Below are 57671 nucleotides of genomic sequence, written 5' to 3' on the forward strand. Positions count from 1 at the left end.
TATTTTTTCTCCTGGTAATGAGCGGGGCTTTCTGCGCTAACGCTCAGCCCGTCAAGCAACAAATCAAAAAGTTAGTCGATACCTACGCTACGTTAACCAAATGTGTCCGTCAATATGAATGGCAATGCTCAGGCCGGCATCGAATACGTTTGGAAAGTAAATGGACAGGTTGTTTTCACAGGATTCCAGCTTCCAGCCCGGATACTTGAAAATACGAGCAGACAAGATTCGGTCTATCAGATCAGCGTAGCGGCTGACAATGCCTGCGGAAATCAGACCGAAGTAAAGGAAATCACTGTCCGGCCAGGCACCCGTGCCGAAATCGGCGTGGATTCGACAATGCTCAGGTGCACGCCCGCTTCGCTCCTATTTTCCAATCGGTCCACGGGCCACGACAAAAAAACGGCGGTATGGTCGTTTGGCGACGGTACCACGCTGCCATCCGCCGACAACACCGTCTCTCACCTGTTTTCGGCCAAAGACAGCGCCAGCACCTACATTGTCAGACTGAAAGTCACCGGCGAATGCGGAGTGGACAGTGACTCGGTGGCCATTCGTGTATACCCTAGTACCGTGAAAGCATTGTACACCATTTCCAAATCGGAAGTATGCCCTGGTGAAGTTGTACATTCAAGGATGCTTCGGTTCCTAAGCCCGTGCGCTGGTTATGGCGGTTCGGCGACGGAACCATCGCTACCACCGCTAATCCAACGCACACATTTGCCAAAAGCAAAAGCGAGTTCAAAGTGACGCTTATAGCATACACGGACTGCGGTTCCGATTCACCCAATTGACTATCAAAACAACTGAGGCACCCACAGGGACCTTCGAAAGCCCTGGTCTGGCCTGCGACAACTCGCCGGTAAAGTTTGCCAATCTGTCGCATCCGGAATTGGGATTTGTATGGGATTTCGGGGATGGTAGTCCGATTGACTCGCTCAACCATTCCCCTGAACACCTTTATTCCCGACCAGCAACCTATCAGGTGACACTGAGTATATTCCGCAATACCCAGGCCTGTAAGGTAATCGCTAAAAAACTGCGGTAACTATCGTTGCTCCTGCCAAAGCCGATTTTGGTTTCGCAGGCGACTCATTGTTCTGCGCACCCGGCCCGGTAGTGATGCTCAATCATTCCGAAGCTGCCGACCGCTATTTATGGTATTTCAGCGATGGACGGACTGCCGAGGCCCGGGAGCCGGCCCTCCCCTTCGAACCAGGTATATATGATGTAAAACTGGTAACAATAAAAGGCGGGGTTTGTATGGATTCTACGGAACGCTCAGCGGCTTTTGTAGTCCGGGAATGCCAGGTGGACATTCCACAGGCATTTACGCCTAACGGCGACGGCATCGGTGATCGCTACACATTGTTCGGGGCAGGAATCAGCAAGATCGGTCTTTTGCGGATCCGCAATCGCTGGGGCGAAATTGTCTTTGAAATGAAAAACATCCAACCCGGCAGCCAGCAACCGGGCGAATCCTGGGACGGGACTTTCGGTGGCAAGGAAATGCCCGCCGATATGTACGTTTACGAAGCCGATGTGCTCTATATTGATCAAAAAAAATCCGGAAAACTACGAGGGAATATTTACCTGGCCCGCTGATATTTATGAAACAAATTCTACTTTTTGCGGGCATAATTTATTCCTTATCTAGTCCAGTCCGGGCACAGTCACCGCAATTTTCACAATTTTACGCAAACCCCATTTATGCCAATCCGGCACTTGCCGGCGATGCTGGAACGCCTCGTCTGATCGCCAACTATCGTAATCAGTGGGCGACCGTAGGCACCGCATTTCAAACTGCCGCGTTCTCATTCGACACTTATGCGGAGGATCAGCAACTTGGCCTGGGAGTTCAGGTGATTCACGACCAACGTGGCAATGCCCTGAAGAGTGATCAGCTCTCGGCCCAGTTTTCGAAATTGGTGTACCTTGACGGCCAGAAGGAACTTCGGCTGATCGGAGGTGGCCAGGCCGCATGGGCATTAAACCGATGGAACCGGGCCGACCTTACCTATGTTTCCGACTTCCTGGGCAGCCCCGATCCACTCTCCGGAAATGCCATCCAACAAAACCGGTTTACTTTATCAGTCGGCGGCGTTCTTGAATACGTGCCCAGGCATGAAGACTACGCGTCTTACTGGATCAGCGGTGCCTGGCACAACATAGGCGTCAATAGCCCTGTCAGCATTGACCATCAGCGGATCAACATCCAGCTCGGCACGAAAATCCCCATAGGCATTCCGGCTTTGTTTGGCAACAATCTCGGCAGCGACCTGAGCCGGGAAAGCGCGCTGACCCTGCGAATGCAGGTAAGAAATCAAGGAAGCTCGCGGCAACTGGATGCTGGCTCTAACCTGATTTTTTCGCCCTTAGTGGTGGGTGTATGGTACCGTGGGATGATCTGGGGAAACACCCGGCGGGATGCGCTAATCGGAACCGCCGGATGGGCATATGGCAATATGCTTATCCAGGCCAGTTACGACCTTCCCGTGTCATCCCTCGGTCCGGACACGGGGTCATTTGAACTATCGGTTTGGTATGGCGTCGACGCACTGTTCCGTTTCGCCGGCAAAAGAACAACTGATCGAAGGGCACGTAAATGCCTTCGTTATTGAAATAGAAATGCGGTAGAATGGATGCTCCGAAGACCTACTACCGATTGGTTTTGTTAGACTTTCTGACAAGAGCAGGATCCCAAGAACCTGCCTGCGCCATATTAACATGCGTTTCTGACGCTTTTCAACTATTTTTACCCATTAACCTGTCCATACCTGTCATTCTGCATGATTACCAACGACGCCGTAGTGCTCGGTCTTTTAATGCTCATCCTTGCCGGCATTTTCTACACGGCTGCGCATGCTGGCTGGAAACGGTTTTACAGTATCATCCCTCCCCTGCTACTCTGCTATTTCATTCCGGGCCTTTTAAACTCTTTCGGCATCATCAACGGCGCCACCTCCCAACTTTACCCGGTGGTTTCCAAATATTTCCTTCCGGCCTGCCTGGTGTTATTTACCGTCGGAATGGACTGGAAATCGCTCACGCGGCTTGGACCAAAGGCGCTGGCGGCAATGCTGATCGGAACAGCCGGAATTATGATCGGCGGGCCGGTCGCATTGTGGATAGTGGGCACAATAAGCCCTGCAACCGTTGCGGGTGAAGGGGCAGATGCCGTTTGGCGCGGACTTGCCACGATTGCCGGCAGCTGGATCGGCGGTGGAGCCAACCAAACCGCTTTACGGGAAGTGTTTCATCCGAGTGATGCGCTGTTTTCACAAATGGTGGCAGTCGATGTGCTCATTGCCGAGCTATGGATGGCTGCGCTGATCTACGGGGCCGGGATGGCTGCGCGCGTGGACGCATTTCTGGGTGCCGATAGTGGAGTGGTGCAGCAGGTCAAAGAGCAGCTTGATTCCGACCAGAAAGCCAATGAGCAGAACCCAATGCTACGCGACTACATTTTCCTGGCCGCGGCCGGTTTCGGCGCAACCGGTGTGGCGCACGGGTTGGCTGCAATTATCACGCCCTATCTGGCTGAACATTTTCCCTCCCTTGAAAAATACAGCCTTACTTCTAACTTTTTTTGGGTGATCAGCCTGGCGACATTGATTGGCATATTGCTCTCGCTAACCCCTGTGCGCAAACTGGAATACTACGGGGCATCACGACTCGGTTCTGTTTTCTTGTATGTGCTGGTAGCGACTATCGGCATGCAAATGGATTTGCGCGCCGTTGCGGGTAACCCGGGCATGTTCGCGATCGGTTTGATCTGGATTTCGATTCATGGAATCATCCTTGTTATCGCCTGCAAGTGGCTTAAAATCCCTTTCTTCTTTTTGGCTGTCGGTAGCCAGGCGAATGTGGGCGGCTCCGCGTCGGCCTCAGTGGTTGCAGCCGCGTTTCACCCATCGCTGGCACCGGTAGGGGTTTTGCTTGCAATTTTAGGTTACGCAATCGGAACTTATGGAGGGTATTTAACTGCTTTAATGATGCAATGGATCAGCACCTAAATCTCATTTGAAGATGGAAGAGAACGACAAGCTCGATAAGATCGTCCAGGCGCGCATGAAGCTCAAAGCCCGTTTCGAACAGCAAATGGCCCAGACGCCATCGGTTTCGGACAGCCGGCCATTGGGTAACGGCGAGCCTAACCGCCACGGCATGCCCAAGCTGCCGGTAGGACAAACCAGGACTGTGAAATGGCCCGTACTGGATCTGGGCTTCAAACCGGATGTGCCGCTCAGCAAATGGAAACTGATCATTGACGGTGAAGTAGAGTCCCCTGTTACGCTTTCCTGGGAGGATTTCATGGCATTACCTCAGACAAACGATGTCAGCGATTTCCACTGCGTTACCACCTGGTCGCGCATGGATGTGCCCTGGGTTGGCGTGCGGCTAGCTGATATTGCTGCATTGGTGATGCCCAAATCTACCGCAACACATGTGCTTTGCCACGGCTACGATAAATACACCACCAATCTCTCGCTCGAAGAAGCATTGAAAGAGGACGTGCTGCTTGTGCATACGGCCGACGGAAAACCGCTCGAAAAAGATCACGGCGGCCCGGTCCGCATGATCACCCCGCAGCTATATGCATGGAAAGGAAGCAAATGGATCAGCAGAATTCAGTTTTTACCAAAAAATCAGCTTGGGTTTTGGGAATTAAGGGGTTATTCAAATACCGCTTACCCATGGAGAAACGATCGGTATAGCTGAGCCGGTGCGGGACGACGTATCTAAGCATTCACTGCATGCGTTCATAAGCGGCCAAAACACACCTGAAAAACGTTAACTAAGAAAGCTTATTTACTCGCTTTCAGGTATAGGTTATCCTTCGATAAGACCATTAGTTTGGACTTGCACTTCGAAACTACGAGGTCAAGATAGCCTTCTCGAACAAATCCACCGATTGTTTTAAAGCTAACTGTTGCATCATCGAATTCATTGTATACCAAATTGAATATTGGCGCGCATCCGGTTTTGCCAGGACTAATCAGGACGTTCGCATCACGGGTTGATCCATGCGAACGGGTCTGATAAAGCAGAATGGGCTCGTTAAAGGTATTTGTGAAGCAATACCTCCCAAAACCTTCTCCTCCCTGTTCGCACTCATTTTTAGTCATGCTGGTTTCTCCTGCCGAATTTTTTTTAGGGTCATGAGGTAGCACTTCGTCGCCTTTGGGAATAACTTTTTCAAGTAAATCATTAATGTCCTGTGTTCTTGGTAACGATATTTTGCTGCTGGCAATGGCAACGGCCCCCTGCAAATCGACGGCCTGAAGGTTCACGGCAATTTCCTTTGCAAAAGGCGTAATGTTGCCTATTACAATTACCTCCATGGTAGTCGCCTTTTGTAATTCCAGCGCAAATTTGGGGTCCAGGATTCTCTTTGAGGTCAACTCCTGCTCGGTAAACAGTTGTGACAGCCTTTCCCTGTTAATGACAGTGAGATTTGTATTGATTAGATTGCCCTGGATCTCCGTCGCAAGCCAACGCCCCAGCTCTATGGAATAACCCTTCAGATCAGTAAGGTCGGCCACTCCGATCCGAGTTTTTCCTTTTGCCCTGATACCGTTGGCCAGGTTAACGGAAAGTTGTTGTAATCTGGCATCCAGTGAGGCGTCCTGGGCGAACAGGGATGTTTGCAAAACAGACAAACATAGCGTTAAAAACGAACAAAGTGCTTTCATAAGTCTTTAGTTATTTATCGACAGGTTTTTAATTTTAGAAATAGCATTCCGAATCGAATATTGCTCGGCACTTTCCTTGTCTGCGTCCGCTCCGCTGACTTTCAAAGTGTAATGATCGAGCAAGCCACCATTTGTTGCAGAAATCAGGCGGCATTCCCACGTTTGTTCGACGATCCAATAGCTATGGCCCTCAAACAATTCCTGGCGGTAATCGTTAATTCCTTTTTTTAATACCAGCAGGTATTCTGCCTCAAGGGAAGCTGGGACAACCGGCCTATCTTCCCACAAATCCGAAATCTTCCCTTTTCCGAATAGGCTATTAGCCTGTTCGAGCGGCATATAGTCAAACATATCTTTATGCTGGCTCTCGACTTGCTTTCTCGCCAGTTGCGACATTTCGTAATCAATTCCTTTCTTGTCTTCCTGATGGGCTATTACGACTACTTTTGGGCGAAGTCGTGCATTTTCAAATTCCTGCTCATTGCAAATCTCTAATGGGATGCCCGACTCCTGAATGGTCACATTGATGTAATCAAAAATGGGGAAATCTTCCAAAACTTCATTCACCAGGCGGGGCGTCTGCTTCTTGCTGCCGTATTCTTTCTCCACCAGTTTTGGTACCGTATATCTGACATATTCGGCGAGTTCCTCAACAGAAATAACGCCATACCCCGGACTTCCCTTCATATTCTGCTCCGCTTTTCCGTGCAATCCCTGCAAGACAGCAAAAGTAAATGCCCCATGTTTCCATTTTCCGTGCTCGTAAGACTCTTCTGATTCGCTGCTGGAAGAAAGGACCACTATTTGCGGCGGAGCAGAATTTATTACGCTTTCAATAAGTGACTTATCCCCGGACTTTACACCTGCTGCGCCGCTGTGACATGCGTCCAGCATCACGATCCGCTTGCAATGTAGCCTGTTTAATTCTTGAAGGATATCTTCCCTGAATCTGAAAAAAGAGCGATCTCCCTTAAATTCATCGCTTCCATGAAAGCCGAAATCACCGTGAGAAATTGTGCCGTGAGAGCTCAGAAAAAGTACAAAAACGTCGTTACTCCGTATATTTCTTCGTGTGAGGCTTTTTATAGTTCCCGCAATGAAAGAACCGGCTGTATTTTTTCTGCATGTCAATAAAACTCCTTCAACGCTTCCGTAAAAACTTCCGGTTTGGGTTTTAAATATTTTGTAGATTTCCCTGGCATCACTCGATGGATAAACCAATCCATCTTTGTCTATGCCAATGCTGAGCATATAGAGCACGGGTTTATCCGCGCCGGGCGCCCTTCGCCCGATGCTATTTGAACCCTGGGATTCAGCACTTCCGAACCGGTGCGTTTGGCCGAAACAATCGGCAAAACAGCAATAAAGAAATAGAATACCTAAGTAGTTCATCGACGGAGAGTTCCACAAGATCAGATATTTTAAATATAACTATTTTCCCTTTATCGGCATCCGGACCGTTTGAAAACCTACGCGGATCCAAAAGGCGTTAGCCAAATATCAACGAAGCTGACCTGACTACTTTTTTTCCATTTGGCAGAATGACTTCCAGAGAAACCATATCCTGGACGCCTGTTTCGGCCCCGGGAACATGCAACGAAAACTCTCCCGTGGGTTCATCGGAGGTAACATTGTAAACAACGCTATCCTGATAGCTATCTGTACCGATGATCGACAGCACCACTTTGCTTCCAGCCGGCAGGCAACTGATCTCGATTGTTCCCTGGTAGTCCTGATACGGGCCTGGATCAGAAGGTTGCAGCAATAAGGCGCCAAGGGCCAATTCGCCGCCCAGGTCGAAAACAATGTCCGGATAGGGCCCGCCCGGAACCACTTGCACTGAGGGATTATACTTCGACTTGGGGTATGCCTGAGCTTCTGCGATCAGGAGCAGCCTTCTGGATTCCTGGCGGTATTTAAGGATGGCGTTACACAACTCTTCACTGGCACTCGGCGCGCCTGGGGTTGGCGAAAACCCAACAGTTTCACAGATCGTAACCAACCCGCCTGATATTGCCGGACAAGCTTCCATCAGGGGAATGCCCGCAACTGCGCCAATCTCGGTTAGTGTTAACGCTAAGCCCAGTGCCTCGCATATCGGCAGCGCAGCCGCACCGTCGGCGGTAACGGTGCAGGCTATATCAAGCAATTCGGGCATATATTCGCACATAATCCCTTTTTTGACCTCCGGGATGGATTCGGCGGGAATTGTCGCTCTATAATGCCCCTCTGCGATCCTTACGGCTGGAATGACGTCCAGCTTTTTCAAATCGGAATCATAGACCCGCAATGAAATAATGCCGTCGGCTTTCCCTCCACAAGAGGTAGTGAGAATGTTCACCTCACCGGTTCCGGCGATACGGGCATTAGCTGAAAAATCGGCTTTCTTTGCCTTTGCAGATTGGCTGAATGTCATTCGCAGCCCGCCCCTTTTGCGCGAGGTATTTACAGCTTTCGTTTTGGCCTGGTTAATTTTGCCATTGCTGTCCAAACTGAAGGGCGTTGTCACCTGGAAAGCTCCGTCGGGAGTGGTCGCGGTGACGATCACTCTGGTTGCACTGAGCCACTCAAAGGAAAACCGGGAACCATTTGGAGCGATGGCTGCATTGAGCGTTTTGTTGTTGTAGTAATAGGAAAGTCCTCCGTTATCCACGTCCCCCAATGTGATTGCATCCACCGAAAGTGGTACGCCAGCAGTATCGCGTCGTCCGAATACTTTCACCAGTTCACCACCGTTTGACAACGCGGTCATCAAAAGCGGATCCGCTGCGTTGGTCATCAACGTGTACTTACTTTCCGTTTTGACAGGACCTTTCTCATCCTTGTCACAATTTTGAAACACAACAAGAACTCCCGCCCCCAGGCCCAGCTGTTTCAGGAATGCTCTGCGGTCTACACTGGCTTGCTTTGACATGTTGTAGTAGAATTAAAAGTGATGGAAAATTTTGCTTCATGGCCATTTTGACCTGCTCTTAATTCTACTTCCACGTAATCAGGCATTCGTCACACAGATTGGACATTTTTTTTAATGATGGGCAAGGATTCTCAGAAATGTTCCTCCCGCTTGAAGTTTCTAATCCTTGCTTTGCGGTTATCAAGTTCTGTCCGCATTTTTACAATTTCCGGGCTGGGAGGTTGCTGAGCCGCGAAATTCCTGGTGAAAAAATTTTCCGCTTCATCCAGTATGCCTTCGCTCATTTTCAGCTCGCCGTCGTCAAATGCGATCTGGGATTTCATCAGGTATTCCCCGAATTCCGATTTCAAGTGCTTCATCAGCAGACTTTGCTCGCTACGGATATATTTTTCCTTAGCCGGCGCCTCGTCCGGTTTTTGCTTGCGCTCTTTCGAGAATGATTGAAGGGCCTTGTCGAGTAGTGCCGGGTCGCGCTTGCCACCAGCCGTGTAGGCATCCAGCAGACTGTCTGTCCGAGGAAAAGCCGGAGACGGGCGTATTCCATCAGAAGTCGTACTCATCCGCCCGGTTTGGATGGAATCGGTACGCTTATCTTGCTTTAATACAGCGGAAAAACCTCCCTGGTTGCCGTAGTAAAGCAAGCCAAACAAGGCCATTACCAATACAACCCCTACACCGGCAGCAACCCCAGCCCTTCTGCCTTTCCACCTTGTATCATGCCCATTGATATCGTGCCCGGTTTCGCTTGGTAATGAATCAGTACTATCCTGCGTTTCTGCTTTTTTCACAGTTGATGAATCGCCGTGCAGAGCTGAGTGCGGAATCTGCCCTTCATCGACTGGCCGACTTTCATCGATTCTCAGCATCAGTACCGGGTAGTCGCCCTCCTTTAGTTCCAAATCTCCTCGTTGCAACCGGTCGTTGGTCTTGGCCTCACCCGTCAGGTTGATCGCTACGATATCCCCGCTCCGGGCTTTTGTAGCGCCCGAAATCAACTGGGATACCTCCCCATCCCGGATCAGGTTCACCATGCTTCCGCCATACGCGTAGCTCGAATAACGCCCGGCATCATCGATGATTACCTGCGCGTAGGTACTGATAATGGACTCGTCGCCTCCTTCGAATTCCGCCGAGCTCCTTTTTCTGTATGCGGTGCGAAAGTCGGTACAGCATTTGGCATACGCCAGACCGAATTCGGATTGGCTGAATTCCCGGGGTTCTCCGAGTGAATCGGAAAATGATTTATAGTTTCCGGAAATACAGCGAACGGCAGCAATGCCCGACTGTGCCCATAAATTGAAATGGTTACCTTTATTACGAAGTGTGTGGCGGTATACCGCAAATGTCAGATTGTTGTTCATCAGGATCAAGGTTCAAGTGACATGAACATACTTTGCGCAATTTCCACAGGCAGCTTCGCATACCGCGTCCCGTTGTGGGTGAACGCAGGAATCGCAAAGCTATATTTGGAGACATCTATGCGCAGATTGGCGTTTTTAAGGCCGGCAAATGTGTGCAGGCTGGCGTCGTTAAGGAAAATCCGGTCAAATGCCCTTTCCCTATGGTTTTCGCAGGTGACCAAGATAGCCGAGCCTTCATCGGAATACGAAAAAGAAGCGTCGTTTTGTGCTTTCAACTTTCCAGTAAATGCCAGCAGAGAGTCGACCCGTAAATCTATAAAGTGGCGGTCGGCGTCCAGCGAATCGGCTTTCAAAGCGGGCGGCTCATAGGCCCTTGGAGGGGTCGGTGTTTTCGAAAACAGCAATGCGACATACACCATTACGATGATAATGGTCAACCCCGCCAGCAGCAGTATTTCCTTCTTCATTGGTCAGCTATTTTGATGTCTGTGGTGTGATTTTCCTGTTTCATGAAGTTTTTAAAATCCTGTGTATGCCGGACGTCGGCGATAATGTCGCGGATCGTCTGCTGGGCGTCATAGCTCCATCCCCCAAGCGAAGCATCGCTGTAAAATGAGAAATAAAGCACATAGAACTTGTTCCTTCGCAGGTCTTCAAGGGTCAACTTTCTGTCGTGGATTGGATTTTGGCTGATGATGAGCATCAGGTTTTTATCGCGGGACTCACCACGTTTCCGGTCGCCGCTAATGGTCCCCGTTTTGGCATACAGGGTGTACCCGGCACTTTTAGCATTTTTGAGAAACACCGCCGTGCCCGCCTCGATCGACTCATACATTCCTTTAAACAAGTTATTTGCATAAAACGAAGCCAGGTTTCCCTCACCTCCCCAGTTGCTGGCTACCGAAAAGCTCGCCGGGGCGGTCTGCTGCCGATTTGCAAGAATACTGGCTTGTGTGGCGGAATTGGCGGAAAACAGGTTGAGGGCCATCTCCGCCATTTTCAGGGGCGTCACCGCTATGGGATACCCTCCCATCGCAATCTGGGGAACGGCATTTTGGATATTTTGCCGTCTGTCGACCAGGTATAAATGCGAAGGTTCGGGCAAGCTCCATAGTTTGTAGGAGCTGCGTGAATGATTAATGAATGCGTCGTCGAGCCCGAAAGCGAGGTTGCGCCGGTTAGTGGCGCCCGGCTCGTTTTCGGCGTTTAAGCTAAGCGGTATTGCAAAATTTTCTGAAAGCCCCTTGCCCATAAGCGAGGCCCGCTCGTCCCAATCCGGCATTTTACCGACCCGGTAAGTATGCTCATTGAATTTGATCAGCGGAAAGGCATAAAGCGAATCACGCCCTTGTTGGTAAGGAAGCAGGAAATCGCTGGCCTGCTTGCTTTGCAAACCGCTGGCGACCTGTCCGATCTGGCGCTGGGTGAGAGATCCCAGGTAGACGACCATCGAATTATAGGTATTGGTTGAATTCCGCAGATAGGAAATATTATCGTGCTCGCCAATGGTGCTCTTGCCGGCATACAACCTGATGCTTCGGCCCCCGAAATGCCGTATCTCCACATCGTCACTTGTTTTATTGGAACGAATCGGATAACTGCCCATTCCGCCAAATTTCAGGTTTTCCCAACCCAGGTTATACTGCGAAGTTATGGCCCCGTAAAGAATGGGTTTGAAGGTAGATGCAGGGCCATTGGGCATCCTCACCAGGCATTTGTTTCCAAAAATACTCCTTTCATTGAACCGCTCGGGTTGCATGTACAAATCCTCAAAAAGCGACTGGTAGTCCGACATCCGGTTGGGGTCCAGCCGCATTTGCGGATCGGTTTTGTACTCGCTCAGGGCGCGAATGCTTCCATCGCTGTCGAGCACAACCAGACTAAAACCTCGTTTGGCGGCCGATGGCCCCTTCGCGAAATACTTCTCCACCCGCTCGTAAACATGCGTTGTAAGTCCGGGATCCAGTGTAAGCAGCACATCCTTTTCCCGCAAATCTGCCTTTTTGTCAAAACTACTTTTAATCAGATTGGCGAAATAGTAGCTCCACAGCGAGCGTTCGTGCAGCGGATAGTAATGGGTTCGCTGTCCGTTGATCCAGACATTTTTGGCCAGATACCCTGTGCTTTCCTGATTGAGCCTGAACGAGATTGTCCTGGCCGGCTCACCGTCCGTCCCTGCCGCTTGGAAGTGCACTACGTCATTGGGTTTCAACCGGATGCCGTGTTTGGTTTGCCCAGAAGAGATCAATTCCGTTCCATTTTTCACAAGGAAGGTGCTTCGGGTCAAACGCTCCTCGCCCTGGGTCCGTCCCAGTAACACCTGGGGTAGCGAATCTTTCGTCCAGCTTGCGGGAACAAGCGTCAGTCTGACATTGCGGTTTTGTCGGCTATCCAACATCCGCTTCGTCCATAGCACTTCATCCAGTTTGCCGAGAAGGACATTCGTATCCAATTGCATGGGTGCAGCCGGGTTGCCGATCGGCACAAGCGAAAGGGCCTTTCGCACCGAGGACGATACCAGATTACCATGCCAGGCATTCTGGTAGACATCCGGGCTATTGATATTGTAGAAGAAGCTATTAACTGCAAATTCATATATCCCGTCTTCGTTCGTTTTCAAATGAACGAGCTGACCGGCAGAATTGGATTGGATGTGCTTTTTCAAAAATGCTTCATATGCACTTTGCTCAAATGTTTTTCCTTTAAAAAAATCCTTTTCGTTGACCCGCAGGTATTCGTCGAAGCCTTCCAGCAAAGCATTTATGCCAACCTGCCCCGATTTTGTACCCGACTGCCCGGCCGTTTCGCGCTGATAAATGGTAAAAACCGCATTCAAATCCTCGAACGACTGCTCCAATCGATGAATCGTTTGCCCGAGATTAAAGCTTTGGGCACTGCTACCGGCAAGAACATACGATCCCACGGCGATCAGGCATACGAGCTGCAAAAACCGGCTAAGAAAATTTCTTCTCCCTTTCGATTCAAATGTGTTGGCTGGCACGCTGGCCTCTTCGGGGGTTGGCTTGCCATATCCGGCCAGTATCACCACCAGCAGCAGCCCGAAACCCATCCCGATCGACAACAAACTGTTCAGACTGAGCATCGGAAAGTCCTGTCCGACAAATACCATGCGGTCGGAAGCGGCGAGCCAGACGGTAAACGACAATGCAAACAAAAAGCAAAGAAGCTGTGCCCTTAAAATGGTATAGGAATGGAACAAAACGCGCTTGCCAACCGAGATCTGGATAAGGAAGGCAAACAAAAGGATCAATGCGATCAGGACTACTTCTGAATGCTCGGCGATCACATACCGGACGGATACCAGGTCCGATATCTGTGTCAGATACGATGACCCGCGTTGAAAATGCGGTACGCGTTTGAAATAATCGTAGAGATCAAATGCCCCTTTGCTGTAAAAGTGATCTATTATCCATTGATTCTGAGCGGCATTCAGTAGCCGGCGATCGTTGCCCAGGCCGAACCGCTCGGCAGCAATGATCTCGTCGGCGGTCCGGAATCGTATTTCTGCCCGGTAAAGCATCCGGTTTTTATCTTCCAGCAGTTTTACCAATTGCTGCTCACCAAAAACGGCCAACACCATCATGAGCGCAACCATGCCGGTTATCCTTACTTTCCATTTTCTGAATACAAACCTGTCGGTCCATACAAATGCGATCATTACGATTAACACGGCTTGCAGGGCCCAGAGCGCATTCCGGAACACGAAAGACAGCATATGGGGGGAAAACGCGATGAAGCACACCATAAGACAGCCCACCAGTAACGCGCGATAGGGCCATAAGCTTCTTGCAAAACGGCTCTTTGGCAAGTTTGAACGAAGCCGGTGATCGGGGAAAACCTGGATTTGCAAATACCAGTACATTAGCGAGAAAACAATGAAAACGATCACAAAACCAGCATCACCCACCGCAAACGCGGTGACGGCTGCAAGCCAGTTTATCTTTCTTACAAATGCATATTGATCCGATTTAACAGCGTACCCAAACTTGCTTGCCTCGCGCCGTTGAAATACGAAGTCGATCAGAAAGTAAGTTACCACCGGCACCAGCACACACACCAGGCGTTCAAAATGCCCGAAGCCTTTGAGGGCTACCAGCCCGTACAAGCAGAACAACGCGTAAAGCCATATCTGCCGAGGCTCTTTGTCTTCGCTTTTCTGCATAAAATACGCGGGCAGCCAGCGATTATAAATGAAAGCCCAGACTTTAAAGGCAATAATCAATACCCAGAAAGCAAGCGAGGCATATAGCTGATACCAGAAATATTCTTTCAGCGCGCGTAATTTGATAAATTCGGCCGCTGTGGCATCCTCCACCGGAAGGAAAGTCGTGGCGCGCCATAACAGCACAATTCGCACAACCATAAACGCCAGCAGGGTGATCGAAACGGCAACTTCCAATTTGAGCCAGTTTCTGACTTCTCCCAGTGGCGTCAGCCCGATCGAAACAAATGCCAACAATGTAAAGCCCACGACATACCCCGCCAGCAGCCAGAAGGGCAACCCATTCTCCGACTTCAGGTCCTTGAAAGCGAGTAGCCAGGCGACCGGGTGGCCGGGGCCTTCGGGCGAAGATGAAGTTGCTATGCGGATAGTATCACCGGCAACAGCGGTTTGAATGGCATTATTTCCATTCATATCACCTTCCTGCACTTCATTGACGACCCTGAACAACATTTGCTCACCGGTCGGTCCGTTGCGGTAGGTAACCCCTCCGGTAAAATGGTTCACATTTTGTTCCGACCGCGGACCGTCGAACAGCAACACAGAGGGAAAATCTGTATCGGAAACACGGGAAGAAGAAGAAGTCAACAGCAGGGCTTCCTCTTCATTATCCGAGCTTTTGAGATATTTTCTTTCAGGAAAGGTCAGGTACAACGCCGATTCTCCCTCACGTTCATCGCACCAGTAAGTTTTTGCTTTTTTTGTTTTAAGTCCTGCGTAGAAAAACTGGCCCTGCGCCAAAGGGATAGAGCAGGCAAATTCCCGATTGATGTGAACAGGCAGACCGTCTACCGATAGCGATACTACCGAATCGGCCCAGATGCGAGAGGGGAATAGATGCATTGGCGAGTTGTTGTGCCCGTCGTTACCGCTCAACAGGTATTTTTCCCGGATCAACAATGTCCCTTCCATAAGGGCCAGCACTTCCTCAAATTCATCTGCACGTTGCGGAGAAATGCCTATTAAATCATGCAGCGAAATACCTGTTCTGATCACCCGGCCGAAATCGATCCTGATGGGAGCAAAGGTGCTATCCGAGCTGGAATAGGTGTATCGATAGATTGGTTCAGAGAAATTCATCCGGCTAACCGACATCATTACTTTCCTCCCTTTTGAAAACTCTACTGTAAAAGTGCTATCGAAATGCCGGGCAAATTGCCTGTTTGCCAACACATATGCATCGTTTTCCCTCACAAACAAAGGCTCGTAGAATTTTTTCCCGTTCAGCAAAAAACGCTTCATACCCGGCTCGGAAACCAGTTCAAGTTCCCCTTTTCCAGATTCCCACAGTGCGCTTTGCGGCGCACCCTCATCGACGAGCCGCATTGTTTCCTCAAAAGTGTAGCCAAGATGCTCTATTACATGATGGTCAGCATTCTTGTAAATCCGTGAAGGAGCGGCCACATAATTGGCAATCGTGAAAATACCGGCCACACAAACCAGACCGACACTTGCATAGTATGTGATCTTCTGCACCATCAGCCGGCTTTTCTGCTCATAAGTGCCCGCTGCTTCCGCCGGGTAATCTACCAGTGCGAGGCGGACGACCAATGCCAGGCAAAGCACAGCAAAAACCGCCAGGCTGATAAAGGAAAAAAGCAGGACAACTATTACTGCAATTCCCAGCGTAGTGCGGTGGCGTGCAAGAAATTGGATGTTCATATTGTGCTTCACTTTGGTTTCTTTTTAACTAATGTTCTCTATCCGGTCGCGGATGTCACAACAAGTGCCCTGAAAATTTTACCACAACTCATCAGGAACATAAACCTGATCTTCGAGCAACGCGTCCAGCCCGTTGAGATGTGCACCCTTAAGCACTTCGAAAAGCAGCCTGAACTTGCGATCGGTTTTATAGGCGTCAAAAGTGAATAGTTTCAGTTGATCCGGCGGCAGCTCACCGGGTCGCTTGCCTTCGAACAGTAAGCGGGCATTGGGACTTTCGTTCAGGCGGTCGTATTTGTCCATAACCCCGTAAAAAGAGAAGGTGTGGGCGTGAACGGCCATTTCGGCCAACTGGCGAAGAATGCTCTTTCTAAATTCCTCGTCGACCGGGCCGGACCTTCGTTGCAAATCCTCAAACAGATGCCCGTATTTCCCGTAAAACTTCCGCGCATACCTGACAACCATTTCATATTCAATTACTTGCCTCTCAAAACCAGCATTACTGGTTTCGGCCGGCGGCGAAGGGCTTTCTGCCTCAGCCACAGGAACGGCCGCAACGCGCATTTGTGCCGCGGGAGCCTCGGAGACAGTTGTTGCCGAAGGTTTCAACAGCCAACCGGCAACTCCCGCCGCCCCGGCAAAGAGCGCGCCCAGAATCCCCGCCCAACCCAACATCCTGTTGGAGCCGTCCCTGATAAATAATGAATCACCGAGCTTGTCCGCCTGCATTACCCGGACCCGCTCCGCATATAATGAACGATCCAACACATACGTCGATCGTTTTACGGCGGCCAGTGCTGTAATACCTGCCAAAAACTGCTTTACCAGCACCGTATCCGCATTTGCTGCGCCAACGGCCGCCTCGCTATCAATATCCAGAAACGAACCGAGTTTTTTCCTGACACCCATCCATTGCGCGGCAGTATCTAAGACCATCGGATCGCCCAGCAGATAACGCAACCGGTTTTTCCAGTTGCCTTTTAAAGTGTAAGCCCATTCTCCGCCTGTACGTATCACCCGGTAATCGAGATATTTCTCCCCGGTCAAAAAATCCTTCAATGCACTCGTGTCGGCCCTTAGCAGAATGACCCTCTTTTTCTCTCTTGGCAGGATCAGCCAGGTTGTGTCGCCTTTTCCAGCGGAGGCCAGTACCGTTTCTGAAAGGTTGGCAAGCCGCAACTGTTTTTCGTTCACCGACATCTGTTTCAAGGAAACGACAATTCCTAAAAGTGACGCGACGGCGACCAGGATTGCCCCCAAATATCTTTTTCTCATGTCTGAACGATGCTTCTAAATTTCTGAAAAACTATCGGGCAGCGAATTGTCGATAGGCATATGACAGCCTGCCGCCGAACCGAAGAACGGGAAGAGCGTCTGCCACACCATTGAGCTGTTGCGCATAAACTCACGCGGATATGCAATCGTTTTAAGGCCGGTTTCCGTTCTGAGCCAAAACTGCTCACCATCAAAAATCAGGTCGATAGCTTCCCCCAAATCCAGGCCCTCGCAATGGTATTTGATCCCGCTGATATGCACCGAGTGGATATTGGGATTATATGGGGCGGCAAACTTCGTCCCTTTGGCAAAGAAGCGCAGGATCTCGGGCTGCGTCGGAGTTGCAACAGCAACCGGCTCATCGATATCGTCATACACGAAATCATCCTTGATCCAGGCATGGAAAGTATCCTCAAACCAGGTGGTTTTCAAATGTGCGGGCTTGCCGTATCCTTTCTCGATCTTGGTGTAAGTATCCGGCCCTTTCGCGGTGTTCACTTCGGTAAGCGTGTGCAGGCCGGGAAGGCCCACAATATTCGCGTCAAAACTTACCTTCCGGTTGCTGAATGCGCCGCTCAGGCAGATTTTTTTAAGCTGGTTGAGAGAAATTTCCTTGATATCCTGGATCACGATCCTGTTGTTTCCCTTCGCATCCCTGCCCATTTCCTGCCGTACCTCGTCCACCAGCATGCGGAACAAAAACCCCCGGCCGGTCAGGACGATTTTGCTGATCTTGCCCAAGTCCTTTCCTACGTTTTCGGGATCTGATACGATTACCTGGCCTTTCAGTTTCCTGACCAGTTTTTTGACTGCATTGTGGATAAATCCGAAGTCGTCCCGGATCGTCTCCTGCGATTTCAAAATCACATTCAGAGCGTCGACAATAACCGAAAGCACACTGGACTCGCTAATATTTTCTGCCAGTAGTGTCTTGACCTCACTGACAACATTTGCCGGGATCAGCTCCGACAGCTTGGCAGCCTTACTGCTTTCACCCTCAAAATTATGCTTGAAATGCTCTATTATTTCAAGAAAATTATACTTGGCAGCAATGTCCGTTTGCTCGGAAGCGATAATATTCAGGAGTTTCTTTCGCTCATCCCAGGAGGCTGTCTCTCCTCCCAAAACCGCGACCACGATCGTCTCGATAAAAGCATAGGAAATCACATTCCCCGCACCCACGAAACCTGACCGGAATTCTGAGCTGAGATTATACTCGTTGTCGCTTTTGATAATGGAAAAATCAGTCGTTCCCTTTCCGACATCCACGATGAGATAGTTGGCATTATTCTGAGGCACATCGGGCACGGTCCAGTAACCGAGGAAGGAAGCGTCGCTCTCGGAGAGGGTGCCCACCTCCGCCCCACCGATGTTATAGGTTTTAATTACCTCAGGCTGGTCGAAAAACTGGTAGGTGAGGTTAATAAGCCTGCTGAGCAAAGCCTGCTCCAAAATATTGGGAATCAACAATTTGATGTTGACATACAGCTTGTTCTCATCATTTTTCTGTGCGTGTATATTCGATAGCAGCGCGTGGAGAAAATGGTTGATCGCCATTTGCTGGACATCCAATGCAATGCTTCCAAATTCGCTTTCCTCAGCCCGGTAGGGGTTTGATTTCCTGTCGCGATATTTGATCCGGAAATTGTAAGCACCCAGATGCGCCAGTTTCGAGTTGGTAACAAGCGCGTGCGTCCTTTTCAGCTCGTCGATCTTATCTTTGGTGGTCAATATCGTGATCACATCCGCGCCGTCGGCCTGGTTGGGCTTACCGTACTTTTCCATCACAGCATCTTCCTTTTTTACAAAGAGCTGCGAGCGGAAAAGTTCTTTGTCCGCATCCTGCTGGTGGAAAGGCGGCACCAGCCCGGGGTAAAAGTTCTCCCACACCAGTTGAAGCAATTCCTTTCTATTCATCGACCGATCTTCCGCACGCGGGTGCACCACTACCTGGCTTGCCTCCGAACCGAAGTCCAGGGCTAGGTCGTAGATTTGCGTGGTAGGCGCGAAAGCCGTTTTGATTTTTCCCAAAAACACGCTCTCGCCTTTTTGCAGCCGGAATACAATGTGATCAACCACGACGTTTCTCGAAGTGAGCATCGTTTGGTTCTTTCCGCTTGCATCCAGCTTCACCGTGACGCCCGGCGACAACTCGGCGGCAAACAGCCCGACTTCGTCGACAATCCGCAGTGACACTACCAGGCTATTGTCAGTCACCTGCGCCGATTCGATCCCCACCGTCTGATGCCCCGATGCCGTGGTATGCCCCTGACAAGCCCCACCTACCAGACTGAACAAATGTATGTTTTCGATGTTTTGCTCAAAATTGAAGTTCCTGATGTAACCACTTCCCGCCTCATTTTCCGGGCATAGCTGCACCATATGAAGGCTTTTGCCGCGTACGAGTATGGGCAGAAAAAAATGGGCGTTGGGAAACACGATCTTAGGCATCGAAATTTCCTGGAGCGGTTTCGACTGCCTATCCGCATTACCAGCTCCCTCCGACGCTTGCTCTGCCGGTGCATGTTCCAGATCGAGCATCAGGTTGTACAAATCTACGCTGTTGGTGCACCGGGCGAAGGCGCGTACATAAATCCAGAATTGAACGATCAAATCGACATCGATATCACTCCGGTAGTGGCTTAGGCTGTTACGTAAGGTATAAATCTTTTTAAAATTGTTGGTCCAGTCGCCGGCCGCCCGCCCGAAATCACGTTTTAATAGATTTCTATACTCGTAACAAAAAGAAGAAAAATGCGGGTAGTCGATCAGGTTCCTGGGGTCATGGCCCTCTGCTATCTCTGCATCCCAATTCGGTCGCTGCTCGTGTGTCAGTATATTTCTATATTTTCCAGCCCAATTTTCTCCCCCATATTCGGCCGAGAGCAGTTTTACAAAATAGTCCCTGACAAAATCGATAAATATGCTCAATGCTTTCCTGACATTTTCCTGCTGCACACGGGTTGCGTATTGGGCGGTCATACTGGGAGAGGTTTAACAGGCTTTCTAATAAAAATGGCCCGTCGGGCGAGTCCGGCAACCCTTCCGTAAATTCGAAGGATCCCGGACGCCCGACCGATTTCATTTGAGTTTTTCCAGGATTTCTTTGCGGCCTTCCTCATACCTTGGATCGGATACCTGCGCCAGACTCTTCCGTCCTTTTTCCAGCTCGCCGGATTGAATATAACTCAACCCTTTATACCACAGCACATCCTGCGCAAGCGATTTCTCCTTAACCTGATCGAGCACCACAACCGCTTCATTGTAGCGGCCCGCTTTCACGTACGAAATGCCCAGTAGCAGTTTTCTGTAATTTTCTTCGCTTGCCGACAGCGCGGTTTTCTGCTTTTCATCTACCGCCGTCCCGCCGCTACCATACTTGATCTCGTCGGGGTTCTCCGCTTTACCGGTATCCGTCTTTTTACCCAGGCCCAGCGACTTCAGTTTTTCGATCGATGCGCGAAGGCCGTCGGCAGTATTGATCCCGGTAACATCTCCGGCAAACCGCGACGGTACATTCTTCAAGTCAAGTCCTTGCGAAATATAGTACTCCGCCGCGTCCCGGGCCTCGGGGACCACTAATGTAGCCTTATCCTTTGTTGGTGTTTGCAATGTATCGCCCGCATTGGAGATCGCATTGTCAATCCCCGGCTTCTCTCCGTTGTTGAGCCAAAACAAAATGCCTACCCCGACTGCCACCGCAACCACCGCCGCAGCGAGCAACCATTGCCGTTCCGTCCAGAGCGGGCGTTCTTTAACATCTTCCTCCTTTTTCTCGGGCTCGGGCATTTCGAAATGCTCCAGCTCGTCGAGTTCTTTGAGATAATGTAATTTCTGTGCCGCTTTGATGGTCGCTTTCACTTCTTCGACTTCGTCGAACAAATCGATGTCCTGCTTGATCAGCTTTCGATATTCATCCGCTTCCTGCTCGCTCATCTCATTCCCCAGATAGGCCAATATGCGGCGATATTCTTCCTCATTAATCTTTTTCATAGCGTATCAATTACAATCCTTTTAATTCCATACAATTCCTTATTCTCATCATTGCCCTGCTGCAAATCGTGGTGGTGTTGCTTTTGTTGATACCCAGCATTTCGCCGATTTCCTCAAGGGATTTTTGATCAATCAATCTCCAAACGAACACTTGCCTATACCTTCCATTTTCCTGCCCGAGGCGCTCGATACAATCTTTAAGGGCAGCCATCGGGTCCTCGTCTTCGTTCTGGTCCTCCGAAATTAGATCAGGCACCCACTTATCGTCCTCATCGTCGTCCTCCTCTATGTTTCCCTTCTTCCCTTTCAAATCGTCAAGTGAGCCGAGGTTGCTTTTTTCCAGCTCACGAAAATAATCCATCGCTTTGTTGTAAGCGATTCCCTTATAGTAACGTAGCAGGCTGGACATCGAATTTCCGATTCTTTGCCGGTCAATTGTTCCCGCAACGATTCGTTCTCTGAATGAAATTCGTGCTTTCTGGATTACGTCTTGCCGGCTATCCAGGTCTTTGATATCCTTGACACCCGCAGATCTAATGACCAGAGAATTGGTAAGCTCGTCGAATATCTTCCAGGCCAGCCTGTTGTCGGCGCCCAGCTCGTTCAAAAAGCGGTCAACGGACATGTAGTAAATGAACTTTTTGTACTCGTGCCTTAAATAAAGCAAGTTGACATAGTCCATCAACGCAGCGTGGTCTGAAAGGTGCCTGGGTTCAATACCTGACGCGGTGTCGACCAGGAAAGCTGCAAGAGTATCCTTATTCAGTTTTCCTCGCTCGGAGACCTCCGCGACATCCTTGCCAAATTCCAGCTCGGCCCTTTGGTCAATTTGTTTCAACATAAAAATTCGGGAAGATGACCTCCGGTTCTGATCCTTGCTGTGCAAGTCCCGGAAAAGCAGTTTTGGGTCTTTCCTGTAACGATCAAATGGATTTTCTGATCCCATAATTGTTTAATCTAGATTATTATCCGTCGCCCGTTACCAGGCAACTTGATTTTTGTAGCCTACGTAGAGTATTCGTAAAAACCGATTGATGTCACACAGCCTGATGAAAAAAATTCCTGGCCGCAATCCGGGATAGCCTGGCTGTGCTGGTGGTGACCGCCCTGTGATACCGGGGCCGTGGTCATGCAACAAAAATATCAGATAGGATTCCGGCGGTCACATTCACTCGATAAGTTTTCGGACTTTTCCCCGCCTCGCCGGGCGGTTACATGTATTTTTAACCTTGTTCGGACCGATCTATAAAAGGACCACAACAAAATTTTCTGAAAATGCCGAAACCTGTGTGACATTCCTCCCGCATCGGCGAACCATATTTAAAGAACAACCTGTCAGATGAAAAAACTTACCATCTTCCTATTCATGCTAGCCTCCGGATTGGGAAGCAGCTTTGCCCAGGGACTGATTCTCGACTCCGTGGAATTCAACAAGCTGCCCAAAGCGCCGACCACCAACGGGTCCAAAGATTTCGGTGAACTACCTTTGAAAGTAGACCTCACCCCACACACGCCCACACTCGTTGCCCAGGGGAAGGATGATCAAACCTGCGTAGCCGTATCGACGGCGTTGATTGCCGTTGCGACCCAGCGCGCGACTGCCGCTGGAATCACCGATCCCCAGCAAATCCTTCGGCGGTACGCATTGTCGCCGCTTTACGTATTTTCCAAGCTTAACAAAGACAACTGTAAAGTCGGATTGAAGCTTACCGACGCAGCGAATTACCTCCGCGATGCCGGTTCGATTTCATTTTCGGCCCTTGAAGCCACCACATGTAATGACGACCGTATCGCGGCAGCACTCCGCAGAAATGATGAGCTGACAAGGATCCGGGAAGTCCAGAAGGTGTTTCTTAACAAGGAAACCGACACAGACATAGAGTATGCCGTAAAGTCTCAGCTTGCCGCCAAACGCCCGGTTGTTGTCGGGATTCCCATCGATATGGGTTTTTCCAGACTTAGCAACGACAACCCGTATTATACGCCCAGCGGAAGCGCCGCAAAAATTCTCTGGCATGCTGTGACTGTCATAGGCTATGACGACGAAGTGAATGCCTTCAAACTGGCCAATTCATATGGCACCAAGTGGGGCGCCAACGGCTTCTTTTGGATGCGTTATCCCGAATTTGTGGCCTACGCTACCGAAGGGCTTGTGATGCACCTTTATCCTGAAAAGCAACCGGGTGAAAAGGAATCGCATGTAATCCTTGGTGGGAAGTTCGACTTCAAGAGTGTGACATCGACCCCCTCCGGCCTGAGGTTCAATTCCGAAATGGCGCGGCATCTTTACGGCGGCCATTATGAGCTTCTGAAAAAAGACTGGAAGGAAGGCCAGCGCTTTCAGCTCATTGCGGAAAACACACAACACGGCGAGCATATTTGTGTCTTTAGCATTAACGAGAAGAACAAAATCAATATCCACTGGCCACGGGACATTAATTATAGTGATATCTCTTACGGGTTGGGCGAAAGCGACCTGATCGGACAAAGCGACAAAATCGTAATCCCTGGCTCAAAAACAGCATTGCGCATTATGGAAACAGGCACCGACTACCTCTGTATCCTATATGGCAGCAATCCGATCAAACCTGAATTGCAAAACATCCTGGAAAAAGTACAGGCCTCTTCGGGGACGATGCTGCAAAGAGTTCAGAATGCCCTGGGCAGTCGGCTGGCGAAGGACCACGTAGATTATATTTCTAATAAAATGGAGGTATTCGCAAACCCGCAACAGGGCGACATTATCCCTATCATCCTTGAAGTCAATTCAAAATAAACAACATACCCGCTTGCCGGGCATTCCGCGACGGACATAGACATACACATAACTATGAAAACACAAATCTGGATACTGGCCTTGCTGGCCTTCCTGAAAACCTCTGCCCTGCTGGCCCAGTTGCCGGACCCGGTGCGGATCGGACGACAGCTTGGCAAATGGCAGGCGCATAAGGCCATCAGTACGCACAACGGCTATTTAATCGTCGGCAAGCGCCATGCCGAAAATGGCAGCGTGCGGCTTGCCCTGGCAGGTACCGACCACACAGGCGCCGTCCGATGGAACAAGAGCTACGATCAGCTCGCCGGGGACTCGGAGGCGTTTGATTTGCTCTCAATCGGCCCAAACAAGGTGCTGATGACGGGACGTCTCAACGATCAGGCCGTACTTTGGTGCATCGACCCAAACACAGGCAAGATGGAAGGTACACCTTACAAATTTGGCCACGGGCAGGCGCGCTCAATTGCAAGAATTTCCAAAGACTGGTTTGCAATAACAATAGAAGAGCCCGGAAATATCCGGTTGGTAGGGATGAATGCCGATATGACAACCACCTGGGAGCGCAGTTATGCACCAATGTCCCATTCCGTAAGCAGCCTTTGCCCGATCGGAAACGGCTTATTTTCGCTTGCTTTCGATAACTATTATACAGTCCTGAGCGAAACAGGCAAAGTTGTTGCCCAGGGAAATGTCCCGGGCGCCGAATGGAGGGGAAATTTGGGGCGTGCAAACGGCGAACTGCTCGTCTTCGGCTCTTATCGCGCGACAGGCTCCGGTATGGATAACCCGGAAGCATTTGCAGCGTCGGTATCGGGAGAAAGCGGCAGCTCGGACTGGTTTCGTCGCTACGGGGAGAGAGGTGCATTCGAGGCGGTTTACGACATGGTCGAGCAACCCGGCGGCCGTTTGCTCATGCTCACAAAGCGAAAAACGGCAATTTACTTCGTGGAACTGGGACTAAACCATACAATTGAAGCGTCGATTTGTCTGACAGACAGTGCCAGCGACCACGATTACGAGCCCGTCAACATACTGGACAACTGTGGCTGGCTGAACCGGCGGGCCGTCTTGTACAACCGCTCAGACGGAACGGTTTGGGTGCAGCAAACAGCCGGTAACCTGCCAGCGGCCAACGGTGAGCCGGCGCTAAGTTTCAAACTGGCGATCACAAATTTTCAGCTGGATTCCGTACCCTACCGACCGGTCGACGGCAAGCCGATCACCCTTGAATTGGAAAAACAACAGGGCCTGCATCAATATGTCGATTTCCTGGATACCTATGGGGAAGGATACGCCTATCTGTTCGGCTTGAATCAAGAAAGAAACCAATGGGTAAGCTTAGGATGGATCAAAATAGGAAGTAAAAACCCGCTCTTGCTCGAATCCCTGGTCACCTCCGGGCAACATCTGATCATCGTCTCTAAAAGGCCGTTTGCCGACCCGCTGACTTTGGTCGGACAAAGTTTCAGCGCTCGCCTTACCGGGAGGCCCGTTTCTGAAACGGACGATCCTCTCGGCCAGATCCCTGAAATGCCGGAAGACGCCGGCATCCAGGTGAGCTGCGATGGTACCCACTTCTCTGTACAGCATTTTCCACCCAATGGATATTTGCCAATCCTGATCAAAACGCGAAAACAAATCCCACCCCACAGCCAATGGTAGCCTTTCATTTCAATGAGATTATCGCCAAAACGAACCCATTACTCATATGGCTGTGCCTGGTTGCCGGCTGCCTGCATGCCCCGGCCCACGCCCAGACGGACGCAGACCAGCAGGATGGTTTTGCCATCGACTATGCCGATTCCACCGAAGTAGAGGCAGTCGAAATTTATGGTGCCCGTAGCAGCGATCTGGCCCGCAAAAGGATAAGCCTGCGCAGCTTCACGCCTCCGGTAGGAGATATGGCTAATGCTCCATCAGGGCAAGTGTTGGGTTGGGCATTTGCCTATTATGCGCCTGCCATCGCTTTCCACCTCAAACCATCGGAAATACTCAGCCCATACTTCCTCTTTGACATGCTTACCAAATCTAACGGCAAATGTCAGCTGCCGACAAGCAATTACATTCAGGAAATCCAGCGCATCATGATGGAGACGGGCTGTCTCCGCAAGGCGGATTACGCCGGGAGCGGACAATGTATGACCAGGCCCGACCTCTCCGGATATCGCAGTGCGCCAAGGCTCAGGATTGTGATCAACAGGATACTTTCCGTCAGTGACGACCGCGAAGCACTCAGACCAGAGTCGGTGCTGTTTGCGATCCGTAAAAAATTGGATGTGAATATGCCTGTTGTGGCCCTAATGAAAGCAGACAAGGCTTTCAGGCAACTGGGCAATGCGGCCTGGCAACCAAATAACGATCCTGAGCTGTTCTCGCACGCCGTCGTGATAGTGGGTTACGACGATTTCAAAGAAGAGATCGAGGTGGTAAGTCCGTGGGGAAAAAAATGGGGCAATAGCGGTTTCGGTCGAATTAAGTATCAAAATCTTACCTATCTCAAAAAGCTTTATCAGGTAAGCGAACCGACCCAACTTGCATCGGCAAAAATTGAACTGAAACAACATTCGAAAGTCAAACCGGAAGCAGCGGCAGTCCGTAAGCCTGCTGCAAAGACCGCGCCCGTCAACACTGCACTTCCGTCTCCCTTTAACACAACGCTCTTTGGCCTGGTCGGTTTCAGAAGAGCGGTGTATGAAACTTCGGACGGACAGGTCGCATTTGAAAATCTGACCTTTAAAAACAAAGACGGTGTCTACCAATCATCCGAAGGGAAGGTATGGGGGACGGGTGACAAATTTCAACTGGTCGTCAATGCGCTCACCCCTAATACGCACCTCTACATTTTTAGTGTAGACCCATCGGGCAAAGTGCAAATTCACTGGCCTAAAAACCCTGCACTAAATAATAGTGTAAAGGGCTCTTTTTCATCGCTGATTTCAGATTCAACTACTTCTTTTGTGGTTCCCCGGCCTAAAATGACTGAGACCAACGGACAAGTTGTATGGAAAGAACAAGCTTTTGTCAAAACAAAAAGCGGGCCCGATTACCTGGTTATACTTCATTCGAGTGAGCAGATCGACAACGATGCACTGTTATCTCTGACCGACAGCATGGCCGGGCAATACGAAGCGCCTCATTTCGCAACACGCCTGAAGACATTGCTTGGTGAAAAACTAATTAAAGCTCCAAATGTAAGCGGCGAATCGGGCCGGATCCGGTATGCGGTAAAAAGTAACCAGGGATATGTACTGCCTTTGATCCTGGAAATAGACTAGTGACCGGTCCTTTTATTACCGCGTGGCGGTTCACAGCGTTTTGTTAACAAAAAATTGAAATAATCAATTTTTTGTTAACTCGGCAATAGTGTAACTTATAGACCCATATCGTATTCCCTACGAAAACCCTCTCTTGACGTGAACAAGCCGCTTAATCTCCCCCAAAGATTCCATATGGTTACTGTTTCGTTTCCCCCTGAAAAAAGGGGTATGAGATACGAATGCCTCACGCCTACTTTTGGGAAACACTAAAAAATAACTCATGACAAATCCAATTATCCGAATTGTTATTGGTGAAGACCATAGGCTGTTAATCCAAGGGTATCAGAGCTTGCTCAGCAAAACTACTGACATTCAGATCGTAGCGGTAGCAACCAATTTTTACGAAGTAATACAAAAGCTGAAAACATGCCCTTGTGACGTGCTGTTACTGGACCTGACGATGCCGATGGCTTCCAATAGCGATGTAACGCGTCTTTCCGGGCTGGATGTACTGGAATTCATCAAGAAAGAACAGCTAGGGATTAAGGCCCTGGTCATATCCACGCACCGCGATTATGAAATCATTAAAAAAGTGACAGCGCTGGGCGCGTTCGGATATGTATTCAAGAATATCAACTATGACGAATTCATTGAAGCGATTCGTGCCGTCGCTTCCGGTAAAGATTACTTCCCCAAGGAAGTCGAGGGGATTCTTACAAGCAAGCTGCAGGATGAGGAGCGCCTTATTGCCGGTGGTGTCAAGATTACGCCACGGGAAAAAGAAATCCTGAAATTACTTTCAGAGGGCATGAAAGCCGACGACATCGCGACTCTGCTAGGCCTTGGAAAATACACCATTGAAGAATACCGGACCAACCTGATCAAGAAATTCAAAGCAAAAAACACCACTAACCTAGTCAAAAAAGCATGCGATTTTAAGTTTATCTGACTCCTAACTAATGCAATTATGCCCCTCCTTTTTTTGAGAAAACCACAGACGTGGCTGCTGCTTTTATTGCTTGTACCTAAAATTCTGTTCGCGCAAGGTGTAATCGAAATTCGTGAGGGGTTGACAAAAATTGCGTTGAAAAACAAACTGGAATATTACGTCGATCTGACGGGAGGAGAATCATTCCCTTACGTTCTCAAACATTTCAAAGGGATACCGATACAGAATTCGTATCCCATTTTTCGCGATTCGCCCTACGCGCACTGGTTGCAGTTCAGGGTGAGAAGCGCTGCATTGAAAAACCAGAAAATATCGCTGGTTACCAAGGGGATAGACAGTCTTCAGGTATATGTCACACAGGGCGATTCGATGGTTTATAAATTCGGCCCAAACGGAAGCCATACTCCGATTTTCCTGCGTGAGAAAGTCAGTCCACTCCTTTTTACAACACTGGAATTGAAGCCCTCAGTGACGTATACGGCGTGGGTTCGTATCCGCAACGTCCATTATTCACTGGCTGCATCGCCATTTGATTTGTACGGCTACGAAACGGCCGGAAGATACCTCTTAGATAAGACGTTGCTTTACAGTGTCTACATTGGAAGTACCTGCCTTATTCTTTTGTTCAGTTTGATATTGATCTATTTTTTCAAAGAGAAGATCTACTGGTATTACATGGGCTGTGTTTGCTGCGCACTGCTCATCATGTTTATTTACAATGATTTTATTTACCTGTTTTGCAACCGGCTACCCAGCCTGATACTGAATAAAAACGCACTGGGCATCCTGAGCGCGACAGTGCCGGTATTATACCTGCTCTTTGCTGAACAGTACCTGGACATTGACCTGCGCTTAACATCACCAACTTTCGTGATCAGCCGGGCCATTTTCGCTTTTCAGTACCTGGCCATGGCGGTGCTCATAGCATGGGGAAAACCCTTGTTCGACTTCCGTATTCTCTTTTACCTGACTATGGCAAGTCTCAGCGTCATTCAGCTGGTTTACCTGTATCAAAAAATCAAAACTGTTCAGGCAAGACTCTTTCTGTTCGCTACCATTCCAGTGACAGTGACCGTGCTTCTGGAAACATTTTCGGGACTGCACCAGATTCCCGTGCAGAGCATCCACGACAACTACTACATGACAACCCTGACCGAACTGCTTTTACTAACGGGCGGGATCGTTTATCGCTTCAAAGAAAATCAGAAGGAGAAGTTCCGGCTTGAAAATGAGATACTGACCATTCAATCGACGACAAAAAAGGAAATTACCAGCCTGATCGCCGATAAACTTCACAATCACGTAAGCTCGGATTTGGTTGTGTCCAAATCCAAGTTTACCATGCTGCAAAAAGAACTCTCCGGCGACAACCACACCGAGGACTGGCGGTTCGCTTTTGAGCGCATAGACTCGGCGTATAATGCTGTTCGGGACCTGTCCCATCAGCTGGGAAAATCGGCAAATTCTGTTTCGTTGATCAATATGCTGTTAGCCCGCTACCACGGCGAGGCCCGGGTTGAGATAGATCATCAGGGACTGGACCCGGACAATCCAATCAACAACAAGTCGGAGGTCATGATTTTCAGCATCATTTCTGAGATCATCACCAACGCGATCAAGCATGCCCGATGCACGTCCATCAATGTGCAGCTCACTTACGCCAAACCGGAACTGACCGTCATCGTCGAAGACAATGGAATAGGCTTCGACGTCACCAAGGCGCTGGGCACCGGATATGGCCTTGCCGACATTACCAGGAAGGTAGAACACACCCTGCACGGGAAGATTTCCATCGAAAGCAACTCCGGCGGAACCGTGGCCATCGTTAAAATCAGGCTGAAATAATTTTACACAAAATATCCCTCCTTCCCCTATTTCTGGGGGCGAGACTCTCCATGCCTCTTGCATTCCTTTGTAACCACTAAAATTCCTCAACTAACCTCTATGAAAGCGAACTTCTTATTACCCCTACTACTCTTATTCTCGATAACATGCGCGTACGCGCAGCCGAAGCCCGGAAAAAAGCCTTCCAAAACTATTGTAAGACCGACCAAACCTGCTACCAACAAACGACCATCCGATCCGCAGAAGAAAAAAGAACAGGGAACAAAGATTGCCAAGCCTGATCCGACAGCCAGTCCAAGCCGACGCGTCGTTGAGAACACACCGCCCAAAAACGACAGATTGGCTCCCAATCCTGAAAGTGACGACAACCTCAGGAGAATCGAAGAACAAAACAAAGCGGCACTTGCCGCAGCCGGCGAAAAAGCAACCTATTACCGGATGGACAGGGCCAGTATTACCGTGCTTCCCATTCTGCTGGATGTTCCCGGCCTTTATGTGCACGACAAGGAAAGCAATCCAGTCTATAAGCCTCAGGAACTTTTCAAACGTATGCGTGTGAAGGACTACCGAGGTAATGTGCTGGTGAGTGAAAAACATTTTACCAACAGGATCGGATTTGACACCGGCGAGATGTTCAGGACGATCCTGAAAGATTCCATGAACTTCTACTCGCTGGTAAACCTGCGACCTGCCAAGGCGAAAGGGGAATCTGTTGAGGCGGCCAGGGGAGGGTCGCTGATCAACCAGATCCAGCAATATATGACCCAGAACAATGTTGCTACAAACATTCTCAATATCTGGACCAACAAAAGCATTTTGATGGACCGGATCATGTATTCGCGCACAGAAGCCGACCGGCGCGAGCGGGTTGACCCGAAAAAACTGGCCGTGTTCGAAAAGCTCCTGAAAAAGAACTATGTACTGGTGCTGGCCGTGGTGAATGCAGAAAAGAAAGTCGAGAGAACCGAAAACGACGGAACCTACGAAACGTTCAGGGGGCATATCGAGGGTTATCTGTACCAGATTGACCCGGATGGCCTGGATTTCAACAACTTCAAGGACAAGCACCCTCTGAAATTCATTACGAGTGTTTCCATGCGCAATGAAGACATCGATCCAAGAAGCGAGGAAATTATAGAACTGCTTGGCGGACTTACGATCGAAGAATTCAAGGAAAATGTCAACAGATTTATCGCCAGAGATATTCGTAGCCAGGCGCAGTCATTTTACAAAAACAAGGATTATGCGTGTGCCAAAAACTATTTCGAATATGTGCAAAAGGCGAAGCTGAAAGATACGGATGCCGCTGTGCTCCGGTCGCTGATCAACGAATGCTCGGCGCAGATCGCCCGGGGCAACCTTTCGCAGGATAATACCTGTGCGATCAATACGGAGGCCATTTTCGAGGACTGGGAGTTTGTGCAGGGCGCTACGAACCAGTCATTGAAGGATTTGGAAACCCGCATTGAACCATTGAAGGTCAAATCCTACATCTCCAAAACCAGCCCTTACATCGCCATCGAAATCGGGAAAAAACAGGGCCTTTACACCGATCAGCGCTTTTTGGTATACCGGAAAACACTCGACAAAAACGGCAAGGAAGGTACGAAGCGCGTCGGGACACTGCGAGCCGTGAAAGTAGCTAACAATACCGAAAAAGCGGAGCACAAAAAACGGTATAATCCCTTCGCGATCACTTTTGAATCGCCGAAGTCTAATACAATGTCCGCATCTAACAAAAAGGAAGTCACTCCAACGAAGGAAGTCGAACTGCGCCAACCACACAGCAAGCCGAAGGCCGACAGCCTCGCCGAAGCCCTCAATACGATGTCGGTTTTCAAACAGATCGACGGTGGCCACCTCGAACCGTTCGACCTGGTGGTGCAGAACGAAGATAAGGGCTACGGCGTGCAGCTGGGGTACGGCACGCGGATCGACGTGCCTTCCTACATCATCGGTGTCGACTTCCGCCTTGCGACCATTTTGAAGTCCCGAATGCCGTTCGCCGGCCTGAAGGCAGGTGTCAACCTGGCACTTCCGCAGGAGGACAAAATTTACAACGATGTCCAGATCACGAAGGGTAAAACCGCAGTCTGGGATGCCTACCTGGCGCGGGAGTTCTATCTGTCCCGGTTTTTCGACATTAAGCCATTCGCCGGCCTGATCGCCTACAAAGACGCTTCCTCGTTTATGTTCGGCTCGGCCGTCTACATCAACCTCGTTGGCCGAAACAGCAATTTAAAAGTAAAACTCGCCCCCGAGGTCGCCTACGTGGTCGACTTCCCGATCCAATATTCCGTCAACGTGCGCTTCGACTTTTAGCACCCCAGTACCGACCTAAGACAAAACCTGAATCGAATTTTAACCCCTTTTTTGTGAAAAAGATAAACAGACTCCTCCTCCTGTTACTGACCTTTTTTTGTATCAACTGCGCGTCCGTCAAGTTCGACGACCGTGTCGACGGAAAATTTGAAGCTGTGGATATGAACAGCGTTTGCTTCCGCACGGGTATCCGCGACAGCGGTATCCAGTGCCTGAGGGTATCGGCCACCCACAGCTCACGCGAGAAGGCATTCGCACTGGCCAAGAAGTTCGCTGTCGGCGCTGTGCTGCTCAGGGGCGTTTCCGGCACGCAAAGCGCTGTAAAGGCACCATTGCTACCGCAGGCCGAGCAGCAAAAAAACACGCAATACATTGAAAATTTTTTCAACTCGGGCGAATACCTCAAATACCTCGACCAGGCCGAAATCGAGCCTAACGAGGTGTATAAAATCAAGGGCGGCTACCAGGTCGCAATCAATGCCAAAGTAGCATATGAGCGGCTCAATACGCGTCTGCTCGACGATGGCAAAAAGCAAAAACCAACCTTCTGAAAAATCTAAAATCTATTCCCCGATGAAAAAACTGATCTGCATCCTGTTGCTGACGCTCGGCATGACCCATCAATCGTATTCTCAGATGCAATCGCGCATGATGATCATTCCGGCCGACGATTTGCTCAAACGTCTGAACTGCCTTTCCGAAAAGACCGTTCTGGGGCGCACTATTTATGAACGCAATTATGAAAAGGCATATATCGAACTGATCGACCTGCGGTTTGTCACAGCCGCCATTGCCGACAAGATGAACAAAGCCGGATGGCCTCCGTTGGATGATTTCGAACTTTCGCTGAAAAATCGCCAGGACGAAGAAATTGATGAAGATTTGCGTGACCTTCAGACGGACGCGATCACTCGGGTGCTCAATAAGGTGCGTCCCGATGTGATCCTCGAACTTTCGTATGATTATCGTCCTGGAAAAGGGACCAACAGGCTCACGTTCGCCCTGGTGGCGAAGGACAGCTATACCTCGAAGATCATTGCCACCATCACCAATCCCGGCGAGCAAACCATCGAAACGGACGTTCCTACGCTCCTGTCCACACATGTGGAAAATGAGCTCAACAATTTTTCCGAAGCCTTGAAAAAGCACGCCGACGACGTAGTTGCCAACGGACGGACGATCAGCCTCCGGGTGAGCGTGGACGGAAAGGCAGAATTCGACCTGGAAGACGACTGCGCAGCTACGGGAGATCCCTACATCGATGTGATTATGGATATTGTTGAAGCCAAAAAGAAACCAGGCTCCCCTACTCCAAATCCCGGAAACTCCACGAGCGGTAAAGCTATGTCAATCAGCAACATCAAGATCGAATACATCGATCCCAAAAGAAACAGAGGGGTATCTGCACGGGACTGGGTACGGACCGTCGCTTCCGAATTGAAGAAAACCTGCAAATGTACTGTCAAGAATGTTTCGCAAGGAATTGGTGACGGACGGATGATTTTGTCCAACTAAGATTAAACCCAAAACCGCATATCAAAATGAAGCAATTCCTGATATCACTCTGCCTGACGATCCTCCTGGGCAGTATATCGTTACGCTCGGCCGCCCAGGACCAGGATGTTAAAATCCCCATTTCCGTGATCTCCTCCGATACGAGTAGTTTCGGAAGGCTGCTCCTTTCCCGCTTGCAGCAGGCGGTAAGCAAAACCGGCATGAGCGAGTACGATAGCTATAATTTCGTCATGTTTCCGCGGGTAAATGTCCTGAGCCACGAGGTCACCGCCTCGGCGCCTTCCCTGACGGTGGTAAACCTGGAAGTGACCCTGATCGTGGCCAACGGCTACATGAGCAAAAGTATCATTTTCAATACGGAGACCTTCTCGATCAAGGGTGTTGGCAAATCGTATGAAAAGGCCTTGCTCGAAGCGGCGCGAAGCCTCCGTTCCGACAACCCGAAACTTCAGGAGCTGATCGGCAACAGCCGGGCGACCATCACCCGGTATTTCGCGGCCAACTGTGAATCCATTATCGGCGAAGCCGAATTGATGAGCAAGCAAGCCCTGCTGGCCATCAACAAAAACGAGATTTCAGACAAGGCCGTTACCGCCGAAAACCAGTTCACGCGCGCCATTTACCTGCTCTACAATATCCGGAGTGCCAATTACGGCTGTTATAAGACCTCGATAGCGAAGATCAACCAGATACTTGCGAAATACGACGAGTTTTCATGCCGTCTGTACCTGGGACGGGCCAGGAACCACTGGGCCGCGCGGCAATTGAAAGAGACAATTTCCTACCTGAACAAAATCCCGCCCTCGGAGAGCTGCCGTACGGAAGTGGATGCCCTGCTGCGCCAAATCGATGGTTACCAGGAAAAGCTGACCGGCCAGGACTACAAACATGAGCTCGAACTCTTGCGGATGCGGGAGAAGGCGAGCAAGGATATGCTGGAAATTGTAGTGGAAGGCCAAAAGAAAGAAACCCAGGCCGTACGCGAAAGCCGCCGGCAGGAAACCGTCGTGAACCTGATGAGCGTCATGGCGACGCCGAGATAACAATACTGAACCGGCTGCCTGCTCCGGGCAGCCGGTTGAAAACCCGTAAACCAACTACAACCATGGAACCTTCTTCTCCATTGCTGGCCATTACCGCCCGCACGCACTTTCGGTTAATGGAAATCGTCTATTTCGAAAGTAGCAGGAACTACACATTCATTATTCTCACCAGTGGCCGGAAAGTATTGCTAACCAAAACGTTAGGCTGCATTGCACAGGACTTGCAGAACAAGTCGTTCATCCGGGTCAGCCGCTCACATTTGGTAAACCGCCATTACCTGGAAAGTATCGATAACAGCGACGATGCCTACTATGCAAAAATCAAGAATGGGTCCCAGTTGCTCATCAGCCGCCGCAGGTTGAAAACCGTTTTTGAACAATGCTAGGAACAATTCGCCTTATGAAATATGGTCCGTTGCTGGTGCTGCTGATGGCTACCTGCGTGCAAGCGCAAAACGATGGTATACGATGGAAGGTCCCCAACGAGGAAGAAAATCAGTACACTATATACACACGAAGGCCTTCTTACACCATTGAATTCGAAATTACCTGGACCAAACCGCGCACCTCATCCGAGCCCGCGCACATAAAGCTCGTCAGGAACGGGAAGCCTTATGATTCGGGTAGCAAGGAACTGGACGAGGTCGAATTGGCGGATATCCCGAAAGCCGCCACCAAATTCTCGAAAACGGTGAGCTTGCTCGAAGGTGAAAATGTATGGGAGGCGGAGGCACATATCGGCCCCGGCATCATCCTACGCAGCAAATCGGTCCGCATTATCAGAAAGGTTGGAAAGCCGGACCTGTACCTGTTGTGCGTCGGTGTTCCTTACAATTTGAAATATACCGAGCAGGATGCAAAGGCACTTGCTGCCGGGTTCAAAACCCAGCAGGGGCATTTGTTCGGAAAAGTGACTGGCAAGGTGCTCATATGCGCCGAAAACACAAGGCTTTCCAAACTAGGGCAAACGTTTTCAGACCTGAAACGCCAGCAGCTTACCGAGGATGATGTGCTGCTGATATTTATTTCCAGCCATGGGAAGGCGGGTAAAGTCGATGGATCGAGCGATTTCGGGGTAGTCTCCAATGATGCGGCATTTGGCGTCTCCGATCCCAAATATGTGTTGTTTTTTTACCAAAAAGACATCATCGCCAACATCGATAAGCTGCCCTGCAAGCGAATCGTGCTGCTAGATGCCTGCCATAGCGGAGGGGCGAATGGAAACAAAAGCTGGGTCGGGACGCTCGCAGGAGCGCAAACAGCAATTTCCCAAACACCATCCGGGATTGTCACCATCGCCAGCAGCAATGCCGACGAAGCCTCCTGGGAGCACGAAAAATGGAAGCACGGTGCGTTTACGTATGCCATCCTGGAAGGTCTTTTGGGAAATGCCGATAAGCCGGATGCGAAAGGGTACAGCGACTCGACCATTATGCTATCCGAGCTGGCGGATTATGTATCCAAACGGGTACCGACTCTGGTTCAGGATGCCTGGGAACAGCCTCAGCATCCCTACATTATGCAAGCGGCCGGCCAGGACTACCCTATTTTCAATTATCGGCAAAAAGGCAAAGAGGAAGACTTTCCGGCCGAAGCATGTAAAACGCCACTAACTCCGCTGCACAGTCAAAAACTGGCCATCCTCGGGATTTTGCCCGAGAAGTCGATCATGGACTGGTTCGCGGCTGAAAAGACGGCTAATGCCTTGAAAAAAGTCTTCCCAGACTACGATATCGCTCCTGGCGAGGCATCGCTGGTCAACAATGGCACTGCTATCGCCATTCTCGACGGCTATCCGCCCTCAGGCAAAAAAACGGATTATGGAACAGGTACCAATTTGCTGTGCATCGTCTCGCGCCAACCAACAAGCTATACCAAAATCAATGCAAAAACGTGGCAAGCGAAACTCAGCGCAAAATTCACATTCTTTTCACCCCAGACTAACAAGATCGTTTATGAGCACACGATGGAGGGTGAAGGCACAGCCGGTACCGAGCAAGGATCAGAAAAATCCGCTTTAAATCATGCTTTTCAGCAGCTTTCCAAAATCGATGCGAAACTGCTGCAAAGGTAGCCCGAACAACTAAATCAATCATCTAAAATACATCAAAATGAAAAATTTGATCAAGACAGTAGCAGCATTGTTCATTGCCGTGGCGTTCTGGCAATGCGAAGATTCAGTGACTCCCAAAGAGAGAGAGACCTCCGGTGAATGGAGCGTTGCGGAAGGGACCGGAGGAGGTAACAGGCAATCACCGAAAAACCGATATTACAATTTTAAGGTATCGGGCAACGGCACAGTGGTTACCATAAACCTTACCGCAACCGTAGACGCCGGATTTTACCTTTTCGATCACCTGGGCCAGCAGGTGGCATACAGCTACACGGGAAGAGACCAGAAAACAGAGATGGAGCTGAAAGAAGACGATTACACAGTAATGGTGTTTTCTGAACAACGGGATGCAATCGGCAGTTACACACTCAATGTAGATGGTACATCCACCGACCTGACCCGCATTTCCCACGAGAGACTGAAGATAGATAAGGTGAGTTTCGGCGCTGATGGCGGGGGTGGGAACCGCAAGACCTTCCGAAATCATTTCTATCAGTTTGAAACAACAGAAGACAACGCTATCGTGGACGTCAGCCTGGACATTTCAGGCAACGACGGCTTTGTGACGCTTTACAATCAGCTTGGCGAGGTAGCGGCCTACTCCTATACCGGAAGAAGCCAGTTTGTGGTCGAGAACCTACCGAAGGGCAAGCACACGATCCTTGTCGGTACCGATCAACGCGATGTGCTTAACAGTCTTTACGAATTGAATGTATTTGGAAAAGTACAGAATCTGGCGCGCGTTTCGTCCCAGGGGCTGACTTTGAAAGACAAATGGGATGGTGCGATGCAAAATTTTACCCTCAACGTAACGGAAGATAATTCGATCCTCGACGTAGCCCTGAAATCGCCGGATCACAATGGTTCCTTCACCGTTCATGATCCTGTCGGCAACCAGATCGCATATAGCTACTCCGGCCGCGACCAATTTACGGTTGACGCGGTAAACAAAGGCACTTACACCATTAAAACCTATCCTGACCAAGGCAGCATGAAGGGAAATTACAGCCTGATTGTGTACGGTCAGTTCAGCGACTTCAAACGACAATAGGAATTGCCAGCCGGAGAGCATACCAGCTGGCAAACCAAGGTCATAATGAATAAAGCAGAGGTAACCCTCATCACCTCTGCTTTATTACGTGTAACTATATACGCATCAATCTCAGCTCAGAGCAATATGTTGATCTGATAGCCCGGTCCGGAGCGTTCGATTTTGCGAAAAGCTGTGACCGTATCTTGCGTCGATGCGAAAAAAGACTCGATATGGTCTCCTTTGTAGCGGGCCACAATCTCGGCCTCGACGCCTTCCTTCTGAGCAAATTCATCGAAGGTGAACATTTCCAACCCCATTGAACGAAGCAGTCTGTAAAGCGGAGACTTAACGGTGGAAACCCAGCCCTGAAAGTTACTCATTGTCAGGTAGTCCATCGTTGCAAGCATAATCGCCTTGGTAACAATACCCGCCTTTGCGTCCTTGCTTTTGGCGAGGCGCCCGATCTCCACAGCACCGGCAAGGGGCAATACCTGCTCGAATTTCTGAACATTTGCGCCGAAAATGTACTCCGTCGGGAACAGCTTTCCAACAGGTTCCATAATGCTGGCCGTGCCCAGCAACTGATTCTCTTCATTACGAATCACTAGCAGGATGGTGTTAAAATCAAGTGGAAAAACCGACTTGAACTCGTCAAAATTGATCCCAAACTCGTCTTTATAGACCGTTTTGAGCAAATAGCGGGCGTCCCGTTGGTCCTCAACGGAAGTAGCCCGTGAAACTGTAATGTCCATGGCTAACAAATAATAAGTGGATGGATGCAGGAAGAACATCGCCGGGCAACGACTACCCGACAATAGGTCAAAGAACAAATGGAATCAACATATAAGTATCTTTTTGATACTGGCGGTACTCATCGCCAAAACAGGCCACCAATGCTATTTCCTCATGTAAAATCCGGTACCGGTAAGCAACACCTAACACGACCGCCGACAGCATTACGCCCCACCATGCCGAGAAATAGACGCCAATCCCAAGCCCGATCAGGTAAGCCCCTGTGTAGCTGCCATGACGGACATATTTGTAAATACCCGTTTTGATCAGCCTATGGTCGTCACGTATGTAGATGGTGTTGGCAAAAAACTCTCTCAACTCAATAATTGCCTCGACCCTGACGATCAGGCCCACTACCATAATCAGCAAGCCGAAAAAATTTGCAACCCCTCCGGAGAAGACATGAACTTCGTTGAGATACGCCCATTGGCTGATTTCTGCCGCCTGACTCAACCAAGTGGCCCAAAAAAGGTACTTCATCGACGACTTGTCAGACGGATTCTGCAACTGGTCGCTACTTGCCGCAGGCTGGGTCAAGAAAATCAGCGAACATACAATGAGCGGTGCGATCATCATTGGAGAAAGCAATAGCTCCCAATGAAAGATCAGTGGACATACATAGTACATGAGAAGCGCGACCAATGTACCAGGGAATTTTCCCGGCGCTTCGTGAACGGTGCTCTTAAAGAACTCGTAATAAGGATTTGTTAAGTTGAGGTTCTGTCTCATCGCTAAATAGATGTTTGTTTACATCAGCTTCGCATTTGAGATTATTTGTCACAGCACATTTAGCCATTTTTTTATTTGTGCAAAAGATTCGCTTCGCCCTGTGGCCGAAAGTGGTTGTATTCTGACCGAAATCTTCAATTTTTTCCCGTGCGTATGGGGATAAGAATCTATTAGCCGAACGCGAAAACCCTTGACTTTTTTTGGCTACTCCCCCAAAAATAGGGGTCACTTTTACAGTACGTTCTCTTTTCATTTGTCCAGGCGTCATAAAAAATAGCGGCAACGTAACTCCCCGTATCACTCAGATGAGCCATCCGAAACAATCCACGAGCAATTTGGTGAGAATGCCGTCGAAATTACCGGCGCACAGGAGTCAGATGATTCTTCCCTGGATGAATTCCGGGAAAATACCGGAGATGTCACCGACACTTCCGGAAGTGCTGCTTCGGATTACGATGAGCTAACTTATGACTTAAAACCCTAGCGGTATGATGGTAAAAAGACGTCGGGAGATCCTCAGATCCAGGGATATCCTGATTACCGGCCCAAATGAGAAGGCTGCCATAGACGTTTATAATTCGTTGCAGGCGCAGTTAGAACAATTACAGGATTACAGTTTCGATCCGGTGATGTACATGGAGCAACCACCGCAAACCCGGCGTGAGTACCGCACGATCCCCGGCCGTGGCGTTGCGGCCTGCCTGCATCAGAAGAATGGCGTCAAAGCTTGGCAAGTATCGCTTAACTACATCTGCATCGACCAGTTGACGGCGCTGACAAATCTTTTTTCGACGATGGTAGAAACCTCTGAAACTATCGTCCTCTTATGCCTGGATCAGGATTTTCTGAGTGATTCTTTTCATCCCTTTCGCCCTTTAAATGACGGGCCGGTATGCTTATATAATTTTGAACTACATCATTTCTGTGATCAAGTGTCTCGCCGGGCCCGGTTAATCCGCATTCTCTGCGGCAGCACTCTAAATGCAAAGCCGTTATTAGAAATCACGGCTACCTTCTCCGGTCGGATTATGCCACTTGTTCTGACTGGGCACGAAGAGCGCCTATCCCATAATTTTATTGGCTCATCAGGCCCTTTTATATTTAGTAAAGGGCTGGTTCTTAAAAACCTCCTGAAATGAAAAAGAAGATTGTCGAGTATTTTAGAAAGATTTTACGCATCCGATCTGGAAAGGCGCGCAAAGTTACATTCCTGATCATTGGTACGGTTGGCTGTGGAAAAACTGCCCTGATATATTTTATCTATGAGTATTTATTGAGAGAAATCCAGGATGCTCCTAAACCAATGCCATTTGACGAAGACAAAAAAAGTAAAGTTACAAATAACAATATTAAGGAGATAGAATTGCGGAATTTTGTCGCCGAGATACAAAAAGAAACGGACAAATCTGGCGATTTTCTTGGCACAGAGACCGGCTCTATAAGCTCTATCGTTCATCAAATGAATGGGGTTCTAATCCAGATATATAATATTTCGGGAGAAATTTTTAAAGACGTCGACACGAATAAAGAGTTAGTAGATGCACTATACGATCACTTGGAAAATAGCGTCGTTAGTGATACATATTGCTTGCTTTGCAAGTCATTTAAAAATGATGAGGATATCGCGCAGGAAGGGGTTGATTTCTTTTCGCTACATGCCTCATTAAAACGAGGTGCGAAGGCTAAGCAAATATTTGACAATATCAAGAATGGGATAAATACCTTGCGAATTGTAACGAAATTTGATGGTTATAGTGAATCAGGTAGGATAGTCAGGGAAACAAATCCGCAAAGAAATCACTCATTTCATCGTATTGCCAAAATTCTCTTCGCTTTAAACAAACTAAATGTCGTGAAAGAAAGACATGATCAGGAGTTTATAATACCTACGACAAGCGACCCGTTTCCAATATCTGTCGGTTACGAAAAAATAGAGCTAAACAAGTATTTCACCTGCACGGGCCTTTATAGTAGAATTAAACCGGATGAGGAAATATTTGAAATAGGTCAATTCCAGGGAAAGGAAAGAAATATTCTAAAAGAGCAATATAGAGGCAAGAATTTAACTAACCTAGGGATGTACGGAGTTGATGAAATAATAAACTTCTCAATCAAGAACAAAAGCTACTTTAAGAAACTGAGGCCAAAAACTAATTCCGATGCAATTTCATTGTCACATTATAAATTTATCCTTGGCTTGTGAAAATGATGGAATATTTTTATAGTAAGTTTAATAGAAACGATTGGTCATGGCGGGAGCCTTTGGCCAATGTGCCAACCGATATGCGGGAGCTGCTGATCAAATTGAACAACAGCCTTAAATCCAAAGAGTCGGCCACTAAACTTCTATACCTGCCATCTGAGACCGGCATTTTCTTGATTTTGGATAAAGGGAACACGGATTTTGATAAAAACAATCGTCTATTTAGTTTTAGACAATTTTTGTATTTTAAAAATGAATATATTTTAGGGGAAACCCGGTTAGGTAACTTATTTAATCAATTGCTTCCTGTAATTGATATAGCCAATCCGGAAGAAAAAAGAGAGTTTAAATCTCTCAAAAGAAACGTCAGATATTCAAAAATAGATACAAAGAAAATATTTGAAATAATTATTAGTAAATTAGTTTCAGGTGGGAAAATTTGTATAGTGAATGAGCGAATTCCAGCCAGCATGACCGATGACCTTTATAATTCCCTCACTTTCGCTACATTCCCTAATTTTGGAGAGCTTAGTATGGCTTTTGACTTGTTTCCGAAGGAAATATTATTGTCAATTCCATTTATGCTCAACTATGAGGACGATTATATTAACGACGAAAACCGATCCATTCAACTTATCTATTGTGGCTCTCAGCCATTAGTCCCTGAATCATATCGCTCGTTTAATAGAACAGTTATCAATTTCAATAACCTTCAAAAGGAAGGATATGAGGTAACTTTTCTGGGTGACTTTCATCTTGGTAGCACTAATTTCGGCGAACTCTTCGACTTGGCGGATGCCTTAAAAGGTGATCAGGGCGGTCTATTGTTCAGAGATACATTACTCAACTGCGATTCCACTTATGAAAAACTCACGTTAAAAGGCAAGATCGTCCGATTCGCAAATCTGGTTTATCTCTATCATCGAAAAGAGAAAACCTATACAGGTGATTTTGAACTTTTTTCGGCAATCAGTCATTCGTCTTATCCGGATAAAGTTACCCTGTTGACCCAGCACCTTTTTAGTATCGCACTGGATGAATTCATTGCCCGGGTTGACGAATATGATCAGATCTGTGTCGGGCATAAACTGCTGGATGAAGTCCCTTATATACTACGCAAACGCTTAGGCGAAGTGACACTTCCGGAACGGGATTTGCTGATCGCCCGCATACCGTCGCCTGAAAAGTCGGAAGTGATAAAGAGTGTCCTGATCAACGGCATTCAGGACTGGATAACCACCTGGGAAGATCTTATCACGCTATCCAACTGTGAGACATTAAGGCCCCTTATTCTCGCATTATCCAGGACCACTCATTTGAAAGCGTTCGCTGGACAAGTCAGCGACTTTTGGAAGAATTTCGCTGCTGACGATTTTCATGCAATCTCTATCAGCCATCTCCCTGCCATTCGGTATCTCTATGAACTGACTCCCAAGAACCCTATTTACCCTCACCTGCTGCTGGCTCGCTTTAGAGAGGACGGAGATGGAGGCTGGTTGGAAGCAGCTGATCAAGACGCAATTACGTTGCCCTTCAAGTTGCCATTGGAAAACGATGCCGGGTTTGCGGAAAGAATCGAGCTAATAGGGAAAATAGACCCAAAATACAGTACTCTTTCTCTGGTGAAAGAGTTGGGAAACCAATTACTGGCGTATTTACCTCAGACAAGTGTAGCCAGGAAATATACAAGATTCCTGCGTATTCTTCATCAGCATCCGGTGGCAAACCGGCCACCGGATGGCCCGGATAATGACGAGCCTCTCAGCGCAAGAGGGGTAAAACCGGTCGAAGTGGTTTCCGGAACCGATTCGACGGACGGCTCAGAGTACGCCGAGGAGGATTCGAATTCTTACCGACCTACGGAGCCGGTTGGCATCTATGCCTGGATGACCCGTTCGATTCCTGTACGGGTTTATCATATCTTCCTGGCGATATCCGTATCACTGTTTTTTGTTTTTATTTCCTGGCTGTGGATCAGTGGGACGAATACCACTTCCAGCCAGTCCATTCCACCGGCGGCCGTTCAACCGCAGAAGCCTACTCCGATAGATTCGGTAGCCCGTGCTATCGCGGAGGCTGAGAGCTTTCTGAACCGCATGTACTTTCAGGGAGATACAGCACTTAACCCGGCCAACTTTCAGGCAAGAGCAAATTTTAGAGGGATACAGTTTGCATTGGTAAAAAACAAAGCAAGGCCTTCCTCCCGCATTGAGGTAAAGAAGGTAGATTCCCTGCCGAACGATATATGGTGGAACCGATTCGTGAAGCTATATCGCGACTCAGTTGTCGTGATACAGGTGATTGCCGCAGATTCTGACCGAATAGAGACAGTCACCCGTCTGAAAATCGAAAATAAGACATCTAAAAAGCCAACATACAAATGAGAGCCTTTGGTTTTGACGATCATAATGTCCGTTATGATCGCTGGATGAACGGACCGACCATTCTTTGTCTGTTCATTTTCTTTGCCTGTACGTTTTACTACCTTGTCATTCGCCGACCTGAACCGTCGGTGGCGGGCGAAAAGTACTTCTTTTCAGGACGGAGCTCCACGGGGTCCGTGGGTTACGTCGAGCGGGTTAACCAATTTCTGCAAAAGTACCTGACCCCCTCGGTGGGTGATCTGGATCGGATGCGTGAAGTGCCAGGACTACCGGCGGATTATTTTCAGTTTGAAAACTCACATTTGGTATTTTATCTTCCACCGGACGGGGATGAGAGCAGCCTGCGCCTGGTTGGTTTCCGGCAGCTAAACAACCGGGAGGATTCGGTATTTTACTTTAATTCGCCTCTTCATGATCACCTGGTCCTGCAACAGCAGAATCTGGACCGGCGCGTTTTCAACATCGCCTTTGATGGAACCCGAATCGAAAGCATTACCATTGACGAGAAGATCATTTCGGTACCGCTCGTTGCAGACAGTCAATTCTGGCAAAACAAAATCCGGGCCAATACCGATTCGTTGTTCAAAGGCTTTCTTTTTATAAAACTGGCTAATACCTGGCTTCCACTTCCGCCGGCTACCGGTGATTACACACCAACTGACCAGGAATACGAGCCGGTCTCGTTTTATGAAACAGACCAGGCGCGGTTACTTGATAAAGTGTTGTTTGAGGGTAAGAAAGGATTCGAAATCCAGTTTTCGGATTCGAAGTCGATACACGTTACAGCAGTAAACGATACGCTTCATTTGATTGCGCCATCTGATGAACTAAAACTCGTCAATCGGGCAGGCATTACAACCTTGTCTATTCGCGAAAATGACGAACATAGTATTTCGCTCCGCCAATGTCCATTCGAACTGTTTGTCAGCAAAAGTGTTAACAATAGCTTGTTTTCGCTTGGCACAACGCTGGAAAACCCCTTCAATGACCTTTCCTTCATTGTGCACCGGACGAGCGGCCGATTACGGTATTCGGCCCAGGAACCGCTGGTTGATCAATTTGCATCGGTGGCCACCCGAAAAATAGCGGAGCTTGAAAACCTGTTCCATCCAATTCGATCGGCGGCTGAGCCCGACAATGCCGTTTCTTTGTCCTACAACCCTCCGCTGGCCTTGTATCTGGAAAAAGAATTGGATCAGTATATCCGGCATTCGTCCGAACTTCATTCGTTTCAAAGCGATACTGCTAAATCCATTCGAATGGGCATCTCCCTTTTAAATACGCGGAGCGCCGAGGTGCTGGCCATTCCCTGGTTCGACAGTGCTCTTTCAAATCAGTCCGCCCTAACCGGACAGGTGAATTACAATCTGGTCAATCACCCGATCGGCTCGTGCTTTAAGCCGTTATTGTATTTTTCTACGTACCTGAAATTTCCGCAACTTTCCAAGCTTTCGCTTACGCCTGAGATGGTAAGCAGTTTCGAAGATTTCAAGAAACAATCAGCGAAATCCGTCGATACGGTCCGATTGCTGGGTTATCCTACGAGACGTTTTAGCGGCCACTCGGAAGGGAATGGCGAGATGTTGCCAGTCGCCCTATCTAAATCATCCAACCTATTTCCGGTCATTACGTTTCTATATGCGCTGACTGGCAATCAGGGTAACGTTCGCACGGCTATATCACAGGCACAATTCCCGCCCAGACTCTACTCGGCTCCCCACACCCATACACCGGTTTGCAAGATCACGAATGGGGTGCTGAAAATACCGAAAATTAATGCGACCAACATCGATGAGCTATTCAAACAGGCGTTTTATGTCGAAGATGTTAACCTGATCCGAAGCAATCGTGATTTATTTGAATACAATTACTGGGCTACGTCCTATGTACAATCGGGCGCGACCAGGCCGCCACAAAAGTACAAGAACTACGCTTCCATTACGCCAGAACGGGTCTCACTGTACTTCGACGAATTTGACAGAAAGGGCGGTGACTTCCGCCAGGAAATCGTGCCCTGGCTCCTGGGAAGCCAGAACAACCGGTGGAATAATGTAAAGCTGTCCGAAGCCTTTTGTCGTTTGATAACCGGCCGCAATGTCAGGGGGTCGTTTCTAGCCGGAAACACGCCATCCTCCGCTATCAGCTTGCTCCAACCCGGATCGACTGTGTCGTCATCGGCCTCATTTCAGGAAGCACATAAGGAATTACTTGCGGCGCTTTGTTCGGATACCGACACGCAAATAAGGGGGACCTGGAAGGAAATTGCTACCCAAGTCCGTTCGTTCCGGGTCGAAGGCATCCCTACCTCATTTGTCATGCTGGCCAAAACCGGCACAGCCGATGATGAAACCATTATGGATCAAACTGGCCACCAGCGGCGGCAATCCACGAAAACCGTGCATCGCGGCTCTTTTGTGTTCTCCATTATGACCAAATCGCAATACGATCAGCTAAAAAGCTACATCGGAACAAACTACTCAGAAGCAGCGCTGCCCCGCACGTTGGGGCTTACCGGGGTAATATCGCTGGAAACAAGAGAAAATAAAGCTCCGTCAGACTCATTGTACTACTCGGTCTTTGCAAAAAACTTCCTGGCTGATCCCATGCGGTTGAAGCGGATTATTTTGCTCAATAAATCGCTGTTTACCGACTATAAAGCCGATAAACCAGAACTGCCAGCAGGGGAATCGCGTCGATCAGCAGTGCGGCCAGAAAGCTAAACCAGCGTATGGAGGGTTGCAGGGCAAGCCACTCTGGGTCCGCTTTTTTTGCGACCGCGAGAATAGGAGAAGTCGTGTTTTCCTTTAAAAGCGGTTGGAATAAATCATGTAAAAGCTGGAAAAAAGCTTCTGTTCGGGAACTGGCTTCGATCGACAGTTTTGCCTGGGCGAGAAGGATCAAACTATCCTGACGAAAATAGGGGTCCTGATTCACGAGTTGAATTAAGCGGTTTTTGCAGGCAGAAATAGTATTGATTTTTAGCTCATTGCCCGCAATACCGTTCTGGATCGAGTCGACGGCGACCTTAAGGCCGGTTATCGTCTTACGAGCTTCAACAAAGCGATCCTTTTCGGCCCCGGCCTGCGCGACCTCGCTGCTATGACCTGTATTGAGCTGGTTACGCTTTTTGATCAGGGCAGTCTGCTCCCGTTTGAGCCTTTGTAGAATCTCATTTCTGGCAGGACTATAATCCAGTCGCTGTTGATCTCGCAGTTCAGCGATTTCCTCGTCCATTTGCCTGATTTCCGATACTTTCGCCTGATAATCCACAATTCTTCCTGATTCCAGGGCAGAGACCAGGCCGTAACTTTTTTCTAATTCACCCACCTTGGAGCTGATCCTGCTGACCAAACGGGTATAAAGCGTAGGAATGGTGCTCCCATGAAAATCGGCTAGCTCTTCCCGTTGCTTTGCTTCGAACATATACATAAAGTTGAAGGGCATTAAGACCAAGAAGTCGAGCAGGATATACAGGAAGACAAACATCCGGATGCGTTCCTCTTTTTTGATGATGAGCAGCAGATAAAACATAAAAAGAATGAAGCCGACAGACATTACCATAGAAATAGGTGTCCAGCTCAGGCCGAACGCCTGCTCCGCACCCGTGATGGTCAGTAAACCCTTATTTAGAAAATAGAGAGCGATCAGCAAGAAGACACCTTCAATTACCCAGACGAACCACAACGCCCAGTCGCTCGTATCGAAGTCAAACTTCTCTTCCCAGAAGAACTGTTCTTGAACAGTCATCCAGGATGCATAGATCCAGCTAATGATGAGCAAAACCAGCAAGCCGTACATAAAAGGCTGGAACCAGTATTGAATAGCCGTCGCCAGCAGAAATATGGCGATGCAGTTCCGCAGAAACCAGTCGCCCAAAAACCAAAAAAAGTTTAATCGTTTGTCGTTGTTTTCCATTTTTGATTGACTAGTAAGTCGAGGGTGATGGCCTTTTATCCCGTCTGAAAATGACATAGCCCATAAAGCCGGCCAAGATGATGATGTCCATCCAATCGATGAATGAGTCTACGGCGAATCCGTTAACCACCCTGCCCGTAAAAAATAAGAGATTGAACAGGGATAAAAAAAGCCAGGTGGAATTGCCCAGCATCAGGAGCGCCGGCAGGAACCGGACCAATTGCGCCAGATTCAGCTCTTCCTGGTCCAGTCCATTGCCCGATCGGATTTCAAACCGACCACTCCATATCTGGTACCGGTTCAGCAGCAGCAGCAACCACGCGCCGGCCAAAACCAACAGGCCTGCTTTGCCGGCGTATTCCATGATGATGAGCGGATTCAGGTCGTTGATGATGACAGGATAAAGCCCCTGAGAGATGATGCGGTGAAAGGACTTCTCTACTTCGACCAGCCTGAACGTGGGCGAAGCCAAGCTTTCAACTGCCTGAAGATTCGCAATTTCGAGAAACTGTAAATCACTCAGGTATTGCTTGCCACCCGTTTCTAATAACCGGTCTTTCTGTATAACTGCCTGAACCCGACGACTGTAACGCTGGGTTGTTTCGAGCGAAGGAGAAGAAACCGCCTGGATCAGCCAGTAAAGGCCTATAAGGCATATGACGGGGACCAGAGGAATAGTATAACGCAAAAAACGGCCGCCCTCATTGTCAAATTTTCGTGAATAGGTTAAGATAATTACCTGACTGACCACAAAGGGGATTACCAGGCAATAATTGATCATAAAGCCGGTATCTGACCTGAAAAGAGGTAGTCCAACAAACAATACCGAAAGCAGGGCGACGAGAAGGGATTCGTGTAATTTTGGCTTAACACTTTTGTATATGAGCCGGTTAACTAAGAAAAACCCGTAATAAAGGAAACCAATCAAAGCGACATAGACCATCGTATAGGCTCTGGGAAGGGCCAGGCTGATCAACGCGAGTCCGCCGAAGAGCAGGATAAACTGGTAAGAGAAGCGCCAGCGTCCGTCTGGCTTTTTTGAAAACATACTCCGGTTAACGGCCCACATGCAGAGGTCGATCATCATCAACAATAGTGGCGCTAGCAGGATGACGACGGGAATCCGAAAATGCTTCTGAGTGAAAATAAAACGGAGCTTCCCGTCGTAGCTGGTCAACGTCGCCAGGTCTGGCCGCAGATCATAGGCCGCAAAATACGATTCGTAAAACCATCGTCCCAGATCGAACCAGACGAGGCTGCTGATCAGAGCCACGCAAATGAATAATCCCAGATTCAGAACTAATATTCTGACGATTGAACTCCGCCCGTCAAAAAGCGCGTTCGACCAGGAATTCTTTATCCAGAAATAACCAATAAAAGCCGGCGTCGTCAGGGCCATCAGGCATCCGATCGGATACAAATGAGGGAAGTAGGGATGGGTAAAGCAGAGTTTTGTACAAATGATCAGCTTACCACACATCAGGATATAGATGAGCAGTAAAACGGGTAAACGCAAATAGAAAAAAGCTCTGTCTACTCCGTTGGGTGAGGCAAAATAGGAAAAGTCGGTGTTGGCTGAATAGTGGTAGAGGTGGTTGGCATACCGTGAGCCGCTTTCGCGGGTGAGCATAAAAACCAGAATTCCTATTCCCAGGAAGCAAACTGTCAGGTACACGAACGGGCGACGCAGAGCAGCAGGATTCATTGCAATCAGCTGCCCATGCGCTTCAACTGCCGAATTCACAGGCGATACGATAGCTATGTCCTGATTTTTTCCCATGGCTAAGGATCGCAGCCCGACACTGCCGTTGGCTTGTCGTCCGACGTAAATCAGTGAGTCGAAACGACTTCCATTTTTAAGAAATAATGCGACGTTTCCGGGAAACAACTGACTGAACCGCTCGAAATAAAGCGTCCGGGAATCAGCCAGTGCGTTTTCCTGGGCAAGCGGGACGATTCTCGACCGGTTGGGTTCGGCGATTTGTTTCAGCTGAGAGTCGCTAGCTGCTATAACCAACGGCTGGGCGTAAAGCAGATCTATTGACTTCGAGACAGGATCGTACTTCAGTTGGGTATGCGAAGATCCCCATTCCGTCCGGATGGTGGGAACATTGATATTGCTATGATTTAGGAGCGGTTGCCGGGTGCTGAGAAAAGAACTACTGGAAACATCGATCAATTCCAGTTTCAGCGAATTGGTCTGAATACGCCCGCTTACCTGTGTCCGGAATACCTCGGCACCTCGGTGCAGCGACACGCCGGAGTCAAGTAAAATAACAAAGATACGCTCGTCCGATTTGTAGAAAAGCGACTTTGAACGTGGTGTATTTGTCAGTTCCGGTAAATCGCTGACGAAAAAATACGATTGTTCAAATCGGGACAGGACGGTTTGGATCTGGTCGAAAGACACCTGTTGGTCACCTGCCCGAATAATGTCATTGTCCTGTAATTCAACTCGGTTGATGTTCTGATTGTTTAATTTCAGGTAATAAGGCTGGCTCAACTTCCAGTGAAAATATCCGTCCTTACAGGAGAAAACAATGAGCTGATCGCCTAATTTTTTCGAAGGAAAAACGACATGCGCATTAGTGCCGATAGAAATGGAATCGGAAGCGTTGTGAAATCGTAATCCATTCAGTTTTAAGTAAAAATAGCGCTCATCCGGTTTCAAACTCCACCAGGTAATAAAGGTGATTGTCAGGATTGCCAGCAGGAACAGGCCGATGGTATACAGGTTCAGTTTCATCTGATAGATGGTTTTCGATGATACCTGTCAGTTTGATAACTCATTGAATTGATTACACGTTAAGGATTAACCTATCGTTAGGGCAGAACAGGAGTGAATATTGTCACTCATTGCTTATCTGCAAATCAATTCTAAGTCGTTGGCCTTTCATACCCCTATAATTGGGGGAGCTATCGGCATTTAGATCGGGGAAGTAAAGCTGTGCTGGCTTGTAGAAGTGGAGACGCGACGCCTATTGATCAAAGATCCAGCACCAGCCCGTCGTAGGCCAGATGCACATGCGGAGGTAATTCGCTCTCGACCGAGGCATGCAAGCCCAGTTTATGGCTGATATGCGTCAGGTAAGCCTGAGGCACATTGAGCTTGTCGATCAGATCGAGCGCTTGTGAAAGGGTGAAGTGAGAAAGATGCGGCTCTTTTTGCAGGGTATCAAGCACAAGAACCTGGGAGCCTTTTATTTTCTCTTGCTCCTGTTCTGAGATGTAATTCGCGTCGGTGATGTAGGTAAAATCGCCAATCCGGTAGCCGTAGACTGGCAGCTTGTGGTGCATTACTTCAATAGGAATGATTTTGACGCCTTCTATCTCAAATGGCTCGTTATTAATAGCGTGAAGCGAAAAATGCGGGACACCGGGGTATCGTTTTTCGGCAAACGCGTAAGCAAATTCTGTTTTGATCTGGTTCAAAACTTCCTGCCTTCCGTAAAGCGGGATGTCCATTTGTTGCCGGTGGTTGAATGCACGGATATCGTCCAGGCCGGCGGTGTGGTCTTTGTGTTGATGGGTAAAAATGGCCGCGTCAAGGTCCTTCACCTGCGCGCGCAGCATTTGCTGGCGGAAATCCGGGCCGGTATCAATGACAAACGATTTCCCGTGTACCTGAATCCACACGGAAGTCCGTAAACGCTTGTCATGCTGGTCATTAGAACGACAAACGACACAATCGCAGGCAATAACCGGTATTCCCTGCGATGTGCCGGTGCCAAGAAATGTAATCCTCATCAGGTCTTTATTCAGTCAGATGCGCCACTACTTCAACCAGCCGGTCGAAATTCAACGGCTTCATCAGCGCATCATCAAAACCCGCTTCTTTAAAGTCTTCATCTGAATAATTTTTGGCATTACCCGTGATGGCCACAATCGGTGTTTTAGCCTTTTTCTCATCGGGCAACTTGCGAATGCTTCTTGCACATTCCATTCCATCCATCACAGGCATATTGATGTCCAGAAGGACGATATCAAAATCCTCTTTTTCAAGCAGTTGAAGCACTTGCTCGCCGTTTTTCACGGAAGTGATTTCATAATGCTGAAATTCAAGAATCTTCCTGGCCAGGTTTTGAATTACTGAACTGTCTTCGGCAATGAGTACTCGTTTCGTGTATGACATACGATGGGGCAGGTATTGTGTTTAAAGTTTTTTCCCAGGTCAATTTAGATATATTTCAATCAACATCGCAAACTGGATGGATGCGAAGTTTCAAAATTATTCCAAAAAAGTAAATAAACCCTCTATACTTTTTCAAAGCGGGCGATCGGGTGTAAGTTTGCAGTCCGATTAGCCTATTTTCCTTCTTATGTTCAAAAACAAAGTGATCCGATACAGCACAATCGCAATGGTGATTGCGATTCTTGCCTACTTCATGATTGAAAACATGAGCGGTTCGGCCTCATCATCCGACGATGCCATCGCGGCCAATCCGGCAGCTTATAAGGCAAAGCTCCTGCAAGAACGTGCCGCCAAAGACGAGCAGTTCAAATCCGGCCAGGATTCGCCCATTAAGGATAAGGAGAGCTTTCATGGCCTGCATTATTTCGAACCCAACCTGGGTTTGCGCATTAAGGCCAATATTTCGCCTTACATGCAAGACGATAAGGAGGTAATCGTCAAATATACTGACGGCACAAGCGAGAAATATGAAAAATACGGTTATGCCAATTTTAACGTGGAAGGCCAGGGGCAAAAACTGTTGCTTTTGAAGAATGAAGGTACGATTTCGGTGCTTTTCCGCGATGCGACCAGTGGTAAACAGACCTACGGCGGAGGCCGTTACCTGGATTACCCCCTGGATCAGATCAAAAATAATACCATCGTGCTCGATTTCAATAAGGCGTATAACCCCTACTGTGCTTACCAGGAAAGCTTTGCCTGCCCGGTGCCGCCTGCCGAAAACACGCTGACGGTCGCTATCCACGCCGGCGAAGTAACCGAGGAGGCCACACACCAGTAGCACCGGCATCATAAAAAAAGGCACGCGGCACATAATGCCCGAATGCCGTTCAAACTAAATCATTAATTTTGCAAACAGGCTGGATTCTCCGATTCCCGGTGCCAGAAATTTTATTGTTATAAAGCATTCGCATGAAGATCTCTTATAAGTGGCTTAAAGATTTAATTGAAATTACTGAAACACCCGAGCAAATCGACAGCTTATTGACGGCTACCGGGCTGGAAGTCGAAGGTATTGAAGAGATCGAATCGATAAAAGGTGGTTTGCAAGGCGTGGTAATCGGTCAGGTATTGACATGTGAAAAACACCCTGAGGCTGATCGCCTGAGCCTGACCACCGTGGATGTGGGCGCAGTAGCACCACTTTCCATTGTTTGCGGCGCATCCAATGTGGCCGCGGGCCAGAAAGTTATTGTCGCGACCGTGGGCGCTACATTATATCCGGTCGGCAGTGACCAGCCGCTGGTTTTGAAAAAATCAAAGATCCGTGGTGCCCTTTCCGAAGGGATGATCTGCGCGGAGGATGAGCTTGGTGTAGGCACTTCGCATGAGGGCATTCTTGTACTTGATACTGAGCTACCCAATGGCACCCCTGCCGCGGAGTATTTCGGCATCTCTTCGGATTATCTGATTGAAATCGGTCTTACGCCCAACCGTGCGGATGCGGCTTCGCATTATGGCGTAGCACGCGATTTGAAAGCGGTTTTGAAACGTGAGATCACCCTGCCTTCCGTTGAAGATTTTAAAACAGACAACCAAACCCTGCCCATCCCGGTAGAGGTACGCAATACCCAGGCTTGCCCGCGCTACACGGGTCTGACGATTTCGGGCATTAAGGTGGCCGAATCACCCGAATGGCTCAAACAGCGCCTGCATACGATCGGCATCCGCGCGATCAATAACATCGTCGATATCACCAATTATATCTGTCACGAGCTTGGCCAGCCGATGCACGCATTCGATGCGGACAAGGTTTCGGGTAAAAAAGTGATTGTTACAACTATCGCGGAAGGCACACCTTTCGTTACCCTGGACGGTGTGGAGCGCAAAATCTCTGCCAATGACCTGATGATTTGCAGCGAGGGCACCGGTGGCAATCCCGAGCCTATGTGCATCGCCGGTGTCTTTGGCGGACTGACTTCCGGGGTTACTGAGACTACGACTTCCATTTTCCTGGAATCGGCCTACTTCTCGCCCGTGTGGGTACGCAGGACCGCGCAGCGTTTCTCGCTGAAAACCGACTCATCGTTCCGTTTCGAGCGTGGTACCGACCCGAATATGCCCCTTTTTGCATTGAAACGGGCCGCATTGCTTATTCAGCAAATCGCCGGTGGAAGCATTTCATCCGACATCATCGACATTTACCCTGAGCCGATCCAGGATTTCAAGGTAGATATGAAATACAAAAACATCGACCGGCTGATCGGCAAGTCGTTGGAAAAAGACCTGATTAAAGGCATTCTTGAAAGCCTGGATATCCGTGTTACCCAACAAACCGAAACCGGTTTTACGGCGATCGTGGCACCATACCGCGTAGACGTACAGCGCGAGGCCGACGTAATTGAGGAAATCCTTCGCATTTACGGTTTCGGACAAGTAGAGCTTTCGGACGCATTGAGCTCAGATTATCTTTCCGATTTTCCCATTAATGATCCTGAAAAGCTAAAACTGCGTGTTGCCGAATTGCTGGTAGGCAATGGCTTTAATGAAATGATCAATAATTCATTGACCAAACCTGAATATCAGGCCGCATTCGGAGAAAGTCTTGCGGGCAATCCGGTTAAAATCCTGAATTATCTCAGCGAGGACCTGTCTGTAATGCGCCAGACGCTGGTATTTTCAGGCCTTGAAGTGATCGCTTACAACAGCAACCGCCGTCAGAAGGATTTGAAACTTTTTGAATTTGGGAAAACATATCATGAAATCGACGGAAAATATGTCGAGAAAGAGCGCCTTTCCGTGTTCATTACCGGCAATATCCGGCAGGAAAGCTGGTTTGAAAAATCGCGTGAGGTGGTTTTCCATGATCTGGCCGCCTTTGTCAACCAGGTTCTTGCCTCTGTAAAAATCAAGGATGTGCAGAAACAGCAAGCTGACAACGCTATTTTCAAAAGCGGACTTACGCTGCTGGCCAATAAAAAGCCGGTTGTATCATTTGGTCTGCTCCAAGCGGGTGTTGCTAAAAAACTGGATATCAAAGCACCGGTTTACTACGCCGACTTCGATTGGGATTATCTGCTTCGCCAATATAGCGCAGCCGTTAAATATGTAGAAGTCCCCAAATTCCCCGAGGTTCGCCGCGACCTTTCGGTGGTGGTCAACAAAAATGTAACCTTCGAAGAGCTTCGCCAGGCGGCCTACAAAACTGAACGCAGCCTGCTGCGTGCGGTGAACGTGTTTGACGTCTACGAAGGAGCCAACCTGGAAGGTAAAAAATCGTATTCGATCAGCTTCATTTTGCAGGACGAGCAGCAGACGCTCACCGACAAAGTGATCGACAAGTCAATGCAACGCCTCATTGCCACTTATGAGAAAGAATTTGAAGCGGTGATCAGAAAGTAAACCACAGTTTTTTCATTGTCGGATTTTCAGTTGAGGAAAATGGAGAGGACCACTGAACGTATTATCGAACACAAATTATCCGACGTCGAGAAAAAGCTCGAAATTCTGATCAACCACAAAGAGAAATTAAATTGGTCGATCTCAGAGCTTCAGCGTGAAAACGCGGAGCTGCGGGCCGCCAACGCAAAGCTCACGGAAGAAGCAAAAGAAATAAGGAAAAAATACACCTCTTTGGAAAAAGACTTTAATAAGTCTAAAAGTTTCGCTAAACTTGTCACTAGTAAACTGACACCAACAGGCGCAATTGCCGAACTGAAAGAATCAGTTGAAAGATATATCCAGGAGATCGATAAGTGCATCGAATTGCTTGAAGATACCTTATGAAAAAAAATAGCATACCCAATCCAGACGTTTCTGTCTTTATAAAACTGCTGGACAGAGGTTTCAAACTGAGCGTTCCGGCGGATCAGGAGAAATTTTACCGGGATGGGTATGAGGTGTTCATGCAACGTGTGCAAAAGCATAAAGAAAAAGGGAAAGTATACGGTGATATAGAGGCCATTGCATTGACTTCTATCGAGTGCCTGGTGGCACTACAACGGAACCAGGACGAAATGGACGACCTGGTAGCGGCTTTTAAAAGCAGAGTGGAAAAACTGGACGAAACGCTCGCCAGCGCTATTGAGAGCTGAAACCCATACCTAACCCTTTGATTTTTACAGTATCTGCAAAAATATACTTTCAATTTCTTCCAACTTCGGCATTTCAACGCGGTGTAGTCGGTAAAACCAACTATATATAACCATTATTGAAATGTCAAATTCATTGTTCTTCATCGTCATCCTGTCCGATATCATCGCCGTAGGGGTGGGTATTTTTGCAGGTAAGTACATCTTTCAGCGATCGTTTGACGCCAAGGAAAAAGAAGCCCAGGAACGTGCAGCGGAAATTCTCAGGAATGCAGAGGTAGCAGCCGAAAACATCAAGAAAGACCGCATTCTGGAAGCAAAAGAAAAATACCTCCGGTTGAAATCGGAATTCGAAGAAGACGCCAATAAAAAGCGTGGCATTCTGCAAAGCAATGAGCAAAAACTCAAACAACGCGAGCAAAGCCTCAACCAGAGCATCGAGCAGACCAAACGTAAGGAAAACGAGCTCGATAGCCTCAAAAACAACCTGAGCCAGCAGCTGGAAACGGCTACCAAACGCCGCGAGGAAGCCGAGAAATCGTTGCAGCAACAGGTTACCCAGCTTGAAAAAATAGCCAATCTTACCGCCGAACAAGCCCGCGAGCAGCTTGTGGACGCATTGAAAGCAGAAGCTGAAACCCGCGCCGGTTCCTACATCAAAAGTGCGATGGAAGAAGCGCGCCTTACTGCAACAAAGGAGGCCAAAAAGATCGTCATCGAAACGATCCAGCGCACCGCGGCCGAACATGCCATCGAAAACTGCGTGTCGGTGTTCAATATTGAAAATGACGACATAAAAGGTAAGATCATCGGTCGCGAAGGGCGCAACATCCGCGCGCTGGAAGCTGCAACCGGTGTCGAAATTATTGTAGATGATACGCCGGAAGCGATCGTTATCTCCGGTTTTGACCCGGTAAGAAGGGAAATAGCGCGTCTTTCACTACACCGTCTTGTTCAGGATGGCCGTATCCACCCCGCCCGTATCGAGGAAGTGGTTGCCAAAACCCGCAAGAATATTGAAGACGAGATCGTCGAAATCGGTGAGCGCACAGTCATTGACATGGGTATCCATGGCCTGCACCCCGAACTGGTGAAAATGATCGGCCGGATGCGTTTCCGTTCGTCGTATGGACAAAACCTGCTTCAACACTCGCGTGAAGTGGCTAAATTGTGTGCTACCATGGCCGCAGAACTAGGCCTTAACACTAAACTGGCTAAACGTGCTGGTCTGCTCCACGATATCGGTAAAGTGTGGCCCGAAGAATCGGATCTGCCGCACGCGATCCTGGGCATGGAGCTTGCCAAGAAATACAAGGAAAATCCGGAAGTCTGCAACGCGATCGGAGCGCACCACGATGAGATCGAAATGACTTCTATCCTCTCGCCGATCATCCAGGTTTGTGACGCCATTTCAGGTTCACGCCCGGG

The 57671-nt window shown here is 48.8% G+C and carries 43 protein-coding genes and 1 pseudogene (1 of these 44 running past the window's edge); 28 read left to right on the forward strand and 16 right to left on the reverse strand.

Features of this window, described 5'->3' with window-relative positions; all coding sequences use genetic code 11:
* Positions 1–114 precede the first annotated feature (114 nt).
* From LZD49_RS36035 to LZD49_RS09950, 7 genes and pseudogenes are all read left to right on the forward strand, one after another.
* Positions 115–378: pseudogene (locus tag LZD49_RS36035) on the forward strand (hypothetical protein); the annotation flags it as partial.
* A 278-nt stretch (positions 379–656) separates the two neighbouring features.
* Entirely contained in the window at positions 657–794 is a 138-nt protein-coding gene (locus LZD49_RS36040; RefSeq protein ID WP_409021311.1) for a PKD domain-containing protein, read from the forward strand.
* Entirely contained in the window at positions 791–1048 is a 258-nt protein-coding gene (locus LZD49_RS09930; protein ID WP_234667199.1) for a PKD domain-containing protein, read from the forward strand. The genes LZD49_RS36040 and LZD49_RS09930 overlap by 4 nt, the downstream gene beginning before the upstream one ends.
* Positions 1049–1122: 74 nt before the next feature.
* Positions 1123–1605 (forward strand): T9SS type B sorting domain-containing protein, encoded by a 483-nt coding sequence (locus LZD49_RS09935; protein WP_234667200.1) that lies wholly within the window; start codon positions 1123–1125, stop codon positions 1603–1605.
* 5 nt (positions 1606–1610) lie between these two features.
* The gene (locus LZD49_RS09940) at positions 1611–2621 is read left to right on the forward strand and encodes a PorP/SprF family type IX secretion system membrane protein (RefSeq protein WP_234667201.1); all 1011 of its coding nucleotides are present in this window, start codon (positions 1611–1613) and stop codon (positions 2619–2621) included.
* Positions 2622–2789: 168 nt separating this feature from the next.
* A complete protein-coding gene (locus tag LZD49_RS09945) occupies positions 2790–4016 on the forward strand; it encodes a DUF819 domain-containing protein (protein ID WP_234667202.1) in 1227 nt (408 codons plus the stop codon).
* A gap of 13 nt (positions 4017–4029) precedes the next feature.
* The gene (locus LZD49_RS09950) at positions 4030–4722 is read left to right on the forward strand and encodes a molybdopterin-dependent oxidoreductase (RefSeq protein WP_234667203.1); all 693 of its coding nucleotides are present in this window, start codon (positions 4030–4032) and stop codon (positions 4720–4722) included.
* Positions 4723–4808: 86 nt separating this feature from the next.
* Here LZD49_RS09950 and LZD49_RS09955 read toward each other — a convergent pair whose 3' ends face one another.
* The 10 genes from LZD49_RS09955 to LZD49_RS10000 all read right to left on the reverse strand — a co-directional run bounded on the left by LZD49_RS09955 (position 4809) and on the right by LZD49_RS10000 (position 21985).
* Positions 4809–5696 (reverse strand): CsgG/HfaB family protein, encoded by an 888-nt coding sequence (locus LZD49_RS09955; protein WP_234667204.1) that lies wholly within the window; start codon positions 5694–5696, stop codon positions 4809–4811.
* Positions 5697–5702: 6 nt separating this feature from the next.
* On the reverse strand, positions 5703–6947 hold the full coding sequence (locus tag LZD49_RS09960; protein WP_234667205.1) for a caspase family protein: 1245 nt from the start codon (positions 6945–6947) through the stop codon (positions 5703–5705).
* 238 nt (positions 6948–7185) lie between these two features.
* Complete coding sequence (locus LZD49_RS09965) at positions 7186–8610, reverse strand: hypothetical protein (protein ID WP_234667206.1); 1425 nt, start codon at positions 8608–8610, stop codon at positions 7186–7188.
* A gap of 131 nt (positions 8611–8741) precedes the next feature.
* Positions 8742–9971 (reverse strand): hypothetical protein, encoded by a 1230-nt coding sequence (locus LZD49_RS09970; protein WP_234667207.1) that lies wholly within the window; start codon positions 9969–9971, stop codon positions 8742–8744.
* 5 nt (positions 9972–9976) lie between these two features.
* Positions 9977–10438, reverse strand: coding sequence for a hypothetical protein (locus LZD49_RS09975; protein WP_234667208.1), 462 nt, complete (start codon positions 10436–10438; stop codon positions 9977–9979).
* Positions 10435–15876, reverse strand: coding sequence for a hypothetical protein (locus tag LZD49_RS09980; RefSeq protein WP_234667209.1), 5442 nt, complete (start codon positions 15874–15876; stop codon positions 10435–10437). Before LZD49_RS09980 ends, LZD49_RS09975 begins: the two co-directional genes overlap by 4 nt.
* Positions 15877–15954: 78 nt before the next feature.
* A complete protein-coding gene (locus LZD49_RS09985) occupies positions 15955–17151 on the reverse strand; it encodes a hypothetical protein (protein WP_234667210.1) in 1197 nt (398 codons plus the stop codon).
* A 15-nt stretch (positions 17152–17166) separates the two neighbouring features.
* Entirely contained in the window at positions 17167–20133 is a 2967-nt protein-coding gene (locus LZD49_RS09990) for a hypothetical protein (RefSeq protein WP_234667211.1), read from the reverse strand.
* A 99-nt stretch (positions 20134–20232) separates the two neighbouring features.
* Positions 20233–21144 (reverse strand): tol-pal system YbgF family protein, encoded by a 912-nt coding sequence (locus LZD49_RS09995; RefSeq protein ID WP_234667212.1) that lies wholly within the window; start codon positions 21142–21144, stop codon positions 20233–20235.
* Positions 21145–21154: 10 nt separating this feature from the next.
* Positions 21155–21985 (reverse strand): RNA polymerase sigma factor, encoded by an 831-nt coding sequence (locus tag LZD49_RS10000; protein ID WP_234667213.1) that lies wholly within the window; start codon positions 21983–21985, stop codon positions 21155–21157.
* A gap of 498 nt (positions 21986–22483) precedes the next feature.
* Here LZD49_RS10000 and LZD49_RS10005 point away from each other — a divergent pair, with 498 nt between their 5' ends.
* From LZD49_RS10005 to LZD49_RS10060, 12 genes are all read left to right on the forward strand, one after another.
* Positions 22484–23920 carry a C1 family peptidase gene (locus LZD49_RS10005; RefSeq protein WP_234667214.1) on the forward strand — a complete coding sequence of 479 codons (1437 nt, stop codon included), beginning with the start codon at positions 22484–22486 and terminating at the stop codon, positions 23918–23920.
* A gap of 54 nt (positions 23921–23974) precedes the next feature.
* A complete protein-coding gene (locus LZD49_RS10010) occupies positions 23975–25582 on the forward strand; it encodes a hypothetical protein (protein ID WP_234667215.1) in 1608 nt (535 codons plus the stop codon).
* A complete protein-coding gene (locus LZD49_RS10015; protein WP_234667216.1) occupies positions 25576–27195 on the forward strand; it encodes a C1 family peptidase in 1620 nt (539 codons plus the stop codon). The genes LZD49_RS10010 and LZD49_RS10015 overlap by 7 nt, the downstream gene beginning before the upstream one ends.
* 262 nt (positions 27196–27457) lie before the next feature.
* Complete coding sequence (locus LZD49_RS10020) at positions 27458–28126, forward strand: response regulator transcription factor (protein ID WP_234667217.1); 669 nt, start codon at positions 27458–27460, stop codon at positions 28124–28126.
* Between the two features lie 18 nt (positions 28127–28144).
* Positions 28145–29971, forward strand: a complete 1827-nt coding sequence (locus tag LZD49_RS10025) for a 7TM diverse intracellular signaling domain-containing protein (protein ID WP_234667218.1) — start codon at positions 28145–28147, stop codon at positions 29969–29971.
* A 99-nt stretch (positions 29972–30070) separates the two neighbouring features.
* Entirely contained in the window at positions 30071–32293 is a 2223-nt protein-coding gene (locus LZD49_RS10030; protein ID WP_234667219.1) for a hypothetical protein, read from the forward strand.
* A 53-nt stretch (positions 32294–32346) separates the two neighbouring features.
* Positions 32347–32844 (forward strand): hypothetical protein, encoded by a 498-nt coding sequence (locus LZD49_RS10035; protein ID WP_234667220.1) that lies wholly within the window; start codon positions 32347–32349, stop codon positions 32842–32844.
* 22 nt (positions 32845–32866) lie between these two features.
* Positions 32867–33808, forward strand: a complete 942-nt coding sequence (locus tag LZD49_RS10040; RefSeq protein ID WP_234667221.1) for a DUF6175 family protein — start codon at positions 32867–32869, stop codon at positions 33806–33808.
* 26 nt (positions 33809–33834) lie between these two features.
* Positions 33835–34851 carry a hypothetical protein gene (locus LZD49_RS10045; RefSeq protein WP_234667222.1) on the forward strand — a complete coding sequence of 339 codons (1017 nt, stop codon included), beginning with the start codon at positions 33835–33837 and terminating at the stop codon, positions 34849–34851.
* Between the two features lie 62 nt (positions 34852–34913).
* Positions 34914–35237, forward strand: a complete 324-nt coding sequence (locus tag LZD49_RS10050) for a LytTR family DNA-binding domain-containing protein (RefSeq protein ID WP_234667223.1) — start codon at positions 34914–34916, stop codon at positions 35235–35237.
* A complete protein-coding gene (locus LZD49_RS10055; protein WP_234667224.1) occupies positions 35231–36925 on the forward strand; it encodes a caspase family protein in 1695 nt (564 codons plus the stop codon). The genes LZD49_RS10050 and LZD49_RS10055 overlap by 7 nt, the downstream gene beginning before the upstream one ends.
* 37 nt (positions 36926–36962) lie before the next feature.
* Positions 36963–38015 carry a hypothetical protein gene (locus LZD49_RS10060; RefSeq protein WP_234667225.1) on the forward strand — a complete coding sequence of 351 codons (1053 nt, stop codon included), beginning with the start codon at positions 36963–36965 and terminating at the stop codon, positions 38013–38015.
* Positions 38016–38131: 116 nt separating this feature from the next.
* Here the strand turns inward: LZD49_RS10060 and LZD49_RS10065 are convergent, their stop codons facing one another.
* Both LZD49_RS10065 and LZD49_RS10070 read right to left on the reverse strand, forming a co-directional pair.
* The gene (locus LZD49_RS10065) at positions 38132–38749 is read right to left on the reverse strand and encodes a hypothetical protein (protein ID WP_234667226.1); all 618 of its coding nucleotides are present in this window, start codon (positions 38747–38749) and stop codon (positions 38132–38134) included.
* Between the two features lie 67 nt (positions 38750–38816).
* Positions 38817–39518, reverse strand: coding sequence for an isoprenylcysteine carboxylmethyltransferase family protein (locus LZD49_RS10070; RefSeq protein ID WP_234667227.1), 702 nt, complete (start codon positions 39516–39518; stop codon positions 38817–38819).
* 488 nt (positions 39519–40006) lie between these two features.
* On the opposite strand from LZD49_RS10070, the gene LZD49_RS10075 reads away from it, so the two are divergent.
* From LZD49_RS10075 to LZD49_RS10090, 4 genes are read left to right on the forward strand one after another with little or no spacing between them, the layout of a single operon-like run.
* Positions 40007–40657 (forward strand): hypothetical protein, encoded by a 651-nt coding sequence (locus LZD49_RS10075; RefSeq protein WP_234667228.1) that lies wholly within the window; start codon positions 40007–40009, stop codon positions 40655–40657.
* Entirely contained in the window at positions 40654–41721 is a 1068-nt protein-coding gene (locus LZD49_RS10080) for a hypothetical protein (protein WP_234667229.1), read from the forward strand. The genes LZD49_RS10075 and LZD49_RS10080 overlap by 4 nt, the downstream gene beginning before the upstream one ends.
* A 2-nt stretch (positions 41722–41723) precedes the next feature.
* Positions 41724–44105 carry a hypothetical protein gene (locus tag LZD49_RS10085; RefSeq protein WP_234667230.1) on the forward strand — a complete coding sequence of 794 codons (2382 nt, stop codon included), beginning with the start codon at positions 41724–41726 and terminating at the stop codon, positions 44103–44105.
* Positions 44102–46825, forward strand: a complete 2724-nt coding sequence (locus tag LZD49_RS10090) for a hypothetical protein (RefSeq protein WP_234667231.1) — start codon at positions 44102–44104, stop codon at positions 46823–46825. Before LZD49_RS10085 ends, LZD49_RS10090 begins: the two co-directional genes overlap by 4 nt.
* Here LZD49_RS10090 and LZD49_RS10095 read toward each other — a convergent pair.
* The 4 genes from LZD49_RS10095 to LZD49_RS10110 all read right to left on the reverse strand — a co-directional run bounded on the left by LZD49_RS10095 (position 46749) and on the right by LZD49_RS10110 (position 52152).
* Complete coding sequence (locus LZD49_RS10095; protein ID WP_234667232.1) at positions 46749–48020, reverse strand: hypothetical protein; 1272 nt, start codon at positions 48018–48020, stop codon at positions 46749–46751. The two genes, LZD49_RS10090 and LZD49_RS10095, sit on opposite strands and share 77 nt — an antisense overlap.
* A 10-nt stretch (positions 48021–48030) precedes the next feature.
* On the reverse strand, positions 48031–50766 hold the full coding sequence (locus LZD49_RS10100; RefSeq protein WP_234667233.1) for a hypothetical protein: 2736 nt from the start codon (positions 50764–50766) through the stop codon (positions 48031–48033).
* A gap of 239 nt (positions 50767–51005) precedes the next feature.
* Complete coding sequence (locus tag LZD49_RS10105; protein WP_234667234.1) at positions 51006–51767, reverse strand: MBL fold metallo-hydrolase; 762 nt, start codon at positions 51765–51767, stop codon at positions 51006–51008.
* A 7-nt stretch (positions 51768–51774) separates the two neighbouring features.
* Positions 51775–52152, reverse strand: a complete 378-nt coding sequence (locus tag LZD49_RS10110; protein ID WP_234667235.1) for a response regulator — start codon at positions 52150–52152, stop codon at positions 51775–51777.
* Between the two features lie 187 nt (positions 52153–52339).
* Here LZD49_RS10110 and LZD49_RS10115 point away from each other — a divergent pair, with 187 nt between their 5' ends.
* The 5 genes from LZD49_RS10115 to rny all read left to right on the forward strand — a co-directional run.
* The gene (locus LZD49_RS10115; RefSeq protein ID WP_234667236.1) at positions 52340–52993 is read left to right on the forward strand and encodes a DUF1684 domain-containing protein; all 654 of its coding nucleotides are present in this window, start codon (positions 52340–52342) and stop codon (positions 52991–52993) included.
* Positions 52994–53124: 131 nt separating this feature from the next.
* A complete protein-coding gene (gene pheT / locus LZD49_RS10120; protein WP_234667237.1) occupies positions 53125–55554 on the forward strand; it encodes a phenylalanine--tRNA ligase subunit beta in 2430 nt (809 codons plus the stop codon).
* Between the two features lie 15 nt (positions 55555–55569).
* On the forward strand, positions 55570–55938 hold the full coding sequence (locus LZD49_RS10125) for a hypothetical protein (protein WP_234667238.1): 369 nt from the start codon (positions 55570–55572) through the stop codon (positions 55936–55938).
* Complete coding sequence (gene zapA / locus LZD49_RS10130; protein WP_234667239.1) at positions 55935–56246, forward strand: cell division protein ZapA; 312 nt, start codon at positions 55935–55937, stop codon at positions 56244–56246. The genes LZD49_RS10125 and zapA overlap by 4 nt, the downstream gene beginning before the upstream one ends.
* Before the next feature lie 121 nt (positions 56247–56367).
* Positions 56368–57671 carry the 5' portion of a ribonuclease Y gene (rny, locus tag LZD49_RS10135; protein ID WP_234667240.1) on the forward strand. The gene runs 268 nt beyond the window's last position, so only the first 1304 of its 1572 coding nucleotides appear in the window; it begins with the start codon at positions 56368–56370; its stop codon lies beyond the right edge, outside the window.

It is taken from the genome of Dyadobacter sp. CY261 (assembly GCF_021440085.1).
GTDB lineage: Bacteria > Bacteroidota > Bacteroidia > Cytophagales > Spirosomataceae > Dyadobacter.

Excerpts from the sequence above, each read along its gene's own strand:
- LZD49_RS09935 (WP_234667200.1), top strand. The coding sequence starts at position 1,123 with ATGCTCAATCATTCCGAAGCTGCCGACCGCTATTTATGGTATTTCAGC.
- LZD49_RS09940 (WP_234667201.1), top strand. The coding sequence starts at position 1,611 with ATGAAACAAATTCTACTTTTTGCGGGCATAATTTATTCCTTATCTAGT.
- LZD49_RS09945 (WP_234667202.1), top strand. The coding sequence starts at position 2,790 with ATGATTACCAACGACGCCGTAGTGCTCGGTCTTTTAATGCTCATCCTT.
- LZD49_RS09950 (WP_234667203.1), top strand. The coding sequence starts at position 4,030 with ATGGAAGAGAACGACAAGCTCGATAAGATCGTCCAGGCGCGCATGAAG.
- LZD49_RS09955 (WP_234667204.1), bottom strand. The coding sequence starts at position 5,696 with ATGAAAGCACTTTGTTCGTTTTTAACGCTATGTTTGTCTGTTTTGCAA.
- LZD49_RS09960 (WP_234667205.1), bottom strand. The coding sequence starts at position 6,947 with ATGCTCAGCATTGGCATAGACAAAGATGGATTGGTTTATCCATCGAGT.
- LZD49_RS09965 (WP_234667206.1), bottom strand. The coding sequence starts at position 8,610 with ATGTCAAAGCAAGCCAGTGTAGACCGCAGAGCATTCCTGAAACAGCTG.
- LZD49_RS09970 (WP_234667207.1), bottom strand. The coding sequence starts at position 9,971 with ATGAACAACAATCTGACATTTGCGGTATACCGCCACACACTTCGTAAT.
- LZD49_RS09975 (WP_234667208.1), bottom strand. The coding sequence starts at position 10,438 with ATGAAGAAGGAAATACTGCTGCTGGCGGGGTTGACCATTATCATCGTA.
- LZD49_RS09980 (WP_234667209.1), bottom strand. The coding sequence starts at position 15,876 with ATGAACATCCAATTTCTTGCACGCCACCGCACTACGCTGGGAATTGCA.
- LZD49_RS09985 (WP_234667210.1), bottom strand. The coding sequence starts at position 17,151 with ATGAGAAAAAGATATTTGGGGGCAATCCTGGTCGCCGTCGCGTCACTT.
- LZD49_RS09990 (WP_234667211.1), bottom strand. The coding sequence starts at position 20,133 with ATGACCGCCCAATACGCAACCCGTGTGCAGCAGGAAAATGTCAGGAAA.
- LZD49_RS09995 (WP_234667212.1), bottom strand. The coding sequence starts at position 21,144 with ATGAAAAAGATTAATGAGGAAGAATATCGCCGCATATTGGCCTATCTG.
- LZD49_RS10000 (WP_234667213.1), bottom strand. The coding sequence starts at position 21,985 with ATGTTGAAACAAATTGACCAAAGGGCCGAGCTGGAATTTGGCAAGGAT.
- LZD49_RS10005 (WP_234667214.1), top strand. The coding sequence starts at position 22,484 with ATGAAAAAACTTACCATCTTCCTATTCATGCTAGCCTCCGGATTGGGA.
- LZD49_RS10010 (WP_234667215.1), top strand. The coding sequence starts at position 23,975 with ATGAAAACACAAATCTGGATACTGGCCTTGCTGGCCTTCCTGAAAACC.
- LZD49_RS10015 (WP_234667216.1), top strand. The coding sequence starts at position 25,576 with ATGGTAGCCTTTCATTTCAATGAGATTATCGCCAAAACGAACCCATTA.
- LZD49_RS10020 (WP_234667217.1), top strand. The coding sequence starts at position 27,458 with ATGACAAATCCAATTATCCGAATTGTTATTGGTGAAGACCATAGGCTG.
- LZD49_RS10025 (WP_234667218.1), top strand. The coding sequence starts at position 28,145 with ATGCCCCTCCTTTTTTTGAGAAAACCACAGACGTGGCTGCTGCTTTTA.
- LZD49_RS10030 (WP_234667219.1), top strand. The coding sequence starts at position 30,071 with ATGAAAGCGAACTTCTTATTACCCCTACTACTCTTATTCTCGATAACA.
- LZD49_RS10040 (WP_234667221.1), top strand. The coding sequence starts at position 32,867 with ATGAAAAAACTGATCTGCATCCTGTTGCTGACGCTCGGCATGACCCAT.
- LZD49_RS10045 (WP_234667222.1), top strand. The coding sequence starts at position 33,835 with ATGAAGCAATTCCTGATATCACTCTGCCTGACGATCCTCCTGGGCAGT.
- LZD49_RS10050 (WP_234667223.1), top strand. The coding sequence starts at position 34,914 with ATGGAACCTTCTTCTCCATTGCTGGCCATTACCGCCCGCACGCACTTT.
- LZD49_RS10055 (WP_234667224.1), top strand. The coding sequence starts at position 35,231 with ATGCTAGGAACAATTCGCCTTATGAAATATGGTCCGTTGCTGGTGCTG.
- LZD49_RS10060 (WP_234667225.1), top strand. The coding sequence starts at position 36,963 with ATGAAAAATTTGATCAAGACAGTAGCAGCATTGTTCATTGCCGTGGCG.
- LZD49_RS10065 (WP_234667226.1), bottom strand. The coding sequence starts at position 38,749 with ATGGACATTACAGTTTCACGGGCTACTTCCGTTGAGGACCAACGGGAC.
- LZD49_RS10070 (WP_234667227.1), bottom strand. The coding sequence starts at position 39,518 with ATGAGACAGAACCTCAACTTAACAAATCCTTATTACGAGTTCTTTAAG.
- LZD49_RS10075 (WP_234667228.1), top strand. The coding sequence starts at position 40,007 with ATGATGGTAAAAAGACGTCGGGAGATCCTCAGATCCAGGGATATCCTG.
- LZD49_RS10080 (WP_234667229.1), top strand. The coding sequence starts at position 40,654 with ATGAAAAAGAAGATTGTCGAGTATTTTAGAAAGATTTTACGCATCCGA.
- LZD49_RS10085 (WP_234667230.1), top strand. The coding sequence starts at position 41,724 with ATGATGGAATATTTTTATAGTAAGTTTAATAGAAACGATTGGTCATGG.
- LZD49_RS10090 (WP_234667231.1), top strand. The coding sequence starts at position 44,102 with ATGAGAGCCTTTGGTTTTGACGATCATAATGTCCGTTATGATCGCTGG.
- LZD49_RS10095 (WP_234667232.1), bottom strand. The coding sequence starts at position 48,020 with ATGGAAAACAACGACAAACGATTAAACTTTTTTTGGTTTTTGGGCGAC.
- LZD49_RS10100 (WP_234667233.1), bottom strand. The coding sequence starts at position 50,766 with ATGAAACTGAACCTGTATACCATCGGCCTGTTCCTGCTGGCAATCCTG.
- LZD49_RS10105 (WP_234667234.1), bottom strand. The coding sequence starts at position 51,767 with ATGAGGATTACATTTCTTGGCACCGGCACATCGCAGGGAATACCGGTT.
- LZD49_RS10110 (WP_234667235.1), bottom strand. The coding sequence starts at position 52,152 with ATGTCATACACGAAACGAGTACTCATTGCCGAAGACAGTTCAGTAATT.
- LZD49_RS10115 (WP_234667236.1), top strand. The coding sequence starts at position 52,340 with ATGTTCAAAAACAAAGTGATCCGATACAGCACAATCGCAATGGTGATT.
- pheT (WP_234667237.1), top strand. The coding sequence starts at position 53,125 with ATGAAGATCTCTTATAAGTGGCTTAAAGATTTAATTGAAATTACTGAA.
- zapA (WP_234667239.1), top strand. The coding sequence starts at position 55,935 with ATGAAAAAAAATAGCATACCCAATCCAGACGTTTCTGTCTTTATAAAA.